Raw genomic sequence first — 50,604 nt, 5'->3', positions numbered from 1 at the left:
CGAATCGCTGTCAGAGTCTGAATCGCTGTCGCTGTCAGAGTCTGAATCGCTGTCGCTGTCAGAGTCCGAATCGCTGTCGCTATCAGAGTCCGAGTCACTGTCTGAGTCCGAATCGCTGTCAGAGTCTGAGTCACTGTCCGAATCAGAATCGCTGTCAGAGTCTGAGTCACTGTCCGAATCCGAGTCCGAATCGCTATCCGAGTCCGAATCGCTGTCAGAGTCCGAATCGCTGTCAGAGTCCGAGTCACTGTCCGAATCAGAGTCGCTGTCAGAGTCCGAATCGCTGTCAGAGTCACTGTCAGAATCAGAGTCGCTGTCAGAGTCCGAATCGCTGTCAGAGTCACTGTCAGAATCAGAGTCGCTGTCGCTATCAGAGTCGCTGTCAGAGTCCGAATCGCTGTCAGAGTCCGAATCGCTGTCAGAATCCGAATCGCTATCAGAGTCAGAATCGCTGTCAGAGTCCGAGTCGCTGTCAGAATCCGAGTCGCTGTCTGAATCAGAGTCACTGTCAGAGTCCGAATCGCTGTCAGAATCCGAGTCACTGTCAGAGTCTGAATCGCTGTCACTGTCAGAATCGCTGTCAGAGTCAGAGTCGCTGTCCGAATCCGAGTCAGAGTCACTGTCCGAATCCGAGTCAGAGTCACTGTCCGAATCAGAGTCGCTGTCCGAATCCGAGTCAGAGTCACTGTCCGAATCAGAGTCGCTGTCAGAGTCAGAGTCGCTGTCAGAATCCGAATCAGAATCGCTGTCAGAGTCCGAGTCGCTGTCAGAGTCAGAGTCGCTGTCAGAGTCCGAGTCGCTGTCAGAGTCAGAATCGCTGTCAGAGTCCGAATCGCTGTCGCTATCCGAGTCGCTGTCCGAATCAGAGTCGCTGTCAGAGTCTGAGTCACTGTCAGAATCCGAGTCGCTGTCAGAGTCTGAATCGCTGTCAGAATCCGAGTCGCTGTCAGAATCAGAGTCGCTATCAGAGTCCGAGTCGCTGTCAGAATCAGAATCGCTGTCAGAGTCCGAGTCGCTATCAGAGTCCGAATCGCTATCAGAGTCCGAATCGCTGTCAGAGTCAGAATCGCTGTCAGAGTCAGAGTCCGAATCTGAGTCGCTATCAGAGTCCGAGTCCGAATCAGAGTCGCTATCCGAATCAGAGTCGCTGTCAGAATCCGAATCGCTATCAGAGTCAGAATCGCTGTCAGAGTCCGAGTCGCTGTCAGAATCAGAGTCGCTGTCGCTATCCGAATCGCTGTCAGAGTCCGAGTCGCTGTCAGAATCAGAGTCGCTGTCAGAGTCAGAATCGCTGTCAGAGTCCGAGTCGCTATCAGAGTCCGAGTCGCTATCAGAGTCCGAGTCGCTGTCAGAATCAGAGTCACTGTCCGAATCCGAATCGCTGTCAGAGTCCGAGTCGCTGTCAGAGTCAGAGTCGCTGTCAGAATCAGAGTCGCTGTCGCTATCAGAGTCAGAGTCGCTGTCAGAGTCAGAGTCGCTGTCAGAGTCCGAGTCGCTGTCAGAGTCAGAGTCGCTGTCAGAATCCGAATCGCTGTCAGAATCAGAGTCGCTGTCCGAATCAGAGTCACTGTCCGAATCAGAGTCGCTGTCAGAGTCGCTGTCAGAATCAGAGTCGCTGTCAGAGTCAGAGTCGCTGTCAGAATCCGAATCGCTGTCAGAGTCCGAATCACTGTCAGAGTCCGAGTCGCTGTCAGAGTCACTATCCGAGTCAGAATCGCTGTCAGAGTCAGAATCGCTGTCCGAATCAGAGTCAGAATCGCTGTCCGAATCAGAGTCGCTGTCAGAGTCAGAATCGCTGTCAGAGTCAGAATCGCTGTCCGAATCAGAGTCGCTGTCAGAGTCAGAATCGCTGTCCGAATCAGAGTCGCTGTCAGAGTCCGAATCGCTGTCAGAGTCAGAGTCGCTGTCAGAGTCAGAGTCGCTGTCAGAGTCAGAATCGCTGTCAGAGTCAGAATCGCTGTCAGAGTCCGAGTCGCTGTCAGAATCCGAATCGCTGTCCGAATCAGAGTCGCTGTCAGAATCAGAGTCACTGTCCGAATCAGAGTCGCTGTCAGAATCAGAGTCGCTGTCAGAGTCCGAGTCGCTATCAGAGTCCGAATCGCTGTCCGAGTCAGAATCGCTGTCAGAATCAGAGTCACTGTCCGAATCCGAATCGCTGTCGCTGTCAGAGTCCGAGTCACTGTCAGAGTCGCTGTCAGAGTCCGAGTCGCTGTCAGAGTCAGAATCGCTGTCACTGTCCGAATCAGAGTCGCTGTCAGAGTCCGAGTCACTGTCAGAGTCCGAGTCGCTGTCAGAGTCCGAGTCGCTGTCAGAATCAGAGTCACTGTCCGAATCAGAGTCACTATCCGAATCAGAGTCACTATCCGAATCAGAGTCACTGTCAGAATCGCTGTCCGAATCAGAGTCGCTGTCCGAATCAGAGTCACTGTCAGAGTCAGAATCGCTGTCAGAGTCAGAGTCGCTGTCAGAATCAGAGTCGCTGTCAGAGTCTGAATCGCTGTCCGAATCAGAGTCACTGTCAGAATCAGAGTCACTGTCAGAATCCGAGTCGCTCTCTAAGTTATTATTTTTATCACTGTCATGAGCCCACCACAAAATTCCTGCTGCGGTTAGCGGTACAGATAACCATGCCCATGGAGATGCAGCTCCATCATGATAAAGCAATGGTTCGATACTATCGATATAACTATAGGTGATATGATCTAATAATACCCCATTACTGTCAGTAAACTGTACCCACAGTAATTTATGATTATTATCTTCAAAAACTAAACTATTATCGGTTGAATAATTACTACCGTTAAAGAAATCAATTATTACTATTTGTTCACCATTTTTTAAAGTAATAATTGCATTTCTACCGTCTTGTCTAATTTCAGAAACATCATCTTTATTTACTTTTATTAAAATAACTGATGCTTCGGAAAGAGAGACTGTATCCTTTGCTGTAATTTCTAAGGTTTCATGACTCTCCTTAGAAATTACCCTTATCTCAGACATATTTATTCCCCTTCGTAGGATTATTTAATTAAACCAATCCAATTTAGAGCTCTTAAATTTCGTTAAATAAGAAGAGCCCAAATTAAGGAATAAATTAGATAAAGCAAAGGCCAACCTCAACGCATAAAGCAATTGTAAACATGAATTACATCACAAAAAAAGCAACAACAATCAGTTTATTTATTAATCAAATAAAACTTTAAAATAATAAATATTGTTTTTCAAAAACTTACTAACAAATAATAGTCAAAATATGCTTTTAATATTTTTATGTTTTAAAACATAAACAATAAAAACCACACATTTAAAACAAGATCTTATCTTTCTTAATATCTATATAGCTTTTAAATATTTAAAAACTATATAGATATAGATTTATTTCACCTTTCTCTTAAAGCTTCTTTGGCTTTATTGAATGGTTTAAGCAAGTAATCCAGTACCGTTTTTTCACCCGTACGAATATCTACCGTTGCCACCATACCCGGTGTAATACCGTATGCCTTACCTTCTTTATTATAAAGTTTGTCTGAATCGGTTCGAATATAAACACGATAATAGAATTGATCTTGTTTAACTTCATCACGAATCGTGTCTGGGGAAATAACCGTAACCTTACCTTTTAAACCACCATAAATTGAGTAGTCATAGGCAGTAATCTTAACCAGTGCTTCTTGTCCCGGTCGAATAAACGCAATGTCACGCGGTAAAATACGCGCTTCAATAAGTAGCTGTTCATCAATCGGTACAATGGTCATCAACTTACCGTTTTGCGGAATAACACCGCCATGGGTGGTGACTGCAATTTCTTTTATCACACCGCGTACTGGAGCTTTAAACACTGCACGATCTAAGCTGTCACTACGACCCAGTACGACTTGTTGCTGCGTTTCAATATCAGTATTGGCTTTAGATAACTCTTCACGAGCCTGCACAAAATACTGATTCTGCACATCATTCATTTTATTTCTAAGGTCGTTTGCTTCACGACGTAAACGTAAAACTTCAACCTCACTTGCCGCGCCTTTAGCAACTAACGGTTCGGTCATTTCCAGCTCTTGTTGTACCAGTTGCAAAGCCTGTCTGAAACCTGCAAGTGTTTGTTCGAGATTAGCTCTGCGGGATGCATATAATGCGGTTTCTTCATGTACAAGTTTTGGTTCTTTCAGCACAATTTCAGGAAAAGCCAATGGCGTGCCGTTCACCTCTGCACGTAAGCGTGCTGAGGTTGCCTGAGCAGAAATAAGCAAAGATCTTGATTCACCGACATTCGATGCCAAACGGGTCGGATCTAATTGCGCGAGAATTTCGCCTTTTTGAACAATGTCGCCTTCTTGTACATTTAGCTTGGTTAAAATACCACCCTCTAACGACTGGATGACCTGCTCTTTAGACGATGGAACCACTTTACCCGTGCCGGTAGAGACTTCTTCAAGTTTAAATACCCATGCCCAGATAAAGAAAATAACTAAACCAATCCCCACAATCCAGATCACTAAACTGGCACGTGGTAATGGTGGTTCAGTATAAGAGACATTCATTGAACGGGTGAGTTCTTGTTCTTGTTGTGGTTCGCTCATGAATTACCCCCTTGCACTTGTTTTTGTTGGGCTGTTGATTGATTAAGGACCTGATCTCTTGGACCATCCATCACGATTTTGCCGTCGTTAACGACAATAATACGGTCCACCAGTTCTAAAACAGCGCGGCGGTGAGTCGCAACCACCAAGGTTCGATGGGCCAGCCATCCTTTTAAATGATCAATCAGCTGTTTCTCTGCCACATCATCAATCGCTGCTGTTGGTTCATCGAGTAATAAGATGTTGGGTTGGCGAATCAATAGACGGGCCAATAACAAGGCTTGTTTCTGACCACCCGAGAAACCAACCCCACCTTCTAAAATCAGGTGATCGAGTCCTTCTTTTTTCTCTTGAACAAAAGGTAATGCACCCGTCACCACTAAAACCCGAAAAATATCTTCATCGGTTGCAAGCGGTGCCCCCAAAGTAAGGTTCTCACGAATCGTACCGTAGAAAAGATGCGCATTCTGGTTGAGTAAACCCATATCACGACGTACATCAGATGGATCAATTAAAGAAAGATCTAAGCCATCTAAATGCACTGAACCTTGAATAGGAAATTGCATGCCAGATAGGAGCTGAAGCAATGTCGATTTACCTGCCCCATTACGCCCTAAAATTGCAATTTTTTCACCAGCACGAATTTTTAAGTGACGAATTGCAAGGCTCGGACGTGGTTCATCTTCACTATATTGGAACAAGACATTTTTTAATTCGTAGTCGCCATTTAAAGCAGCTTTATGTACCAGATGCGAACGCTCTGGCTGATCGATTGGGCGTTGCATAAGCTCATCTAAGCTTTGTTTTGCAACTTTCGCCTGCTGTAAACGCCCCAATACACCAGTAATATGACTAATCGGTGCCAACATTCGTGACGATAAAATTGAACAGGCCACTAACGCACCCGTGGTCATTTCACCATCCATTACCGCAAAACATCCCACCAAAACTACAAATGCGTAGGTCAAGCCTTGAATCTTTTGGGTCCATGCCATTAAAGTACCGACAATTTTACGTTGTTTCATACCGATATCGGCTGAAACTTCATTCATGTGGTTCCACTGGTTCTGAAAACGCGATTCCGCACGCAACAACTTGATATCTTCAATACCCTGCACTGCTTCTACCAGAATGGCATTACGGATTGAAGATTCTCTCATGCCTTCCTGTGCGAGTTGTGCTAGCTTTTTCTGCACCAGAATACCCGGCAAAAGCATAAGCGGTACAACCAGCAACATCACCCAAAACAGCTTTCCGCCAATAATGGCAAAAATCGTTAGGAACAGGAAAAAGAATGGAAAATCTGCCATCGCAGTAATCGTAGTTGAGGTCACCAATTCACGAACACCTTCGAGCTCACGAATCTGCGAAATAAAACTACCAGTAGACTTTGAACGGTCTTTATTTCTGATTCTTAAGGCATGACCAAATACACGGTCAGAGACAAGTAAATCTGCTCGTTTACCAATAATGTCAGATAGATAGACTCGGGACACACGTAAGATGAACTCAAAAATAGCAGCAATAAGCACACCACCAGCCAGCACCCATAAGGTTGGAACAGACTGAGATGGAACAACGCGGTCATAGACTTGCATTGAGAAAACAATGGTTGCCAATGCCAAAATATTGGCAATGAGTGAGGCAAACATGATATCAACGTAGCGCTTCCAGTCTCTTAGAACAATTGACCAGAACCAGCTTGCTTCATAGGGTTTGATATATTCATCAATACGCGCATCGGGAATAGAGCTTTCAGGACGCAGGATATAGACATTCTTAATGGTATTTTTTAAGACATCTAAGCTTAAATTTTGAGAAAGTCCCTGATCCCCACTAAACTGGATACTGACATTCCCTTGGGTATCGGCTTTATCAACAACACCGACCTGTCCGTCATAAAACTCGACCAGAACAGGTAGCCGCCACGGATTAAGTAAATCTAGTGAAAAAGGTACCTTACGTAGGTTTAGCCCAACCTGACGTGTCATTAACTGTAAAACATCATCAAGGTTTTGATTCTGGTTCCAGTCAAGCTGTAAACGGATTCTTTCTTCTGAAGGCTCAATTCGATAATGTTTAGCAATCGTTAAGACCGCCTGTAACCAGGGCTGGTAATTTATTTTTGTCATCATGGTTGTACTTCGAACCCCTGAATTGAAATATTATTTAAGCCATAGGCTTGGCGCGAACGTCCTGTTGCCGAAATGTACTGAACAATACTGTTGTAGATGTCATAACGTGCAGATTCGAGTTCTGAATTGGCACTATGAATGGCCTGCTCTGCATTCAATAAGTCAACCAATGAGCGTGTACCAAGTTTGTACTGCTCTTGATAAAGTTCACGTGTACGAACCGTAGTGGCTTGGCGATTGGTCAGCACCTGCATTTGGCGTTGTTTATTTTCAATTTGCTCACGGCTGGTTCGAATTTGATCGAGAACATCCATATAGACAGAATTGACCTGAGATTTAGCTGCTTCTTCTGCATAGCTTGCCATTTTGACCTGAGAAGAAACGGCTCCACCTTGATAAAACTGACTGGTTGCTTCAAGCATGACAGAACTGTACAGACCATCATCTTTATCATTGTTTGGGTTTCTGCCATTAATGGCCTGACTTAAGGAACCTTTGACGGACAAGGTTGGATAACGTGTTAAACGAGTCTGTTCCTTTTGTGCTTTAGCTACTTCAACCCCAGCTTGAGCCGCGATCATTTTTGGAATGGTATTAAACTCAGGCTCACTATAGAGACCAGACTGCTTTACCAAATCATCAGGAATGACCCATGCCTTATTAAAAACATCTACTCCGATCAGAGTTCTTAAATGTTGCTGGTACTGACGTAATAAAGATTGTTGAGCAATGAGTGTCGATTGTGCAGATTCTAAATATGTTTGTGCCTGAACTGGGTCAGCTTGGCTACTAATACCGGCATTTGCACGTAAATTGGCAATTTCCTGAATACGCTGAATCCCAACAATTTGCTGCTCGGCAATCTTATTTAATTGAAGGTAACGCTGAATATTGACAATCGACTGAGCCACATCGAGTGCAATATCATCAATGCTGACCAGCACATTGGCCTGCTCGACTTGTACTTTGGCTTGCTGAACCGATACACCTGATTTGACTTTGCCAAAATCAAAAAGCATTTGAGTCGCAGATAATGTGAGTAACTGTCTTCCCCTCTCACCACTACTCAAATCACCTGTGGTTATTCCACCTGAAAGCTGGGGATAATAGCCCGCCTTAGCAAAATCAATACCCGCGTTTTGACCAGCTAAAGTGGAAATGGCTTGAGAAATATTAGGATTTCGTTGAACTGCATATTGAATCGCATCAATTAAACTAACTTGATTATTCCACATGGCAGTTGAAGTCGGTAAATAGCTCCCATCATTTCCTAGCCGTTGAAATTGGCTCTGATCAAACCCTAAATTGCTTAATTTTTGGAAATCGACAGATCGGTAGCTTTCATCGGGCGTGGGTTTAAAGAGTTGAGAAACTTTTTTTGTTAAGCTTTTTCCCGAGTTAACAGACGCGGTCTCTGCCTTTGTAATTGATATTGATACACTAGAAGCAATACAAAAATATAAAAAAAACTTCGTACCTGATTTGATTATAAGTTGGAAATCATTGTGGGAAAAAGGCAATTTACTCATTAGAAGATCTAATCTCTTGAAATATTGTAAAACAATCCAAAACTCAGTAAAAAATTATCAAAAATATTAAATTCCATACTTTAAATAAATAATTTTCAGAATAATTTTCTTTGCAAAAAAATAAAGTAAAAAATGATTAGTTTTCAGCACTAGTAACTAAATATTTAATTTTCTTATAATTTAAATTATAAAATTAAGTTTTAAACATACATATTTAAAACCAATTAAATACCTACAAAAAAACTATAAAACTCAAAAATTAGAATAAATTATTCTCATAAAAAAAACCTACCTCTTGGGGAAGCGGCAGGCTATAAACTTTTAAATATGTACATTCAAAAATATATTATTTATTTAAATTCATCAATAATGATTAATTTAAAATAAAATTAAAACATATGATTAAAAACATATTAAATGAATAAAATATTTTCTATTTTTTTTACAACACAATACGTATGCTCTAGCAGCAATTATTTTATATCTAAATATTTATAAAAATATGTGCTCTTTAAATCAAATCCAAATAACCAAATACAGTCTTTTCAACTCGCTGCTGTAAATAGAAGAACAGCTTTAAAACTCGCAAGATGACATCATTTATTGAACATAATCAATCTCTTCCTGAGTAAAGGACTGTGCCAACTAAAACCGCTTGTCCAGCAATGCTAACGTGTAATATTGAATTTGTTTTCTCAACTGTCACTAAAACCCGCCCCGGTTTTTGTATCGCTAGGCCTTGATACCCCCAATAAGTTACTTTCTGGTCACATTCGATTAAATCATGGTGAACAAGGTACGCTCCTGCTGGACCATTTGCATTACCAGTTACAGGATCTTCATTAATACCGATTGCAGGTGCGAACATTCGACCATACGTAATAGGTTCTTGTTTACTATCTTCCAAAACAAATGGGAAAAAACCATTGCAACCTATTTCAGCGCTAATAGCTTTCAATTTTTCATTGTTTGGAATTAATCCATCAAGCTTACTTCTGCTCAGCATTGGCACCATCACCTTGGAATGCCCCGTCGTAACCACTTGTATTGGTAAGTCAGCAAAATCACTTTCACTCACACCCAGCGCATTTGCAAGTTCAGTCCTTTGATTCGCACTAAAAGGTGGTAAAAACTCTACGCGACCTTGAGTCATTTTCACCAATAACGCTTCAGGACTTCCAAATATTGAAACGGGTAAATCACCAGCCCCCGTTTTTGCGATTAATGGATAGTCGGATTGGTGGCCTGTAGTTGCACGTAAAAAATGAGTAGCGATGGTCGCATGTCCACAGATCGGGACTTCATTTGTAGGGGTAAAATATCGAACATGTATGTCATGGCTTTGATCTTTAGGTGACAAAACAAAGGCAGTTTCTGAATACCCTGCGAATGCAGCAATATCTTGCATTTGTTGAGTTGAAAGATGGTCAGCCTCTAGAACAACCCCTGCTCGATTTCCTGTATTTGGTTTAGTGGTAAATGCATCAACTACATAAATGGTCGTCATGGCAGAACTCCTCTGTTGTTAATATTGTGATCTCAGAAATAGCTCCCGCCATAACCAGAAAATCTTATTTAATTGCAGTAAGACATATCACCGCTCTAAAAGGTTTATAGTCGTCTCAAATAATGAGTCTTGAGTCTTTGTAGTGGTTGTTTGAATTGTATAAATCTAAACATCGGCGATACTATAGTTTTTATTGCAAACGCATTTTTTAAATATGGAAAGGTATGAACTGGGACGATACTAAAATTTTGTTAGCTATTGGGCGAACTGGCGGGTTGAGCCGCAGTGCAAAATTGCTTGGTATTAGTGTTTCTACCGTACATCGCAGAGCTGTTGAACTAGAGAAAAGTCTCAATGCGATTCTTTTTTCCCGAGACAGTGATGGCTATACACTCACCCACGTTGGAAAACATTTTTTTTCTTTGGCTGAAAAAGCAGAAGAGCATTTAATAGCGATGGAACGTTACAACGATCAAGGGCAACAATCATTGTTCCGCATTGCTTTACCTGAGTTAATCGGACAACAGTTGCTTCAGTCAAAGCTAACAGCGTTGCAACTAAAGCATCCAGATTTACAATTAGAGATATCGACGAGTGTCGTTCCTGTTGATTTTTCCCGACGGGAAGCTGACATTATTCTTCGACTTGTTCGTCCAGAAAGCGGGCGTTACATTATTCGACGCCTTGGCCAATTGGAGTATGGGCTTTATTGTAGTAAAGATTATCTTGCCCGTTTCACAGAGCACGCTGAAATGGCTGATGATTTACTGAATCATCGTATAATCGGTTGGGACCGAAGCCTTCAATATACTTTCTTAGCACAATGGATGCGTGAACTCAGCCAAGATGCTGCCCCTGCTTTGTCTTTTGATAACATGCACTCGCAACTACGGGCAGTCATTGAAGGACAAGGAATTACAGCCCTGCCTTGTTTTATTGCAAAGGCTTCTGGGTTAGTACCCATACAACCTGAGCAAACTTTAAAACAAGATGTGTGGTTAATGCGTCATTTAGATACTAAGGATAGTGACTATTCAACGTTGATTAGTGAGACGATTGAAAAAGAGCTACAAGAATATCTGTTGTGATAAACATTAGCTTTTATTCTAATTTTGAATTTAAAAAAGAAATTTTAAGTTCAACCGAGTTATGTCTCGCTCAAGTTGTACAGAGTGATTTTTAGTTAAATGATTGGCGAGCACTATCAAATCTGCTCATAAAAAATCTGACTTGTGTCAAAAACGGAATTTTTTTTTATGGTAGATAAATAATTCTTAAAATTTTGATTTAAAAAATCTTTTTAAATATGGTTTCAGATAATACCCATTATATTAAATAACCAATAAAGATTTTACATCCATAATGATAATGACTACTATTTGCATTAATATTAATACTTACCAATTGGGAATAAAAATGCGCTTGTCACACTTCAGTCTTTGCTTACTTACAACAGCAATTTGTACCCATCTTTATGCCGATGATTCAATTAAAACAACTACTGAATCCCAAAATGCTGAAGCTAAACTTCCGACAATTGTGATAACAGCGACACGTACACCCAAAAGCATTGCTGAAATTGCAGGAACAGTTCAAACCATTTCTGCTGATGAAATTGCGCAACAGGCTGGTCCAAGTCGTAAAGTTGCAGATGTTTTGGCACAACTAGTTCCATCTTTAGCACCAAGCAGTGGAACGAGTAGTAATTATGGTCAAACTATGCGTGGACGTAATGTACTAGTGATGATTGATGGCGTATCACAAACGGGTTCACGTGATGTAGCACGTCAGTTGAATAGTATTAGCCCAAATATGATTGATCATATTGAGGTAGTTTCAGGTGCGACCAGTATCTATGGTTCAGGTGCGACTGGCGGAATTATTAATATTATTACCAAACGTGCTGACAAGTCTAAGCCTGTTAGCTTTCAAACAAAATTAGGTGTGACATCGGCCGATAATTTCCGCGGTGACAGCCTAGCTTATCAAGTTGGCCAAACGGCTTCATTTGCAAATGATAAAGTCGACGGTTTTCTTGGCATAGACTATACCAATCGAGGCTCTCAATTTGATGGTAATGGGGATCGTATTTCATTAAGCCCTTGGCAGGGTAGCACTATGGATACCGACACCATTGATGTGAATGGTCGTGTTAACTTTAATTTAACAGATAATCAGACTCTTAGTTTTGGTGCTCAGTACTATAAAGATGAGCAAGATACAGAATATGGGCCTGATTATTCTTATTTACTCACAAAAACAGATCCATCTTACAAAGCTGTCAAAGGTTGGAGCTTAGATAATCAGCCGTTTACTGAACGTTATGCTTTTAATACACAGTACCAAAATCAGGATTTCTTAGGTCAAGTTCTGAATGTGGAAGCTTACTATCGAAAGGAGAAGTCACGCTTTGTACCTTATGGTTATTCAGCTGACAGTGTTAGTGTAAAGCAAAGTCAATCAAATGTGGATTATGCAGGTATTCGTTCAACTTTACAGTCTGATCTTGTGGTTGCTGACCGTGATTTAAAACTAACTTATGGCTTAGACTACGACTGGGAAAAAGATCATCAGTGGGCGGACTACTACATGCCAAGCAATAATGGTTTAGTTTATACCCCAACTGGAGAAAAACAAGGCTCAGGACCAGATACTGAAATTCAGAATATTGGTACCTTTATACAAGGGGACTATGCAGTAACAGATCAGCTTAATATTCAAGCTGGAGTGCGTTACCAATATGTTCAAGCGGACACAGACAGCTATTTAACTGCACGTAAGCCATATACATTAATGGCTGCAGACTCTACAGATTCAGATAAATTCCTGTTTAACCTAGGTGCCGTCTATAAACTCAATGATGCTCAGCAAGTCTATGCTAACTTTTCACAAGGCTACAGTTATCCAGATGTGCAACGTGTATTACGTGATGTTGCAGCATATACCTTAACTACGTCTGGTATTGCTCCGATCACTGTAAATAGCTATGAACTAGGCTGGCGCTTGAACCAAGATAAAGGTTTAAATTTGGGCCTAACTGGTTTTTATAATACTTCTGATAAAGTCGTTCAATTTAACTCGGATCGTTCTGTAAATGTTGTTGATACCGACCAGCGAGTTTATGGGGCTGAAGCAACAGTAGGTTACCCATTCATGGAAAATTATAAGGTAGGTGGGACTTTAGGTTATACAAGAGGCCAGTACAAGGATGAGGCCAATAATTGGCATGAGTTAAATGCTTTTGCAGTTTCACCAATGAAAGGTACGTTGTTTGCTGAATGGAATAATACGGAAGGCTATGGTGTACGTGCTCAAATGCTTGCAATCAAAGGAACTGATAAAGCTTATAAAGACGATCTAGAGTTAAAATCAGCTGGACTGAGTGATAGTAATAGCGCAGCAGAAATTAAAGGTTATACAACCATGGATGTATTAGCACATTTCCCTGTAGCGAAAGGTCGTATGGACTTTGGTGTCTATAATCTATGGGGAAATCAATATAAAACTGTATTCGCTCAACAAGCAGCAGTAACCAATGCTAACTCAATGTTAGCAATCCCAGCCGAAGGTCGTACTTTTGTGCTAAGTTACACTATAGATTATTAAATTTAGGACTGGGAGGAACTGTTCTAAATTTTCTAAAATCAACATAATATGCCTTATACGAAATTTAATTTTATCTCATATAAATCATAGCCTTACTGCTTAAAAAAAAGCCCAACTCATAGTGTTTGGGCTTTTTTTATTTTTCTACAAATAATATTTTAAAGAGAAATTACTTAAATCTAGAAATCTCAAAATTCAATCGATATGTCATAAAATTTATTAAACATGCTTCTCTAATTCTTTTTCTAAACAGTTCTTGAGAATAGGGAGATGAAGAATGTTTAAAATTCTTCTGTAACCTTGGCTTATGTCCGCTAGCTCAAATCCAAATAACCAAATACAGCCTTTTCAACTCTCTGCTGTAAATGATTTAAATCACTTTCCCCTGCTATGCCTGCCGCGTTAATCATTCCTTTACTTAAAGCAATCACATCTTGTGCGGCTGTCTGTGCATGTGAAATGCCATAACGAATAAACAGGTTGGAAATTATGGTCTCAAGCTCGTGTTGAAGTTCACTTTCTTCACTGTCTTTTCCAATGAGTTCAGAAGCAAATTCTAGTGTTCGTGCCAACTGAGGACGGCTCAATTGATGTTGCACAGCAGCTTGTATGATCAGTTTTAGTTTATCTTTTAAATCTGCGGCATCACTTTGCTGTATGGCTTCAACAATACGATTTGAAAGTTCAACTCGCTCACGTCGAATTAACTCAACAATTAAAGCATCTTTAGAAGGAAAGTATTGATATAGGCTACCAATGCTTACGCCAGCAAGCTCAGCCACGGCATTTGTGTTAAATCCAGCAAAGCCTAACGACTCCAGAATGCGAGCAGCCGCCTCTAAAATAGCTTCAAAGGTAGCCACTGAGCGTGCTTGACGCGGGCGTTTGCGTGGGTCTGGAAGTGTTTCTGACATGAGCCGAAATGCGAGTATTTAATGTGAGCAATCACTCATATACTGACTGAGTCATATTGATATGACAAGCAAATGCTGTCTTTTCAGTTGAGCTTCAACTCAGCCCCGTCATGGAGTGGTTATGTCTAGAACCTATACTTTTTTTATTCATTTAAGAGCATTACCTGCTTGGTTGGCTTTACCACGTGAAAAGCGGGCTGAGTTTAGTGCACAGAAGCTTGAGCCAATTTTTGAGAAGTATCCGACTGTAAAAGTTCGGTGGTATGACGTTGAAGCGTTTAGTACTAAAGCGAGTGATATTGCTGTGTTTGAAACGACATCTCTGCAAGATTATTATTTTGTGATTGATGCGATTCGAGACTCTGAGTTTTGTACAGTGCCCTACTTTGAGTTTGTAGAGATTATTCCAGCAATTGAAGATGGATATGTGGAGTATGAGAGTTCTTTATAGAAGTTCCCGACGACCTAATTATTTTTGCACGATCAGTAGATAATCTGGTCGTGAGCTTAAATTTTCTAGATAAAAAATTTCAGAAAAAAAGTGTAGTTCACTACTAAACTATCTGATATAACGCTTTCAAAATTAGATATATTTATTCAACATTTCTTACATAAGCATTATTATAATACATATTGATTTTATACTAAATTTTATTAAGAAAAATCCATGCTTAAAAGAACTCTTTGGCATCAAGAAAAAGATGAACGTAAAACTTTATCTCAAGATGAATTAACAAAAAAAACAAACCCACTAGTTATCGTGGGGGAAGCAGGTATGGGAAAATCCTGCCTATTAAAATGGTTAGGAAGTTTAGAAAATTATAGTTACTGCACTGCCCGTCAATTAATAAATCGAGCAAATCCTCATAGCCTTATAGATAATAATAGAATATTAGTTATCGATGCTTTAGATGAAATCAGCTCTAGCAATGATGGAGATAAAGTTGATCGAATATTACAAAAGCTGGAAATTCTAGATTATCCAAAATTTATTTTAGCTTGCCGTGTAGCAGATTGGCGAAGTGCTACTGGAATAGAAACCATAAGAGAACAGTATAACGAAGAACCATTAGAGCTTCATTTAAACCCTTTTACACAACAAGATATGAGCGAGTTTCTTAAAGAAAGATTTAATGAACAGAAAGCTCAAGCCATTATTGATCATTTTACTGTTCAAGGATTAGATGATTTACTTGGTAATCCTCAAACTCTTAATTTAATTGCTCAAGTTGCAACAACAAATGCCTTACCTAAAACTGTTACTCAACTATTTGAGCAAGCTACAGAATTATTAAGAGTTGAACATTCAGATTCTAAAGCAAAAGCACAATTACCTAGTGAAACTGAAATTGATACGGCAGGTGCTGCTTTTGCAAGCCTAATATTAACTGGTAATGAGGCAATTACAAGAAAAGCAATTACAAATACAGTTGAAGGGGAACTTCCTATAAGCGAGATTAAACTTCTACCTGATACTGCAAATATTGATTCGCTCCTAGGATCCCGTCTATTCCAATCAAATGGAATAGAAAAGTTTACTTATCTCCATCGTAGAATTGGTGAGTTTTTGGGAGCAAAATGGCTGATAAAGCAAGCAAATACAAATCGTAAGCGTAAACGTCTTTTAGCAGTTTTTCATAGTTATGAATTTGTACCTCCGAGCTTACGTGGTTTACATGCATGGCTAATTATGGACCCTATTATGGCTCCTGATATTATTAGCAATGATCCTATGGGAATTCTGGAATATGGAGATGTAGATAATCTAACAATTGAACAAGCTAAAGTCTTACTTAATAATATTGAATATTTAGCTGATAACAATCCTCGATTTTATAATTTTTATAATAAAGACACCTATAATATTCACGTATTCACAACACCTGCATTATTAAATCAAATTAAAAATATTTTAGGTCAAACGAAAGTTTCTTTTGGTTTTAGAGTTTTTCTGCTTGATGCCATTAAAACCAGTCAGTTACCTATTGATTTTATTGAAACACTTGTAGGACTTATTAAGAATCCAAAGATAGAATTTGCAATTCGTAAATCTGCTGGTGAAGCTTTAGCAATTCAGAAACGATATTTCAATTGGGACAGTATTTTTCCATACCTTGCAAAATTAGATGATGAATCAATTAGGTTAGCAATTGAATTATTAGATGATACAGGCTACGACAAAGCGAATAATGAATTAATAGCTTATCTAGCAATATCCCACCTAGAATCAAGTGAACATGTGATTGGCCCGTTATTTTATTTACAAGAAAATTTACCTAAAGAACAAATTGAACATGTTCTTCATTTCTTTATTGTTCGCATAAAAGTTTCAAATAAAGATGGTGATTCAGAAGCTAAAAATGAGGCTAAAAATTTTGCATATCGTTTAATTTTAAGATTTCTCGAAAATTATGAAATTTCTGCAGAAAAACTTTGGAGTTGGTTAGAACCTTTCCATGATATATTCGGCTATCATGATGAGTATATTAAAAAACTAGAAGATTTTTTTAGAAAAAATCAAGATTTGAGACAAGCTATTCAATATTTTGTTTTATTCAAACGACCATGCGAAACAAATATATGGCATAAGCATTATTTACTACAGAATTGCTCAAAAGGTCTATCAATCATACCAAAAGATATAATCGCATTACTTAAAAGGTTATATACAGAAAATCAAAATGATTTACGATGGAAAGAACTTGTTGAATTAACTTATCACGATAAGGAAATTGGGAAAGATGTTCGAGAAGCCGCTATTCCTTTTACTGTTAATGATAGGAATGTTAATAATTGGCTAAATCAAATAGCAATCAGAAAATTAACTGATTGGGAAATTAAAGACCTTGAGTTAAAAAAACGTAAAGAGGAACAAAGGGCTACTTCCCTAGCTGCACAACGATCAATCTATATTGAAAATATTGAACGATTACGCCAAGGCGAATATGAAGTAATACTAAAGCCAGCTAAAGTCTATCTACAATTATTCTCTGATATTAGTAAAGATACTCCAGCCCATCAGCGTATTTCAGAGTGGATAGGAAACGATATATCTGAAGTATGTATGGAAGGCTTTGAAGCTTTTCTAGGAAAAAATCCATCCGAAATTAATACTCCAGATATTTCCACTGTTTCATCACAAAGCAAATCTTATCAAAAAAGTTATATCTTGATTGCGGCCTTAGCTGAACGAATTAGAACTAATAAAGGTTTTAGTGACTTATCTAATGACTGCTTAGTATCCGCATATCATCTCTTACTACGCATGCGTTATGACACTCATGCAGGCATACCAGATATTCTTGAAATTATTGAAAATGAAATTCGCCAAAGAGGAATATTGTTAAAAAGTATACAAGCCTTTTACGAGCCTCAACTGAAAGCTAAACATGAACATATATATGGTTTGACACGATTGGCGAGTAAAAATGAAGACATCCATATAATGACAAAATTAGTAAATTACTGGTTGAAAAAATTTACAGAAATTCCAATAAATGTAGAGAGAGAACTAATAGACATACTCCTTCAAAATAAGCAATTTGATACTTTACGCCAATTAACTCCTATACGCATGCAGGTAGATAATGATGAGCAAAAAAGGAATTGGCTGGTTATTGGTCTAATTACAAACTTTGAAAAAACAATTAAAGCGATTGGCTCTCACCCAATTGATCCAAATTTAATTTGGAATTTAAGAGATCGTATTAACAGCCACTATACAAAAAATAAATCATATAAATTATTAGATATTGATCTCGTGGAATGGATTATTAGCACATTCCGTACAGTCTGGCCAAATGTTGGACATCCTAATGGAGTTTCAGGAGGTAACACAAATCCTTGGGATGCTTCTGATTGCATCATTGGTCTTATTCAATATTTAGCTCAAGATTCAAGTGAGCAGGCATATAAAGCTCTGGAAAGATTGAGAGACTCATCTGTGGATGATTATAGTGACATAATAAAATTAGTATTATTTGAAAAAAAACAAATCCATAGTGAAAGCCTTTATTCCCCTTCCTCTATGCAAGCAATTAAGGCTATTATAAATGATCTTAGTCCCCAATCCATCACGGATTTACAAGTATTTATTTTAGATGAGTTAAATACTGTTCAAGCAAAGATTAAAAGTGATGATGCTGAATCTTGGCGAGGATTCTTTGATGATAATGGCAAACCATATGTTGAAGAACGTTGCCGAGATCATTTATTAGGCTTATTACGTCAAGGTGACTCTAGAATTACCTATGAACCAGAAAAACATGCAGCAAATGATAAAGAAGTCGATATTACCTGCTCAGTAGGCCAACTTCGTTTACCAATCGAAGTAAAAGGCCAATGGCATCCAGATCTTTGGACAGGTGCAGATGATCAACTTAATAAATTATATGCACAGGATTGGCAAGCAAAAGGCCGAGGCATCTATTTAGTATTATGGTTTGGTTTAAGAACAGATAATAAAAAATTAAAACATCCTAGTAGAGGAAAGCCTATACCTAAATCTCCTCAAGAATTACAAGATCTGTTAATTGCAAATAGCCGATCAGCTCAAGAAGGTAATATTAAGATTATTATTCTGGATATAGATAAAATACAGTTAAAGTAATTTAATAAGTTTAAATTAATGAGATCTATTAAATTTTAATCGATACAGGCCTTAATATGAAACATTTTGATGATTTACCTAAAAGACATACTAATCATATAATAGAAACTAAAGCAGAAAATGCTTTCCAACAAGTTATCTCCGCATCTGAATGTTTCATGATTCAACAAACAGATAAACAGGATTATGGCACTGATTATCAAATAGAAGTAACTGACGGTGAATACGCAACTAATATTAGAATACATGTTCAACTAAAAGGTACTAAAAAAGCTTTAAATAAAGATGGATCTATCAGTATTGATATAAAGAGATCTAATCTAAACTACTTAATCTCTCAACCGCATTCTTTTTTTGTCTGCTATCATATTCCAACTGATACACTAAAGTTTTGTTCTGCAGATGCAGTATTACGTCAATATGGACATTCTGGGCATCAATGGACTGAACAGCAAACAATTACTGTAAATTTCACAGAAAATCTTTCTATTACAAAATTAGAATTTTTAGCAAAGTTTGCAAAAGCAAATACTATCTCATTAAGAAATACAAAAATTAAGCAGATTATTGCTTCCTCTAACGAGTTGATGAGCACTATAAGAGATGTACCATATGATCTCTATATACCTGAAGATCCAGAATTAGCAGCGACCTTGCTTTCAACTCTTTACAATAATAGTGAAGATCAAAAAATAAGTGATGCTTTTGATAGATTTTTGGCACTTTTTCCACCAGATCATAATGCAATTATGTATTGCTATATGGCTGAAATTAATATTGGAATGGCGCAGAAAGACATTAAGATTGATAGAATTAAAAACGGGATTACATACTTAAAGGCAAAACTAAAAACTAAACAATTCAGTTCTGGGAGCCTTTTATACTCAATTGGGAATGGATACTCTGTACTAGATATTAATAAAGATGCAATTACTGCATATAAGAAAGCGATTGATAACTTAAATAATAGTGATATTGACCTGTTGGCCATGTGTTATAAAAATCTTGGCTCAAGTTACGATAATATTGGGAATCAAGCTGAAGCTATTAGCTGTTATAAAAAATCTATTACTTACAATAATCAACTTCCAGAAGCCAATTTTGCTTTAGGTAATTTCTATTTAAAAAATGGTAAGTATGAGGAGGCATTAAAGCATTTTGATGAAATAGTTTTTGCAGAACCAACAACTGAAAAACAATTCTCAGTTCTAGGATGGAGAGTTAATGCTCTTTTTAATTTAAAAGAAGGTCGATCAGCATTTCGTGAAATCAATACCCTGCTTAGTAACACAGCCAATAGTGGAGAATGGATTTGGTCATGGTGTGCTCAACAAGTTGCTTTATTTGGACGAGATAGTATCGATAATGCCAAATTAAGTATTTCATTTTGGGATAGATATCTAAAAAAGCACCCTAATTGCCCTCACGGAGTTAGAGAATGGTTATTAAATCAATTTTATTTACGCTCTGAATCTTTAAATATCGGATTCACTTATCCTGCTTTTAAATTTCATTTTGAATCTATAATTCAGTATCTTCAAGCCGAAGATGCCGCATTTCTTTGGGATAGACTTGGTCACTGGGCGCAGGAAAATGACAATTGGAATGAAGCAGAATATTGTTTTAGAAAGGCTTATGATTTGGAAAAAGGCAAATATGGTTATTGCTTAGGAACAGCATTAGTATTTCTCAATCGTCCCCAAGAAAGTCTTCCATTATTACTAGAACAAGCATTAATGATCCAACCAGATGATATGAGCTGGTTTCAAGTAGCGTCAACTTATGAAAAGTTAGGAAAAATTGAAGAGGCTATTAGTGCTTATGAAAAAGTTATTTCTCTAAACTCTAATTATGATTTAGCTTGGTTTAATTTAGGTGGAATTTACTGGAATCTAGGTAACTTAGCAAAAGCAAATGAGATATGGAAGCAAGCTATTAAGAGGTTTCCTAATCATGAACTTACTGCGTTACTTTATAGAGATATACCAAATGCAATCAAGTAAAAATTTTAAAGAATAGTATTGAATATAGATTTCATACAAAATAAAAATAAATTATCTATTAAAAAGCCATCTCTCAGATGGCTTTACCCCTCCCCCAAAACTTCTCCAACACCACATCCCTTTCATCCAAACTGTTTGAGCTTAAAACTTGTAGCATCAAGCCATCAATTAAGTTTAAAACCATGTTGGCATCGGGTTTGAGTGTGTTGTTTTCTAGACTAAAGACCAAATCAAAAAGCTCTCGAAGCAGCCATTTTCGATATTCAACAGCCATGCGGTAAGCCGTTGGATAAAGCTGTTTTATTTCAAAAATAGCTTTAAACAAAAGGTGGTAAAGGCTATTCACATCAACATGTAAACGGACAATTTCTTTGAGTTTATCGCTTGGTTTTGAGTAGCGGTGTGAATAGACAATTGCCAGAACTTCTTCTTTAAGTCGGTTTTTTTGAAAGATTAAACACATTTCAACCAGCTTTTCTTTTGAGTGAAAGTAGTTATAAAGCGTGGCTTTTGGAATTTTAGTTTCTTTGGCAATTAGGTCTACGCCCGTGTTGTGAAATCCATAGAGATTAAATAGATCTATTGCGGTATGTATTGCTTTTAATTTTTTTGAAGCCGTTTCTAAAGTTGGCATAGTTTTACCTTTTTAAATTCTTGTTGTTTCTAAATGAGATAAAAATCCTGTGCCCTTTCTGGGAGAAAAAAAGGCACAGCAAAGCCGCAAGACGGTGCTTGGCACATCTCAAGTTTTGTGGTTGCTAAGTTTTAAGTAAAAATGACTTAAAGCCTGAAAACCTTATGGCATTCAAGCTGCTTTAAATTTTTAAGTTGTGTCGTTATAGCTTTTGGCAAGGGCTGCCAAGAAATAATGGATGTGCATAGCCAACTCCTGATTTTGGGAGTTCTGCCAAAGCATTCATTTGGAATTATGGTGGCAGAACGAGAAAGGGTTGACAGACTGGTGAAAGATATAACCAGCACACCCGAAGGTGTCCCTCTCCCGTCCTACCGCTACGGGAGGAGACGAGGAGTTTACGCATAAGACTATTCCTCAGAAGGAATAACTCTGATGCGATCTTTCATTCAGCCTGTCAAAGCTGGCTGGCAATGTAGGCCAGCAGGCAAAGGATAATCTGAGAGTTTAGATGTGTCAATGTAGCTTTTATGCCAAGTATTTAAATTTCTTATTATTTTTCATTAGATTAAATTAATTATTATTTTAGATATTATATTTAATTGTATTTATATATTTTTTAAAAAGAGTCAAATGCAGTAAGCTAATACTTATAATTTTTTACTTTTTGATTTTGATCATTTTTATACAACTTTATGAGATCATAAATGATAAGACTATCTTCAAAGTCCATTTTATTATTAACAACTGCGTATTTATTGAATGGTTGTAGCCAAGGCCCTCTTCCATTAGAAGTTACACTACATCAGGATTATGTATGTGCCTTTACCAATAACCCTAAAAAAACGAATTATTCTTTTGATAATAAATTTTTGATTTTTATGGGGAAAGTTGACTATACAAACGGCTTCAAAAGCACTTATGAGAAAGAATATTCCAATGTTCCTTTGCCAATAGAAGAAAAAGATTGTGTAAAAATTCCTCTAAAAGAGTTTGAAAAAAATGTGGTTTATGACATTACTTTGGATATCTTCAAAACTTTTGATACACGTATTTGTGTAGTAGAACATAACAATAAGCTAGAAATTCGAGAACCGGAACCTGGTGAAACAACCTGTAAATAGGATTGTTCCTAGGCCCTCATTTCACCATTTCAGAAACAACAAAACGAGTGGGTTTAGACAGTTTCCGTCTGCCCCACTTGGTGATAAGCACGATTAAAATAAACTAAGCTTTGGTCATGCTGGCTTTGTTTAATCGCAACAATCGGACAAATCAGAATCGTGTGTGTTCCCACTTGTTGAATTTGCTCAATCTCACAATCGAAACTTACCAACGCATCATCTAACACAGGTGAACCTGTTTCTAACTCAATCCATTCGCCATGTTTAAAGCGTTCTTCTGGCGTGAGTTTAGACGAAAATGCTTTTGAAATATGTTCGTGGTGTGCGCCTAAAACATTCACAGTTAAGATTTTGTTATCTAGGAAATGTGCATGTGAACTCGCAGATTGGTTCATACAGACCAATAATGTCGGTGGTGTGTCAGTCACACTACAAACAGCAGAGGCAGTAAATCCAAAACGGCCAGACATGCCTGCCGTAGTCACAACACTAACCGCACTTGTGAGTAAAGACATTGCATTTCTAAAGTCTGTTGCTTGAACCATGACATTATTCCTAAATTGAACCGTACCTTGTCCTGAGTGTTTGCTATACCGCCCAACTCCATCAGGAAGGTACTTGATCGACATGCGTTCTGAGTAGAACGACATGTAGTAAGTAAAATGAGGGTTACTTGTTTGATTATCAACTCACATCAAAAAAGTAACCCTTTATACCACTTATTGGTAAATATTAAGCAGAGAGTTCAAAACCCGTAAGTTCTCTACGAACGATTTCTGCACCTGCACTTAAAGCATTTAACTTGCCACGTGCCACTTCACGAGAAAGAGGTGCCATGCCACAGTTTGTGCAAGGATAAAGTTTGTCGGCATCTACAAACTGAAGTGCTTTACGAAGTGTATTGGCAACTTCTTCTGGTGTTTCAATCTGGTTAGATGCAACATCAATTGCGCCGACCATGACTTTTTTACCGCGAATAAGTTCAAGTAAATCGATAGGCACATGTGAGTTGTGACATTCTAACGAAATGATATCGATGTTAGATTTTTGCAGTTTCGGGAAAGCTTCTTCGTATTGGCGCCATTCCGAACCGAGTGTCTTTTTCCAGTCAGTGTTGGCTTTAATACCGTAACCGTAGCAAATGTGGACCGCAGTTTCACATTTTAGACCTTCAATTGCACGCTCTAAAGTCGCAACGCCCCAGTCATTTACTTCGTCAAAGAAGACATTAAATGCAGGTTCGTCAAACTGAATGATGTCTACACCAGCAGCTTCTAACTCACGCGCTTCTTGGTTCAAAATTTTAGCAAATTCCCAAGCAAGTTTTTCACGGCTCTTGTAATGACCATCGTAAAGCGTATCAATCATAGTCATTGGGCCAGGTAATGCCCATTTAATTGGTTGATTGGTTTGCTGACGTAAAAACTTAGCATCTTCAACAAACACAGGCTTTTGACGAGACACAGCACCCACGACAGACGGTACGCTTGCATCGTAACGGTCACGAATACGAACGGTTTCGCGCTTCTCAAAATCTACGCCATTTAAGTGTTCGATAAACGTGGTCACAAAGTGTTGGCGGGTTTGTTCACCATCGCTCACAATGTCGATGCCAGCAAGGCGCTGTTCGTGCAACGCTAAACGTAGCGCGTCTTTTTTACCTTCAAGCAGACCTTCGTTTTCGAGTTTCCAAGGCGACCAAAGCTTTTCAGGTTCTGCAAGCCAAGACGGTTTAGGTAAGCTGCCAGCAGTTGAAGTTGGTAATAATTTTTTCATGATCAATGACCTATATGTAGATTAATTAAGAGCGTAATTAGCAGACCACTGCTCAAGAATCGCTTGGTATGGTTTGATAAATTGCTCTTCAACAAACTTCCCCTGCTCAATAGCCAAACGGCTACGTTCTTCTCGGTCATACACAATTCGAGTAAGTGAGTAATCTTCATTCTTCAAACTTGGCTGATAAGATTTTCCAGCGACTGAATTTGCGTTGTAAATTTCAGGGCGGTAAATCTTTTGGAACGATTCCATGGTGCTGATAGTGCTGATCAACTCAAGGTTGGTGTAATCACTCAGCAAATCACCAGTAAAATAGAACGCCAAAGGTGCAGCACTGTTTTTCGGCATGAAATAGCGAACTTTTAAGCCCATTTTTTGGAAATATTCATCAGTTAATGAATAGTCTTCTTGCTTATATTCCACACCCAAAACTGGATGTTCGTTTTCAGTGCGGTGATACACTTTAGTGGTTGAAACACTTAAGCAAATCACTGGCGCTTTTTTAAAGTTTGCTCTGTAAGTCTCAGAGTTAATAAAGCTCTTAAACAAGTTACCGTGCAATTCGCCAAATTTCTCTGGAGTGCTAAAAGTAGACTGATTTTTATTGTGGTCTAACAAAAGCACACTAAAGTCATAGTCACGTACATAAGACGAGAAGTTGTTGCCTACAATGCCTTCAATACGTTCATTGGTCTTTTTATCAACAATATTGGTTTTCAATATTTCGATTAAAGGAAGCGCACTGTTATGGCTTGCAGCATCAACATTCATTTCAACTGAAATGATTTCAAGTTCAACCGCATAGCGATCGCCTTTAGGGTTGTCCCAATGAGCTAAAGTATTAAAACGATTGTCGATCATCTGTAATGTGTTGCGCAGATTCTCTTGGCGGCTCATCCCTCTCGCCAAGTTAGCAAAGTTGGTTGTAATACGCGTATTGTCTGCTGGACGATAGTTTTCATCGAAACAAATACTCTTAATCGTAAATGTAAATTCTTTACTCATTTTGATCAGTACCCTAATTTCTGAGATAAACCTAAAAATATTTCGAGCTCTTTTTAAACTTTCCAGCCTTATCAGATTTGTGCCTTATGGTCTTATCAAAGTGAATTACTGGAGCGCTTCAGAGCATGAATAGATTTATACCGCAATCACAACATGAATAAAAATGATTTAGTCTCATTCAAAACTGAGTGAAATTCATGTTTAGGGTTTAATAAATAAGTATGAAGTTAAATATTTTTCATCTTGGGGAATTTTAAACAGCAGAAATTCAATATACGGCGGACGTGTAAAGCCCTTACCAATTTTAAAATTTATTATTATCTTCAATATGTTAATCAATAAAAACTTAGGAAGGATGGATAGGCCTAAAGTAATTTATGCTGACTCTCGATCATCTCTGTTTTTAGCCATTCTAGAAAGATAATCTTTCGCGGGTCTTCTTCAAAAGCGCTATGAGAAAGTAAATAATAGGCTGAACCGTCTTGTACAACTGGTGAAATTTTTTGCAGTAAGTTCCACTCAAGCTCTTTTTCAATCATATAAATTGAGATGACTGTTGCGCCGAGTCCAGCCAAACAACCTTCTAAACATAGATAAAAATGCTCAAGTTCAACTTTAGCATAGCCTTTTAAACTCTGCTTTAACTCAGCAATGAGGCTAATGTTTTTGAAAAAATTTGGTCTAGAAGTCGAGATAAGTACATCGTTTGTTTCCGATGACTTTGTTGCTTGAATCATTGCAATGTATTCATCGGCAATTTTCTCGCTATAAATATGCTCTCCCCAATCAAAGTCATTTCTGCGAATTGCGATATCAATATTATCTTTTTCAAAATCGACCACCCCACCTGCTGTGAGTAACACCACATCAAAATCATGTCCAAGCTTTTTAAATTTTGATAACCGCGGTATGAGCCATTTCATCGAAAGCGTCGGTTCACACGACAAAACCAGTTGTTTGTTATGAGTTTTAGGCTGGCTTAGCTCTATTAAACATTCATCGAGTTGACCAAAAACCTGATGGCAACAATTCAATAAAATTTCGCCCTGCTCGGTCATCACTAATGTTTTATTTTTACGATCAAACAAAGTCGTATTTAAAGACTCTTCTAAATTATAAATCTGTTTACTGACCGCACTTTGCGTCACAAATAATTTCTTTGCGGCTAAAGTGACGCTGCCATACTTCGCCACAAAATAGAAAAATTTTAATGAATTCAGTGATATTCTTTCGATCATTCCAAAAACTCATAAGTGGTTAGTCGTTTTTATCGATTTTTATTTTTAGGTTTCTGTTCAAAATAAAAATCATCTTTATTAAAACCCATTTTAGATGATGAAAAACATATTGAATATCGATACCTATCTGCACAGCCGTATAAATACAATTTCTTATTCGAAAAAAATAGCTGCTTTAGACAAAAGATCTACCCTCTTCAATACATTCCAAAAAGTACAGAGTAGCTCCCTCGTTTTTAGTGAGGGTACAAGATAATGGCAGAGTTTATCGCAGTTATTCTGATTACGATTTTGGCAGTGGTAAGCCCCGGAGCTGACTTTGCGATTGTCACGAAAAATAGTTATCTGTACGGCAGAAAAATAGGTGTTTTCACTTCACTCGGAATATCACTTGGCGTATTGGTTCATGTGACCTATACACTTGTAGCTGTTGCCTTTGTAATGACTTATACGCCGCAAATTTTGAATATTGTTAAGTATATTGGTGCGCTTTACCTGATCTATATTGGCTATAAAACTTTTACGCAAGAACCTGTTTTAGACTCTGCTGCTTTAACTTCTATAGGTACTTTCCAAGCCATAAAATACGGCTTCCTTACCAATGCTTTGAACCCTAAAACCACGCTATTTGTGATTAGCACCTATACTCAAATTGTAAGTTTAACCACACCTAAAACGATTCTTTTGGCCTATGGCTTTTTTATGTCATTTGCCCATTTCGTATGGTTTTCACTGGTGGCTGTACTGTTTTCGTCCATGCTGTTAAGGCAAAAAATGTTAGCCAAGCAAGTGCAAATTAATAAGGTGATTGGCTCAATTTTATGTGCTTTAGGCGTTATTCTTCTTTTTACTCAGTTTCAGTAAAGCTACTTCATTTTTAAGAAATTGTAGAGTGGGACTGAGCCCTAGATGCAGAACTCAGTCCATTCAAGCGAGTTAAGAATCTACTTTTAAGTATTCGATTCAGATAAATTATTTACATTCCAACGATTCGCTCTTTTAAATGTTCCGACATCGTTAAACCGCACTCCCATATCACGCATGACTTTATGGGCAACTGGCGCGGTCATTTGGCGAATATAGAAAGGCTCTTTCACCACAAAATGATGGATGGCATGTGTTGAGCCAAAGTTAAAGCAAAACAGTTGAAACGGCATCATCCACCACGGCGTTAATACTTGAGTTTGTTGAATCACATTGCCCAATTCAACATCACCGTAGTAATGCATATTGCTTGTCACAAAGTGCAGGCAGAAGGTACGCAGCACATTTGGCGCAATCCACACCACAGTCAAAATATTAATCACATGCATAACATTTAGCGTTGTAGCTGACCATGCAATCGGTGCATTTGCCAAGCTTGAAACCATATCAACTGCATGGAAGCCTAAAAAGATATACCACAGCGACCAGTGAATAATTCCTAGCGGAAAATAAGCCATAAATGCACGTTTAAAAATTACTTTTCTAACCGTCCAATTATTTGCAGCCATAATGCGTAGCAAAACTGCAAAACCATTGTCACCAATCGCGACGAGTCGGCGAATGCTCCACTGCTCTCCATTGGTTAAAGCTCTTTCTTCTAAATCGACTTCAGTGCCTGAATTTTTATGATGATTAAAATGCAGCTCACGGCGTTTCCACGGGTTAATGGTACTTGGGCGAGCTAACCACACTAAGCCCATCATTAAATGATGTGCCCATGGTTTTTTTCTAAAATACATCCAGTGAATGAGGTCGTGTTCTAACTCATGGGTAAGAGATGCAAAAAACGCAATAATTGGAATTGCGAACCAAGCTGAAAGCTGATGATTGATATAGAGTACGGCTGTAGCAATCATTCCAACAAGGGAAACAAATAGAATCATCGCCCCTATTGCGTTTTGATGGTTCAAAATGGGATGGCGCTTGCGTAAAGCCACGCCTTCCGCTGTGACCACTTTTTTAATGTGTTCCGTTTTTTCGCTATCGGTCATTCCAGCAGGATTTTTATATATGTAGGTCATCCGTTATTCCTCAGTTTTCTCATGCCCCTACTTTATTTATATCTATGTTTGTACGCTTAGCTCGAAACGCCAATCTATTGGCTATGGATGCCAAAAATAAAAATATTCAAAACAAACAAAAGTTTTTTTAGTTTTGAATCTTTTATACTGTTAACAGGAATATGAGTCACAAGTTATAGGACATAACATGCCACAGACAGCAACGGCACTGGCTAGCTGGGTTAAAGCGATTCAAAAAGCGCTTGAGAAAGCAGGTGTGGATAGCCAACCTTTATTAAAACAAGCAGGTTTAGATGTACAGGCCCTAAATGATCCAGATGCACGCTATTCATTAAAAAACACAGCAAATTTATGGAAACTAGCCGTTCAAGCGACTCAGGACTCGTGCTTTGGCCTTAAAGTTGCTAGCCAAGTCAACCAAAATACATTTCATGTGTTGGGCCATTCACTCATTACCAGCACCACCCTAAAAGAAATGTTTTTAAGAATTATTCGTTACTTCCGTATAGTGACCGACATTCCTGAACTTGAATTTTATGGAGATGACAAAAATCATTATTTCGTTATTCATGTTCCCGACGAAGTTCAACCCGAATCTATCGATGCTTTTATCTCTGTTTTTATTCGTTCAAGTCGTGCGTTACAGGGTTCTGTTTTTTCGCCCTTACGCATTGAGCTGAGACGCTCAAAGCCACAAGATCTGGAAACTTTTCAGAGTATTTTAAAAGCCCCGATTGTGTTTAATGCACCCAAAGACATGATTGTGTTTGACACGGCAACCATAGAGCAGCCTTTAGATGGTGGGAATCCACACCTTACCCAAGAATATGATGAGATTATTAATCGTTATCTGGCTCGATTTGATAAAGAAAACATATTGGCTCGTGTGAAAGTAAAACTCATTGAAAAATTATCTACAGGTGACTTTCAACAGCAAGACGTTGCGAAAAGTTTAGGCTTAAGTATACGGAGTCTGCAACGCAAACTTTCGGCAGAAAATACCTCTTATAGCGAGCTACTCGACAATACACGGCACGAACTGGCTTTGTCTTATATCAAAAATTCAAGCCACAATATTACCGAAATTGCCTATATTCTTGGGTTTACCGATGTGAGTAGTTTTACCCGCGCTTTTCGACGCTGGACAGATTTATCACCGCTACACTATCGAGAAAAACATCTGTCTTGTTCTTAAGTTTCTCAAAATTTTAAATAAAAAAAGATGCCTCCATGTGCATCTTTTTTTATGAGCATCTTATTTTTTATTTAATAGTTCGAGCATAGACACAGTGGTGACTTTAGCCCCGACAGGCAAGGCTTTTAAATCTACAACATAGTTTGGACTATGCGGAATATAAGGCACAGGTTTGCCTTGCTTGACTGCACTGGCAAACACAACCGGATCTGCCACGCCAATGAACATAAAGTTAAATGGAATGTCTTTTTGATCACCTAAGAGATGGTGAACATCTTCAGAACCCATAACGGCGGGATAATCAGTTAGAACATGTTTGTCGCCTAGCAAAGCTTTTAGTGGTCCATTTAAACGCGCAGAGAACTCTTTATTATTGACTACAGGCGTACTTGAACCCTTAAAGGTAAAAGTAGGCAATTGATCTTTACCCATGCCCTGCATTTCGGCAGCACCTTCACTCATGAACTTAATGTTATTTAACATGGTTTCGCGTACTTTTGGATCAAACCAGCGCAAGTTCATTTTGACCAGTGCAGTAGAAGGAATCACGTTATTCGAATTTCCAGCTTGGATCGATCCAATCGATAAAACTGCTGCTTGTTGAGGGTCGACTGCGTTACCCATAATAGTTTGATATTGAGTTACTGCATTTGCCGCCATACTAATTGGGTTCTTGGTGAGCATCGGCAAGGAGCCATGTCCACCCACACCTTTAAATAAAACATCGAGCTGATCGGTTCCCGCCATACGTGGTCCTGGTGCATTAATGACGACTCCAACAGGTGCTGGTGTGGTATGCACTGCAAAGAAATAATCAGGTTTTGGTAAATTATATTTCGTCCACAAACCATCAGTCACCATGGCTTTAGCCCCCGTTATAGGCTCTTCAGCAGGTTGTGCGACTAAAATAATAGTTCCGCTCCATTCCTTTTTTAAAGTGACTAAGGTTTTTGCCATACTGAGCATCCATGTTACATGCGCATCATGACCACACATATGTGCAACAGGCGTTTCGGTTCCATCGTCAAGTTTTACCCGCACTTTACTTGCATAAGGTAAGCCAGTCGCTTCTTGAACAGTATTGGCATCCATGTCGGCACGGTACATGACCGTTGGCCCATCACCGTTTTTTAAAATTCCAACCACACCTGTTTTTGCTATTCCGGTTTTAACATCAAACCCTAATGACTTAAGCTCTTTGGCAACAATGGCAGAGGTACGCGTTTCCATAAATCCCAATTCAGGGTGCTCATGAATATCTTTATAAACCTTACTTAACCATTCTGTTTGCCCATCAATAATCGTTAATGCTTTTTGTGAGACAGTAGGTAAATTAGATGGATTTACTTCGGCATGAAGGACAGTTCCATAACCTGCAATCAAAGTCGATAACCCTAAAAATATGCCGTTTTTGATGATTTTATTCATGTAATTAAAACCTTATAAATGAATGATTTAATTTTAAAATTTATATCCTATTTTTAAGCCATAGCTTATAGAGTGATTATCCTTAAACTCACCCACATAATAGTCACTGCCTGCCTGTGCGCCAAGCTGAGCTTTTGCATCGCCTAACCAGTAATATTTCACACCACCAGAAATAAAGTATTGCGATGTTGGACTGTATTGGGCGCCCACTCCTAAGTTGTAATATCCCTTGGTTGGGCCACCCGTTGAAACTTTATCGCCTGCTCCCGAGTCCCAGCCCAATGACAAAGAACCTAGCCATTTAGGTGAAAAACGTTGCCCTAGTCCTAAATTTAAAGTCCATTGGTCATCATCATAACGAACCAAATTAAACCCTTCTGGACGGCTTGGTGTTGATAATCCCCCAATAACTTTTGAAATTTCACCAAAACGGTAAGGTTGTAGCGCCAAATCACTCCAATTTACCCAGCGCAAGCTCCCAAACAATAAAGTTCCTTGGCGTAAACCTGTTTGAAATTCTAAATTCACTGAGTTTGGAGATTTAAATTTGGTTGTGCCAGAGCCTTCGCTATTGGGTAACTCTGAAATAATGTGATTTAAATAGTTTTTCTTTTGCTCGGTCATCTGCCCGATAGAAATCATATAGTCGAGATGTTGGCTAACTAAATCGCGTCCTTGTTGAGTCGTTAACATATCTATTAACGGAGCATTTTCAGTTGCGTTTACTTTGTGGGTAATGGCTGAACGATAGGTAAGCGAAACTTTAACGGCCTTTTCAGGAATTTGATAAGCCAGTCCAGCTAACCACCCCCAATCACCCACAGTTTTAGTTTGAAAGTCATAGCCATTATAAAGACTAAATACATTGCCTCTTAAATTGACCTGACTTTTGAAGGTTTGATAAACCGGTCCGGCAAAAATATTCCAGTTTTTATTAGGCTGATATCCTGCAATGAAGCTGAAACTTTGAATATCAAATTCCGATTTTGCATTTCCTGTAGGAACTTGACCAGAAGTAGCCTTTGCAAGGCTTGTAGCCGTAATACTAGGAAGCATAACTGTGTCTTTCGGCGTTGCGACAAAGCCATTTAGTCCTGAATATTCGGTGTCAGCACCAAAAGGCTGATCGTAAAGCAACCCAAATGAATACTGCGGTGCCAACTGTAATTTTAAAGCCGCAGTCGGTCGATAATCTGTATTGGCAATATCGGAAATTGATTGATGTGAAGGGTTAGTACCAGATTCCACTCCTTTTAAATCAGTATCTGTCACACCTAAACTGGCTTCAAAGTAATTTCCCGGTTGTAAAAATGCTGATACGGATTGGCCTGTTTTATCAAATGCAGCAGCATGTAATGCACTTGTACAAATTGAAGCTATTCCCAATACTAATGTTCTATTTCTTACTACAAAAATCATGGATCCATCCTGGATTTTTTTATTTTGATTGTTCACTTTATTTAGATTTTGAGTGGTGCGCTTAGCCCCAAACGCCAAATCGTTGACTGTGGATGCCATATTAAAAATTATAAGATTGCCTCTCTGAAATGAGATAAGTCCCTTTGAACTCAAGATTAAAGACAATGATGATTTAAAACTTTCAGATAATTTTTTAAGAAACTTTTGTATTTATTGCTGTTAATATTAAAGCGCATGATAGATTTCCCAATCCTTCATATCTCTATAAATCAAGGATGATGAGCGAATACATTTATTATGGAAATCAAGCAAATAAAATATTTTTTGACGGTGGTTGAAGCAGGCAGTATTGGTAAAGCTGCTCAAAAACTCGATGTCGGTGCGTCAGCAATCAGTCAACAAATTAGTAAGCTAGAACAAGAGCTAAGCATTCGCCTATTACAGCGTAATGCTTTTGGTGTGACCCCAACTCCCGCAGGCCTCGCCTTTTTAAAACATTCTCAACTGATTTTACGTCAGATTAACTTTGCGGTAGATGCTGCTCATTCGGCACGGCTTTCAGGCCATGTCAGTCTTGGTTTTCCACCTACTATTACCGCTTTAATTGGCATCCCTTTAATGAAATTAATGTCTGAACGCTATCCAGACATTCGCCTAGAGATTGTGGAAACGCTGTCGGGCAATCTCATTCAGTCAATCAACTCGCGTCAGCTTGATATTGCCATTATTTTTACCAATGAAATTGACAAGCAATGGTCCATACAACCCTTGGTACGCGAGCAAATGTATTTAATGGCACGAAAAGAAGTGCTCGAAAAATATGGCCTTGCTGAGTGCATCCAAAGCGGCATTATTCGGTCTCAACAAATTGGTGATATTCCTTTAGTCCTACCACGTCAGCGCCACAGTTTAAGAAAACTGCTTGAGCACAAGATTGGACAACTCAATGTCGTCTATGAAATTGATGGCCTGCACTTGCTGATGGATAGCCTGATTCACCTCGACCTTGCCAGCGTACGTCCCGGAAGTGCTTGTCTACAAGAGTACAAACATAAGCTTCAACTACTTAAATTGATTGATCCTGAAGTTGAGCGAATCAATTACTTAGTCAGCCTTGCCGAAGAGGAATTATCACCGGCGGCACTCGCAGCAAAGTCGGCAATCAAAGCCTGTGTGAAAGAGTTGATTCAAAACCAAATTTGGCCATGTTCTGAAATTATTTTATAAAGGGTCATTAGTTTTATTAAAGACCTAATTAATTTTGCCCTCTCACTCCCTCCTGCTTTTTAAGATTACATTTTCATCTGAATGATAAGTGAATTTCTGTTTATCGAATTATAGATGTGTAGTTTGAACTGGAAACAAGGCATCACATTTTCTACAAAGGACACCTTTAAATCTTATCTCTAACCCATTTGCTATTTAGGTTTATTGAATGAGTCGATTTAAGGCCCTCTATTGAAGATCGTGAATGTTTCCATTTTGTCAGGCCAAGGAGGTCTCCAATGGATGTCGTGAATAACCGTAGGGCTACTTTTAAAAAAATATTAAATGTAACGAGTGGCAACTTTTTAGAACAGTACGATTTTTTTCTTTTTGGTTTCTATGCCACTTATATCGCAGCAAAATTTTTCCACTCTGAAAATGAATATGTCTCTTTAATGATGACATTTACCGTATTTGCTGCGGGCTTTCTTATGCGTCCTCTCGGCGCTATTTTCTTGGGCGCTTATGTCGACAGAGTTGGGCGACGTAAAGGTCTTATTGTGACCTTGAGCCTTATGGCAATCGGAACTATCTTAATTACCTTTGTGCCGGGTTATGAGACCATTGGTATTATTGCGCCAATTTTGGTGGTGATTGGGCGACTATTACAAGGCTTCTCGGCAGGTGTTGAATCTGGCGGTGTATCCATTTATCTAGCTGAAATTGCAACAGATAAAAACCGTGGATTTATTACCAGCTGGCAGTCTGGCAGCCAACAAATTGCGGTTGTGTTTGCAGCATTACTTGGCTACTGGCTCAACACCATTTTAACTCATGCTCAAGTGGGTGAATGGGGCTGGCGTATTCCGTTCTTAATTGGTTGTTTAATTATTCCTTTAATCTTCTTGTTCCGCCGTACATTAGAGGAAACTGAAGACTTTAAAGCTCAAAAAACTCATCCATCGACCAAAGAAATTTTCAGCACGCTTGCGAGCAACTGGCGCATCGTACTTGCGGGCATGATGATGAGTGCCATGACCACAACAACGTTCTATTTCATTACGGTTTACACCACGGTGTATGCAAAACGTACTTTAGAAATGTCGGTAACAGATAGCCTTTTAGCGACTGTGTTTGTTGGTTTGTCGAACTTCTTCTGGTTGCCAATGGGTGGCTTACTATCAGACAAAATTGGTCGTCGTCCTGTTTTAGTCGGCATTACGACACTTGCCATCTTTACCACTTACCCAGTTTTAAGCTGGTTGGTGAGTGACATTAGTTTCACCAATCTGATTATTACGCTTGCTTACTTCTCATTCTTCTTTGGTCTATACAACGGCACCATGGTCGCAACCCTCGCGGAAGTGATGCCAAAGCGTGTACGTACAGTCGGCTTCTCTTTAGCTTTTAGTCTTGCAGCAGCTATTTTTGGTGGCATGACTCCAATTGCATGTACATATCTAGTTGAACACACAGGTAACGCAAGTACACCAGCATTCTGGCTGATGTTAGCAGCGGTATGTAGCCTGATCTCAAGCTTATATCTATGCCGTGGTTCTAAACAGAAAAATACTGACGCAATTGCTGAACCTGTGAAGGTTAGCGCTTAAAACAACAACTTAACCTGAAATTTTAATGAACAGTACGGCGCATGTTGCTGCCGTACTGTGCTCTCCTATCATTAAAGCGAGATACTATGAAAAAGTCCCCTATCTTCATGACCATTTGCCTAGCTGGTGCAGGCTTAGGCTCGACCCTTGCTAACGCAGATACACTCGAAGTGATTAGCTCAGGCGGTTTTTATTCATCTATGGAAAAACTCATTCCAATATTTGAAAAGCAAACTGGCCATAACGTTCATCTCTCGTCTGGTTCATCCATGGGTGCATCGCCAACGGCGATTCCAAACCGACTCGATCGCGGTGAACATTTTGATGTCGTAGTGTTAGCGGCTCCTGAACTGAACAAGCTCGCAGAAAAGGGTTATGTAGATCCAAATTCGCAAAGTGCTTTGGTTAATTCAAGCATTGGTATGGCTGTTCCAAAAGGTGCGCCAAAACCAGACATTAGTTCTGCTGAAAAATTCGAAAAGGTTTTATTAAATGCCAAGCACATCGGCTATTCAGCAAGTGCAAGCGGCACGCATCTTGAAAAAGATGTTTTCCCAAGCTTCCCGCCTGTGGAATACAAAGTGATTTCTGGTAAAGCTGAAAAAGTAGTAGGTGATCGTGTTGCAAAGCGTATTGCTGAAGGTCAGTTTGATATTGGTTTCCAGCAAATTAGTGAAATCAAACCTTTTACTGGTCAATATGGTCAGGTTGATTTAGTCGGTCCAATTCCTGCGCCTTATCAGAAAGTCACCGTGTTTGCTGCTGGCATTGGTAAAAACTCTGAACATGAAAAAGTCGCAAAAGAACTCATCAAATTTGTGAAGTCACCACAAGCAACACAAATTATTGAAGAACAGGGTCTTGAGCAGGTTAAACAATAAAAGCTCTAAAAGGCAACATCTTGAGGTGATGTTGCCTTTACTCTTTTGGTGGTTTACTCAGCGTAATAGAACAAAATGTATAGCAATAAACCAGTGTAGAATAATCAATAAAGGTCAATGTAGTATTTGCCGTGGAACTCAAACAATTAAAGTATTTTATTGCAGTGATCGAGTCAGGAAGCTTGGGTAAAGCTGCAAAAAATCTCGATATTGGAACGTCTGCTTTAAGTCAGCAAATCTCAAAATTAGAAAGCGAACTCTCCATTCGCCTTTTACAACGCACCGCCCTCGGTACAGTTCCCACCCCTGCGGGTCTAGCTTTTTTTCAACAGGTTCAACTAGCGCTTAGGCATCTAGATCATGCCGTAGATTCTGCTCATTCTTCACGTTTAAGTGGTCATGTTACCGTCGGATTTTCTCCGAGTGTTGCAGCGGTTATTGGTACGCATTTTTTAAAACTCATGAGAAATCGTTATCCCGACATTAAAGTACGTTTAATTGAAGGGTTATCGGGTGATCTCAAAGCCTTAGTTAATGCAAGACAGCTCGATGTTGCTATCATCTTTAGTGACGATGTAGACCCGCAGTGGGCGATACAGCCTTTAGTCAAAGAACAGATGTTTTTAATTTCGCCTAAAGAAGTACTGAGCCAGTACCACCTTGAAAGCTGTATCGACACTCAAACCATTACCCATCCACAGCTGAAAGAACTTCCACTGATTTTACCGAGCCAACGACATGGGCTGCGTTTGTTGCTCGAACAAAAAATTCATCAACTTAAAGTGGCCTATGAAATTGATGGGCTACATTTATTAATGGAAAGCATCAGCCAACTCGAAATGGCAACCATTCAACCTGCGGGTGCAGCATTAAATTCACGGCAAGACTTATGTTTATTGCGTGTTGTAGAACCTGCCATTGAACGTATTAACTATTTAATTAGTCTCTCTGAAGAAGAAATTTCGCCTGCTACTTTAGCCACTAAAGTGGTGATTCGTGCCTGTGTGACCAACCTGATTAATGAAAAACGCTGGCCTGGTGCGGAGCTCATAAACACTTAAGCCGTTAGTGTTTATTTTTACTAAACACCCATTCAAGCTTAGCCTCTCACTTCACCCTCTCTTTTAAAGCTACATTAGCCCTAGCTGAGAAAGGGAGAAATCCATGCATGATGTGATTGTAATTGGTGGTGGGAATGCCGCACTGTGTGCCGCGCTCACGGCAAAAGAAAGTGGCGCGTCTGTGCTGGTGCTAGAAGCAGCACCTAAAGAATGGCGTGGTGGTAACTCACAACACACCCGTAACCTTCGCTGCATGCATGATGCTCCTCAAGATGTATTAGTAGATGCCTACCCCGAAGAAGAATATTGGCAAGACCTACTTAAAGTGACCGCAGGAAAAACTAATGAGCACTTAGCTCGTCTGGTGATTCGTAGCACGGCGACCTGCCGTGACTGGATGCGTAAACACGGTGTGAATTTTCAGCCGCCACTCTCTGGTGCTTTGCATGTTGCACGTACCAATGCCTTTTTTATGGGTGGTGGTAAAGCTCTCATTAATGCGTATTACCGTAGTGCTCAAGAACTTGGCATCGAAATTTTATACAACACAAAAATTAAAGATCTAAAGTTAAACCAAGGACATTTTGAAGCTGCAATTGCTGAAGATGGTCGTGTGTTTAAAGCGAAAAGCTGTGTATTAGCCGCAGGTGGTTTTGAGTCAAATCTGGAATGGTTAAGAGAAGCATGGGGACAAAATGAAAACGGCGAATGGCCTGCCGATAATTTCATTATTCGCGGAACCCGCTTTAATCAAGGTAACTTACTCAAATTTATGATAGATCAAGGCGCCGATATTATTGGTGACCCATCGCAATCACATTGCGTGGCCGTAGATGCACGAGCACCGTTATATGATGGCGGCATCTGTACCCGTATTGACTGCGTTTCATTAGGTATTGTGGTCAATAACAAAGCTGAACGTTTTTACGATGAAGGCGAAGACTTCTGGCCAAAACGTTATGCAATTTGGGGCCGTCTTGTGGCCAAACAGCCGCAGCAAATTGCCTATTCGATTATTGATTCAAAAGCCATTGGGCGCTTTATGCCACCTGTGTTTGCGGGTGTAAAAGCAAATAGCATTCAAGAACTAGCTGAAAAAATCGGGCTAGATGCAAAAACCTTATGCCACACCGTAGAAGAATTTAACCAAGCCTGCATACAAGGCACCTTTAACCACACGGTTTTAGATGACTGCACCACCCAAAATATTGTTCCTAATAAAACCCATTGGGCAGTTCCGCTTGATAAACCACCCTTCTATGTCTATGCCCTCAAACCCGGCATTACCTTTACCTATTTAGGTTTAAAAGTCGAAGACAATGCTGCTGTACGTTTTAACAATAAAGCCAGCCGCAATCTGTTTGTCGCAGGTGAAATGATGGCAGGTAACGTACTCGGTCAGGGTTATACCGCAGGGGTCGGCATGTCGATTGGCACGACCTTTGGACGCATTGCCGGAAAAAATGCAGCCCACTATGCACTTTCACAAGGAGTTGAACATGAATGCTAGCACTAAAGCCCTAATTCCAGTTGTTCAGCTCTCTGACCATGAGCAGGAAGTTCAAAGAGCGCTACAGATTTGTAATGCTTGTCGCTACTGCGAGTCATTTTGTGCTGTATTTGCGGCCATGACCAAGCGCCTTGAGTTTAATCAAGCCGATATTCATTACCTCGCAAACCTGTGCCATAACTGTGGTGCATGTCTACATGCTTGCCAATACGCCCCACCACATGAGTTTGGTGTAAATATTCCACAAGCAATGGCACAAGTACGTTTAGAAACTTACCAAGAGTTTGCTACACCTCAGCCTTTAGGCCGACTTTATAAGTCTGTCGGGATTCCTTTTGTCTCGGCATTAACACTTATTTTCTTTTTATGTATGTTAGCTGTGGTGTGGTACAAAGGCACCGACCTATTTGCAGGCTACCAAGGTAATTTCTATGCGATTTTCCCGCATAACTTTTTAGCTCTACTTTTTGGAGCGACCTTTACAGTTGCCATTGTGCTGCTCGGTATTGGAATTAGCAAATTCTGGCGACAAACATCTAAAGTCATTCATGGCAAAGTTGAGAAACCTGATCTAGTTCAAGCCACCCAAAATGTATTAACGCTTAAATATTTAGATGGTGGGCATGGCAAAGGTTGTAATGAACAAGATGACCGTTACACACAAATCCGTCGCGTATTCCATCACCTGACGTTTTATGGCTTTATGCTCTGCTTTGCAGCCACAGGTGTAGCGACTTTATATCACTACTTCCTCGAGCTACACGCACCTTATCCTTTCTTTAGCTTACCTGTTATTCTGGGCACTTTAGGTGGGCTTGGCTTAGTGATTGGGCCATCTGGCTTGCTCTATTTAAATCTTAAACGTCATCCATTACATGGTGACCACGAGCAAAAACCTGTAGATCGAGGCTTTATTTTCCTTTTAATTTTAGTCAGTGCTTCAGGCTTAGCTCTCATGGCATTTCGTAATACACCTTACATGGCACTTTTACTGATTTTCCATTTAGCTACGGTCATGACCTTCTTTATAACGATGCCATTTGGAAAGTTCGCACATGGTTTTTACCGCAGTGCTTCTCTACTCAAATTTGCCATCGAAGAACGTATTTCTAAAAAATCATAATTTTACTCAAAAGTATTCACTATCTTGGCATAGTGAATACTTTTATTATTTTTCAGCTCAAAATACTTCATGCCTTCCCTACTTTTTACTATTTAAAATTCCCAAGCCATACATCGGCCACTTGGTGCTCGCTTTAATATTATTAATCAGCATCGCCACCAAAACTAAAGAAACGGCGCCAACCAAAACAGGAAAAATTAAGAAACTCCACTGGTAATGTATGCTGCTCGCGGTGAGCAAAATAACCAAAGGATTGGCACCCGCAGGTGGATGAACACACTTAAACACTTGCATAAGTGCAATGGCACAGCCCACTGAAAATGCAATTGTAAAAATAGAAACACCCACAAATTTTAGAAAAAACAAACCCACAAAAGCCGAGATAAGATGCCCAAATATGATATTTCTCGGCTGTGCTAAAGGAGACTGCGACACGGTATAGAGCAAAACACAGGTCGCACCAAACGGCGCCATGATAAAAATATTGTGTGTGAGCTTACTCAACCACAGAAGTATAAAAATACTGACTGTACCCCCAATAAGACTTCTTAAAATATCAATTTTATTGGGCGATGGAGCCAGTTTTTCTTTGCCATAAAAGATCGAGAACATAGGTTTTATTCCTCAAACAAAAAGTTGCTTTTTAAAAAGCATATAGATAAAATCCTAAATAGTACAGATCTGTACTATTTTATTTTTTGGAAAAGACACATGTCAAAATCTGCCTTAAAAATATTAGATACAGCCGAGAAGTTATTTAACGAAAATAGTTTTGTCGGGGTTGGCGTCGACCTGATTCGCGATGAATCCGGTTGTTCCAAAACCACCATGTACACGTACTATAAAAATAAAAATCAACTGGTTCAGTCTGTACTGATTGCTCGTGATGAACGGTTTAAGCAAAGTCTTTTAGGCTATGTGGGAGATGCAACGGGGTTAGAAGCCATCAATAAAATTCTTGATTGGCATACCAATTGGTTTAGGCAAGATTTTTTTAAAGGCTGTTTATTTGTAAGAGCAGTCGCTGAATCTAACCAAGATGATCAAGACATTATTTCTATTTCTAAAGCCCATAAACAATGGATTAAAGTACTGATTGCACAAAACTGCAATATACCCAATGGTGAAGCTTTATCTGAGCTGATCTATACGGTGATTGAAGGCCTCATTAGCCGCTTTTTAGTCGATGGCTTCGATGAGGCCCTTGCAATAAATATGAAAAATTCTATTAATCAATTATTTAATATTCATCAACATTAGCATGAGAACTTAAAATGGAAGTGGACCATATTTTTATTTGTGTACAATCAGGCGCTCCCGAAGCTGAAACTTTAAAAAAATTTGGTCTAACAGAAGGCTCATCCAATAAGCATCCGGGTCAAGGTACAGAAAACAGACGCTTTTTCTTTAAAAATAGCTTTATCGAATTAATCTTTTTAAATAACCCAGAAGAAGCTTCAAGTGATCTAACCAATCCAACCCTGCTCTTTGAGCGCCTAAGTGCGAAAGACAATATCGCATCCCCTTTTGGTATTTGTTTTCGCCCTAAAAATAGAGATGATAACGGCGCAAAATTTCCTCATTGGGTTTACAAGCCAAGCTATTTACCAGCCAGCTTAGAAGTAAATGTTGCTAAAGATTCTGTGGTATCTGAGCCAATGTGGTTCTTCCTTTCATTTGCTTCACGACCAGACCTTGCTGCGAAAGAAAAACAACAACCACTTGTTCATAGCAAAGATTTATCAGAAATAACTTCTATCAAAGTTTCTATTCCAAACCTCGAACAGCACCCTACTTCGTTACTCTTCAATACGCTTGATAGTTTTGAAGTGACAAATGGATCAGAGCATTTAATGGAAATCAGTTTTGATCATGAACCTCAAGGAATGATTCATGATTTCAGACCAGAGTTGCCACTTATTTTTAAATATTAAGGCTCTTATTTTCCAATAAAAAACTGTGATTTATTGCAAATCACAGTTTTCATTAAAATTGAATCACATTAAAAACGGCAATAACTTAAGCAATTTTCCCATCAATAATGCCTTTCTCTTTTAACGTAGCCAGCTCCTCTGCTGTTTTAAATCTCGATAAGATTTGAGCAGTATGTTCACCAAGCTCTGGCGGTGCATGATGATATTCAACCGGAGTATCAGACAGCTTCATTGGTGAGCCAATCGTTTGGAAGTTTTCATTTAAACGATGGGGAATATTGACCACCAAATTACGATGCACAATTTGTGGTTCATCCAAAGCATCTTCAATAGAGTTGATAACACCTACAGGTACTTTTAAAGCATGAATCATCTCAACCCATTCTTTGGCAGTTTTCTGCAAAAAGTACTCCGACAATAAAGGAATCAGTTCATTTCGATACTTTACACGGTCTTGATTACGCACAAATTTTTCATTTTCGAGTAACTCTGGATAACCAATCGCAATACACAAATCTTTAAACTGTTTGTCGTTACCGCAAGCAATAATAAATTCTTTATCTTTAGCCTTAAAAGTTTGATACGGCACAATACTTGGATGTTGATTACCCATGCGCTGTGGTGCTTTACCTGAGGCTAAATAGTTCATTCCCTGATTTGCCAGTGCCGCAACCTGCACATCAAGTAGTGACATATCAATATATTGACCACGCCCTGTGTGCGAACGTGCAATTAAGGCCGCTTGAATGGCAATGGTTGAATACAATCCAGTTTGAATGTCTACCACAGCCACACCAACCTTTTGCGCACCACCGCCTGTGACATCATCAGGTTCACCGGTAATGCTCATTAAGCCAGACATACCCTGAATAATAAAGTCATAACCGGGTTCTTCCGCACGCGGACCATCTTGCCCAAAACCGGTAATCGAGCAATAAACAAGATTGGGGTTGAGCTCACTTAATGAGGCATAGTCCAAACCATATTTAGCCAAAGATCCTGTCTTGTAGTTTTCAATTACAACATCGGCAGTCTTAGCAATTTCATAAATTAAAGCCTGACCTTCGGGTGTAGTAATGTCCACGGCAACAGAATATTTATTACGGTTGGTACACTGAAAATAGCCAGATTCACGGGTCATGTTTCCGTCTTGATCGGGCATCCATGGCGGCCCCCACATGCGAGTGTCATCGCCAACTCTAGGACGTTCAATTTTAATCACTTCTGCGCCAAGGTCTGCCAAGATTTGCCCACACCATGGCCCCGCAAGCACACGACTTAAATCTAAAACTCGAATTCCTTGTAATGCACCCATAACGATACCCTTATCTTTTTAGAAGGTACTCAACGCACCTTCCTGTCATTGTTTATGATTGTTTTTGAGGATCGTACTGACGATCTTTAATAAATAGGCCTGGCAATACACCCGCAACAAAATACGCAGCGCCCATTACAATAAAGGCCATGGTAAACGTACCGCCCGATGCCAAGAAACCAATGGTAGCTGGTGCAATAGCTGCCCCAACACGACCAATGTTATAAGCACCGCCAATGGCTGTTCCGCGCACATCAGTTGAAAAACTTTCAGCCATATAGGTCGCGTTCACACCGTATGGAATGCCATATAGGAAGCCAAAGGTGATCAATAAATACAAAATATTGTCAGGCGTATTAAAGAAAATAATGATTGGCAAGAACACGGCACTGGCAATTGTTCCAAACACAAAAACAGCACGGCGATTAAATTTATCAGCAAGATAACCCGCTAAAATTTTGCCTAGAATCATTGCGGTATATGAACCCACCATATAACTGGTTAAGTTTTTAAAGTTCATATGCACTTCTGTTTCTAAATAACTTGGCATCCAGTTGTTAATACCGTAATAGCCAAACTGTAAGAAGAATGCTGTAGTCATCCACAACAAAAACATTTTACGGTGCTTAAAGTTATTAAAAATTTGCTTATAGATGCTGCTACTTTTGGGTTTATCAGTCGCTACAATTTCTTGAGGCTGTCTGTTGCCTTGCAAGCTTTCAATTTTAGTGAGCTGCCAAGATTTTGGCTCTGGCACAAATCGTTGTAGGAAAATATTAACAAAAGCAGGCACCACGGTCAGAAAAAATAAAACACGCCAGCCATGATCCGGAATAATCGCCCCTGCTAATAACGTCGCAGCAATATAACCTACCGTTTGACCAGTCTGTAACGTGCCCAATACGGTTGTACGGTAAGTGGTTGGCACATATTCAGCCATTAAGGTATTACAGGCCATATAGAGTGCTCCGATTCCTAAAGCACCAATAAAGCGTAAAGCCATAAATTGCTCGAAGCTTTGCGTAAAACCTAATAAACAAGTCGCTACTGAAAAGAAGGTCACTGAGTTGGCAATGGTTCTTACACGACCAAACTTGTCACATGCCCAGCCACCTAAAATACCGCCAACGCCCATACCTGCCAAGGAAGCACTACCCAATGCACCTGCTTGAAAGGTACTTAAACCAAACTCTGCCTTTAAACTGGTCAAGCTATAAGACAGCAGCATAATATCAATGCCATCGACCACCATCGCAAAATAGGCAAATAACAACGCCCATTTCCATGTATGAGGTCCGATCTTTTCATATGTTCCAAGATTACTTGGAAATGTATTTCTTAACTCTTTCGATATTACTTGAACGTCATTGTTCATCTTTAGTTCCTCATTTTCCCAAATGAGTCATCGATAGCCTACTTATGTTTTCTGTATGACTTAATCTTCTATAATTTTCATAATCTTACATTTAGTTTTAAGTACACAGAGGCGCATCTTTACATGAGCATCCTTACGATGAATCTTGTCATTATCCATAAATTTTTGCGTAAAAATCCCTAAAGGTGCTCTCGAAAGAACACCTCTATCTTTTAAAAATTAATGAGTTAGTTACTAAATGCCGCGATACCTGTTTGTGCACGACCTAAAATTAAGGCATGAACGTCATGTGTACCTTCATAGGTATTTACGACTTCAAGGTTAACCAAATGACGTGCTACACCAAACTCGTCACTAATACCGTTTCCACCCATCATGTCACGTGCCATGCGGGCAATATCAAGCGCCTTTCCACAGTTGTTACGCTTAATTAAAGATGTGCCTTCAACTGACGCAATGCCTTCATCTTTCATACGCCCAAAACGTAAAGCTATTTGCAAACCTAATGCAATTTCAGTTTGCATATCTGCCAGTTTCTTTTGAATCAGCTGATTTGCAGCCAACGGACGGCCAAACTGTTTTCGGTCCATTGTATATCGATGCGCAGTATGCCAACAGAACTCGGCAGCGCCCATTGCGCCCCATGCAATGCCATAGCGGGCACTATTTAGGCAAGTGAACGGACCACGTAATCCTCGAACTTCAGGGAATGCATTTTCTTCAGGTACAAAAACGTTATCCATCACAATTTCACCCGTAATTGATGCACGTAGACCGACCTTGCCATGAATGGCAGGCGCAGATAGCCCTTCCCAGCCCTTTTCTAAAATGAAGCCTCGAATATCACCAACATTACCTTCAGCAGAAACTTCTTTTGCCCAGACGACAAATACATCGGCAATCGGACTGTTGGTAATCCACATTTTTGCGCCACTTAAACGGTAACCACCGTCAACTTTTTTAGCACGGGTAATCATACTGCCCGGGTCTGAGCCATGATCAGGTTCGGTCAAACCAAAACAACCAATATATTCACCAGTGGCCAGTTTAGGTAAGTACTTTTGCTTTTGTTCTTCGGTACCAAATTCATTAATTGGGACCATCACCAATGAGCTTTGCACGCTCGCCATAGAGCGGTAGCCTGAATCCACATATTCAATTTCACGCGCAACCAAGCCATAACTCACATAGTTCAAACCCGCACCGCCATATTGCTCAGGAATGGTTGGACCCAGTAAGCCAAGCTCTCCCATTTCACGGAAAATAGATGGATCTGTTTTTTCATGACGGAATTGTTCAAGTACACGCGGTTGCAAACGTTCTTGGCAATAGGCATGAGCCGCATCACGAATCATGCGCTCATCTTCGGTAAGCTGTTGCTCAATTAAAAAAGGGTCTTGCCAGTTAAATTGAACTTTTGCTTTTTTTGTTGTCACCATGTGATTCATCGCATCCTCTGCTTGATTTGATCTTCTTTATTTAACTCGATGTTATGCGTGAAAAATGCAGTAATCAAACGATAAATGTTCATGCAGATATGCGACTTACGCATATTTAAAATATGACGTATTAAATTTAGATATTTAATTCGTTGTATTTCATTAAAAATGGCTTATTTTTATACTAAACTTAGATATCTGCATTTAGGTCATATGCTGTTTTGAAATATGACGACAAATAAAAGGATTTATTTATGCGAAGAAGTATCCCGTCCATTCAGGGTTTAATTTGCTTTGAAAGTGCAGCAAAACATCTAAGTTATACCTATGCTGCGCAAGAGTTATGCATTACCCAAAGCGCGGTCTCTCGCCAAATTCAGCAGTTAGAAGATTTCTTGGGCGTTGAATTATTCATACGTACTCGGCATGGCGTTGAACTGACCATTGCAGGCCAACAATATTTTAAAAGCATTAAACCCTACTTGTTAGGGCTAGAGAAATGTACCGCCGATGTCATTTCTCATAAGGGGTTAGGTGGTACATTAAAATTAGGTGTGGTTCCCACATTTGCTACGCGTTGGTTATTACCCAAACTTCATCTTTTAAATCAAAAATGCCCTGAAATTACGGTTCACTTAGAGACCAGTACCAAGCCATTTTTATTTAATGACAATATTTTTGATGCAGCTATTTTTGCAGGTACGCAGCAGCAAATTGACCACTGGCCCGGCATACAAGCCCATTATTTAATGGATGAAGAAATTGTACCTGTTTGCTCACCAAGGCTGATCGAAAAGTATTTTCCAGATGCCATCATGATCAATGAAAATACCTATGATTTAAGCCCAGAAGATTTACTTAAAATTCCCCTGCTACAACAAACCACTCGGCCTAGCATTTGGCAAGAATGGTTTCTGACTCATCACATGCAACATCCAAAGCCTTTTGATGGACAACGTCATGAGTTATTTTCAATGCTTGCTGTGGCCGCCAGCCATGACATGGGAATGGCTTTAATTCCACAAATGTTGATTGAGTCTGAACTACAAAAAAAAGAACTGGTAATTGTTTCCAATAAAAAACTAAAAGGCAGCCGAAAGTACTACCTTATTCATTCAAGCCAAGACATCACACCGACCATTCAGAAATTTGTCGATTGGATTCACCACGAATTAGAGCAGCTAAAAAGTAACACAGCTCTATAGCTATTATTGAACACCCAATATTGCGATCTATACTCATAAAAAAAGGTTGTGATTGACCAGATCACAACCTTTTTAGTTAAGCGTAAATGACTTTGTATTAATGACTCATCAATTGAATATCAGAACCACGACGTGTCGGGTCAATCAAAATTTTGGCATGCTGTTCAGGGTCTCGTAACGCTTCAAATGCACTCGTAACACCCTCTAAACCGACAACACCTGTAATCAGTGGTGAGCAGTTCACTTTACCCTCAGCAATCATGTGTAGAGCGTCTCTAAACTCAAGCGGTGTATAGCCCAACACAAATTGAATTTCTAACTCTTTATTAATCGCAAGTGCAGGTTCTATTTTGTCACTTTGCATGCACACGCCCACCCCAACAATTCGGGAAAACAAAGGTGCACCTTCAATAATTTGCTGTAAAACACCCGGTACGCCCACACACTCAAAAACAACAGGACGTTTTGGCAAAGCGCCTAACTTATCAATCATGCGCCACCCATGCCACCAAGGTAAGCGCGTCGCTTGTAACTTATCAAACAGCCCCATGCCCATATTAATTGCATCAGATACATTGCCAAGCAAACCAAACTCTTTCCAGTTGGCAAATGGCGATGTTTCTTTCGGATCTACCACAATATCAGCACCGCATTGCTCGGCAAGCTTACGGCGGTTTGGTGAAAAGTCGCTGGCAACCACAGTTTTAACCCCAGCAGCTTTAAGCATTAATATGACACCTAACCCGACAGGACCACAGCCAATTACAATCGCAGGTTCACCAGTTTTCACACGGCTACGGCGAACAGCATGCAATGCAACAGCCATAGGTTCAGTCATGGCCGCACTATCTGCATCTAGACCATTGGGTACTTCAAACATCAAGCTTGATTGAGCCAATACTTGCTCGGCATAACCACCCGAAGCATTTGGAGAAAGCCCCGTAGATAAATAACCATGCTGGTCTACATTCAAAAGAGGCATCGCACAAACAAGTGTATCTGCTTTAAATTTATGACGAGTTTTTGGGCCATAATCCAAAACTTTGCCACAAAACTCATGTCCCAGTACAAACGGATCAGTAGATTTTGCTAAACCATTAAACCCGACACGTGCAGCTAAATCATGCATGTGGTCGCAGTGATGTTGCATATGCAAATCAGAGCCACAAATCCCGCATCGAACCACTTCTAATAACACCTGTCCTTTTGTAGGAGTTAATTTCGGTTGGTCCACCACTTCTAATTTTGCTTGATGACAAAGTACCGACTTCATTTGAACGCTTCCTATTTCTTCTTTTCATTTACTTGCCAGAAATAGATTTCTACAGATAAATTAATCGCCTTATCAGTTTGGTCTTTAGCAAGCCTTTGCTCATCTTTACAAGTAACAGACGAAATACCAATGACCATTCTTTAGCCAATCCATTGTTAAAGAGTCAACAGTAGACAGGCTCAGCGAGATTAAAAACAATAAAAATCTTAGTGCTTGTATCTTACACAGACTGCGTTATCTTCTTAGGCCAGAACAATGTCATCAAAATTAAAACTTAAACGAATATCTTAAGTTCAAAAAACTCAACTAAACCCCTTTTCACAAAAACATAGCAAATCCAAACTTTTATCAGTGCCCCTAAACAGGCATGATGAATTGATATGAACAGATAAGAAGAAACCTATGATTACAAAAACACTTCCCCTTACAGATATTCATCGCCACCTTGATGGCAACATCCGTATTCAAACCATTTTAGAGTTAGGGCAACAATACCATTTAGATTTGCCTGCCTACGACATTGAATCTTTACGCCCCCACGTACAAGTGATTGACAACCAACCTGACTTATTAAGTTTTTTATCGAAGTTGGATTGGGGAGTAAAAGTATTAGCGAGTTTAGATGCCTGTAAACGAATTGCATTTGAAAACATGCAAGATGCTGCACAACAAGGCCTAGACTATGTAGAACTTCGTTTCTCACCAGGTTACATGGGCATGACGCATCAACTACCGCTTGAGGGAGTTGTTGAAGCGGTTATTGCTGGTGTGAAAGAAGGCAGTCAGACTTACGGGGTAAAAGCGAATTTAATTGGCATCATGAGTCGTACTTTTGGTCAAGAAGCCTGCGAAAAAGAATTAAATGCCCTACTTACCCATAAAAATGATATTAAAGCTTTAGACCTTGCTGGAGACGAACTTGGTTTTCCGGGCAACTTATTTATTGATCACTTTAAAAAAGCACGTGATGCAGGTTGGCACATTACGGTACATGCAGGAGAAGCTGCTGGTCCAGAAAGTATTTGGCAAGCAATTCAAGAATTAGGTGCTGAACGGATTGGACATGGTGTTAAAGCGGTTCAAGATTTGAAGCTGTTAGATTATTTAGCTAAACATGAGATTGGTATTGAGTCTTGCCTGACTTCGAACATTCAAACCAACACAGTACCTTTATTGGTACAACATCCATTAAAGACTTTTTTAGAGCATGGTGTTCTTGCCACTATTAATACGGATGACCCTGCTGTAGAAGGCATTGAGATACAACATGAATATTTAAGTGCTGCCCCATTGGCAGGATTAACCCCTGAACAAATTTATACAGCTCAAGAAAATGGACTTAAAATCGCATTTTTATCAGATGAAGAAAAAGATGAGTTAAGACAAAAATATCAGTAATAGAGAATAGAGGTTATATGTATATAAGGAATACGAGTTCAAATATTGGAGGGCATTTGAATTAAAATTTTGAAATAGAAAACAAAAAAAATTCCTTCTATCTATAAGATAAGAAGAAATTCTTTTTAATATTTGGGATATTTTTAAAGCTTGAACGCTTTTAAATATGGTCGGAGCAGTAGGATTCGAACCTACGACCCCCTGGTCCCAAACCAGGTGCACTACCAGGCTGTGCTATGCTCCGAAATTGGGGTGAATGACGGGATTCGAACCCGCGACAACTGGAATCACAATCCAGGGCTCTACCAACTGAGCTACATCCACCATCAAATAGTTCTATGTACCAAGCTACCGAGTGGCGCGCCTGACAGGATTCGAACCTGTGACCATCCGCTTAGAAGGCGGATGCTCTATCCAACTGAGCTACAGGCGCTTAACCGATGATGCTTATCATGCGATACTTCGCCGATCTTAAAATATTATTTTAAGTGGTCGGAGCAGTAGGATTCGAACCTACGACCCCCTGGTCCCAAACCAGGTGCACTACCAGGCTGTGCTATGCTCCG

36 protein-coding genes, 4 tRNA genes and 1 pseudogene are annotated in these 50,604 nt (G+C 39.4%); 18 read left to right on the top strand and 23 right to left on the bottom strand.

Annotated features, from left to right (window positions below; genetic code table 11):
- Positions 1-2,058: 2,058 nt before the first annotated feature.
- From AC07M3_RS15210 to AC07M3_RS15190, 5 genes and pseudogenes are all read right to left on the bottom strand, one after another.
- Positions 2,059-3,000, bottom strand: a pseudogene (locus AC07M3_RS15210) (BapA/Bap/LapF family prefix-like domain-containing protein); the annotation flags it as partial.
- Between the two features lie 380 nt (positions 3,001-3,380).
- Positions 3,381-4,577 (bottom strand): HlyD family type I secretion periplasmic adaptor subunit, encoded by a 1,197-nt coding sequence (locus AC07M3_RS15205; RefSeq protein WP_494567681.1) that lies wholly within the window; start codon positions 4,575-4,577, stop codon positions 3,381-3,383.
- Positions 4,574-6,712, bottom strand: a complete 2,139-nt coding sequence (locus AC07M3_RS15200; RefSeq protein WP_494567680.1) for a type I secretion system permease/ATPase — start codon at positions 6,710-6,712, stop codon at positions 4,574-4,576. The genes AC07M3_RS15205 and AC07M3_RS15200 overlap by 4 nt, the downstream gene beginning before the upstream one ends.
- Positions 6,709-8,241, bottom strand: a complete 1,533-nt coding sequence (locus tag AC07M3_RS15195) for a TolC family outer membrane protein (RefSeq protein WP_494567679.1) — start codon at positions 8,239-8,241, stop codon at positions 6,709-6,711. Before AC07M3_RS15195 ends, AC07M3_RS15200 begins: the two co-directional genes overlap by 4 nt.
- A gap of 613 nt (positions 8,242-8,854) precedes the next feature.
- A complete protein-coding gene (locus tag AC07M3_RS15190) occupies positions 8,855-9,748 on the bottom strand; it encodes a PhzF family isomerase (RefSeq protein WP_494567678.1) in 894 nt (297 codons plus the stop codon).
- A 224-nt stretch (positions 9,749-9,972) separates the two neighbouring features.
- Between AC07M3_RS15190 and AC07M3_RS15185 the strand changes: the two genes are divergently transcribed.
- Positions 9,973-10,836, top strand: a complete 864-nt coding sequence (locus AC07M3_RS15185; RefSeq protein ID WP_199991524.1) for a LysR family transcriptional regulator — start codon at positions 9,973-9,975, stop codon at positions 10,834-10,836.
- A gap of 328 nt (positions 10,837-11,164) precedes the next feature.
- A complete protein-coding gene (locus tag AC07M3_RS15180; protein WP_494567677.1) occupies positions 11,165-13,354 on the top strand; it encodes a TonB-dependent receptor in 2,190 nt (729 codons plus the stop codon).
- 314 nt (positions 13,355-13,668) lie between these two features.
- On the opposite strand, the gene AC07M3_RS15175 is transcribed toward AC07M3_RS15180, so the two are convergent.
- Positions 13,669-14,268 (bottom strand): TetR/AcrR family transcriptional regulator, encoded by a 600-nt coding sequence (locus AC07M3_RS15175; RefSeq protein WP_494567676.1) that lies wholly within the window; start codon positions 14,266-14,268, stop codon positions 13,669-13,671.
- 121 nt (positions 14,269-14,389) lie between these two features.
- On the opposite strand from AC07M3_RS15175, the gene AC07M3_RS15170 reads away from it, so the two are divergent.
- The 3 genes from AC07M3_RS15170 (at position 14,390) to AC07M3_RS15160 (ending at position 20,880) form a co-directional block, all read left to right on the top strand.
- Complete coding sequence (locus tag AC07M3_RS15170; protein ID WP_272255613.1) at positions 14,390-14,719, top strand: darcynin family protein; 330 nt, start codon at positions 14,390-14,392, stop codon at positions 14,717-14,719.
- A 216-nt stretch (positions 14,720-14,935) separates the two neighbouring features.
- A complete protein-coding gene (gene eruA, locus AC07M3_RS15165; protein ID WP_494567675.1) occupies positions 14,936-18,877 on the top strand; it encodes an NACHT domain-containing antiphage protein EruA in 3,942 nt (1,313 codons plus the stop codon).
- Positions 18,878-18,933: 56 nt separating this feature from the next.
- Complete coding sequence (locus AC07M3_RS15160) at positions 18,934-20,880, top strand: tetratricopeptide repeat protein (RefSeq protein ID WP_494567674.1); 1,947 nt, start codon at positions 18,934-18,936, stop codon at positions 20,878-20,880.
- Positions 20,881-20,953: 73 nt separating this feature from the next.
- On the opposite strand, the gene AC07M3_RS15155 is transcribed toward AC07M3_RS15160, so the two are convergent.
- On the bottom strand, positions 20,954-21,514 hold the full coding sequence (locus AC07M3_RS15155) for a TetR/AcrR family transcriptional regulator (RefSeq protein WP_494567673.1): 561 nt from the start codon (positions 21,512-21,514) through the stop codon (positions 20,954-20,956).
- Positions 21,515-22,221: 707 nt separating this feature from the next.
- On the opposite strand from AC07M3_RS15155, the gene AC07M3_RS15150 reads away from it, so the two are divergent.
- Entirely contained in the window at positions 22,222-22,638 is a 417-nt protein-coding gene (locus AC07M3_RS15150; RefSeq protein ID WP_494567672.1) for an NF045616 family extracytoplasmic (lipo)protein, read from the top strand.
- A gap of 53 nt (positions 22,639-22,691) precedes the next feature.
- Here AC07M3_RS15150 and AC07M3_RS15145 read toward each other — a convergent pair whose 3' ends face one another.
- The 4 genes from AC07M3_RS15145 to AC07M3_RS15130 form a co-directional block, all read right to left on the bottom strand.
- Positions 22,692-23,183, bottom strand: coding sequence for a flavin reductase (locus AC07M3_RS15145; protein ID WP_092710192.1), 492 nt, complete (start codon positions 23,181-23,183; stop codon positions 22,692-22,694).
- A 187-nt stretch (positions 23,184-23,370) separates the two neighbouring features.
- Positions 23,371-24,414 carry a methionine synthase gene (locus tag AC07M3_RS15140; RefSeq protein ID WP_494567671.1) on the bottom strand — a complete coding sequence of 348 codons (1,044 nt, stop codon included), beginning with the start codon at positions 24,412-24,414 and terminating at the stop codon, positions 23,371-23,373.
- A gap of 21 nt (positions 24,415-24,435) precedes the next feature.
- Positions 24,436-25,422 (bottom strand): DUF1852 domain-containing protein, encoded by a 987-nt coding sequence (locus tag AC07M3_RS15135; protein WP_494567670.1) that lies wholly within the window; start codon positions 25,420-25,422, stop codon positions 24,436-24,438.
- Positions 25,423-25,787: 365 nt separating this feature from the next.
- On the bottom strand, positions 25,788-26,660 hold the full coding sequence (locus tag AC07M3_RS15130) for a LysR family transcriptional regulator (protein WP_494567669.1): 873 nt from the start codon (positions 26,658-26,660) through the stop codon (positions 25,788-25,790).
- 255 nt (positions 26,661-26,915) lie between these two features.
- Between AC07M3_RS15130 and AC07M3_RS15125 the strand changes: the two genes are divergently transcribed.
- Positions 26,916-27,524, top strand: a complete 609-nt coding sequence (locus tag AC07M3_RS15125) for a LysE family translocator (protein WP_494567668.1) — start codon at positions 26,916-26,918, stop codon at positions 27,522-27,524.
- An 86-nt stretch (positions 27,525-27,610) separates the two neighbouring features.
- Here the strand turns inward: AC07M3_RS15125 and AC07M3_RS15120 are convergent, their stop codons facing one another.
- Complete coding sequence (locus tag AC07M3_RS15120) at positions 27,611-28,636, bottom strand: fatty acid desaturase (RefSeq protein WP_494567731.1); 1,026 nt, start codon at positions 28,634-28,636, stop codon at positions 27,611-27,613.
- A gap of 217 nt (positions 28,637-28,853) precedes the next feature.
- Here AC07M3_RS15120 and AC07M3_RS15115 point away from each other — a divergent pair, with 217 nt between their 5' ends.
- Positions 28,854-29,861, top strand: a complete 1,008-nt coding sequence (locus AC07M3_RS15115) for an AraC family transcriptional regulator (RefSeq protein ID WP_494567667.1) — start codon at positions 28,854-28,856, stop codon at positions 29,859-29,861.
- Positions 29,862-29,921: 60 nt separating this feature from the next.
- Here AC07M3_RS15115 and AC07M3_RS15110 read toward each other — a convergent pair whose 3' ends face one another.
- Together AC07M3_RS15110 and AC07M3_RS15105 are read right to left on the bottom strand one after the other, a co-directional pair.
- Positions 29,922-31,289 carry an amidohydrolase gene (locus tag AC07M3_RS15110; RefSeq protein WP_494567666.1) on the bottom strand — a complete coding sequence of 456 codons (1,368 nt, stop codon included), beginning with the start codon at positions 31,287-31,289 and terminating at the stop codon, positions 29,922-29,924.
- A 33-nt stretch (positions 31,290-31,322) separates the two neighbouring features.
- Positions 31,323-32,708, bottom strand: coding sequence for a long-chain fatty acid transporter (locus AC07M3_RS15105; RefSeq protein ID WP_494567665.1), 1,386 nt, complete (start codon positions 32,706-32,708; stop codon positions 31,323-31,325).
- A 297-nt stretch (positions 32,709-33,005) separates the two neighbouring features.
- On the opposite strand from AC07M3_RS15105, the gene AC07M3_RS15100 reads away from it, so the two are divergent.
- From AC07M3_RS15100 to tcuB, 6 genes are all read left to right on the top strand, one after another.
- Positions 33,006-33,935, top strand: coding sequence for a LysR family transcriptional regulator (locus AC07M3_RS15100; RefSeq protein WP_092710174.1), 930 nt, complete (start codon positions 33,006-33,008; stop codon positions 33,933-33,935).
- Between the two features lie 278 nt (positions 33,936-34,213).
- A complete protein-coding gene (locus tag AC07M3_RS15095) occupies positions 34,214-35,524 on the top strand; it encodes an MFS transporter (protein WP_132072173.1) in 1,311 nt (436 codons plus the stop codon).
- An 86-nt stretch (positions 35,525-35,610) separates the two neighbouring features.
- Positions 35,611-36,405 (top strand): substrate-binding domain-containing protein, encoded by a 795-nt coding sequence (locus AC07M3_RS15090; protein ID WP_494567664.1) that lies wholly within the window; start codon positions 35,611-35,613, stop codon positions 36,403-36,405.
- Positions 36,406-36,536: 131 nt separating this feature from the next.
- On the top strand, positions 36,537-37,466 hold the full coding sequence (locus AC07M3_RS15085; RefSeq protein WP_080026359.1) for a LysR family transcriptional regulator: 930 nt from the start codon (positions 36,537-36,539) through the stop codon (positions 37,464-37,466).
- 103 nt (positions 37,467-37,569) lie between these two features.
- The gene (tcuA, locus tag AC07M3_RS15080; protein ID WP_494567663.1) at positions 37,570-38,976 is read left to right on the top strand and encodes an FAD-dependent tricarballylate dehydrogenase TcuA; all 1,407 of its coding nucleotides are present in this window, start codon (positions 37,570-37,572) and stop codon (positions 38,974-38,976) included.
- Complete coding sequence (gene tcuB / locus AC07M3_RS15075) at positions 38,966-40,099, top strand: tricarballylate utilization 4Fe-4S protein TcuB (protein ID WP_494567662.1); 1,134 nt, start codon at positions 38,966-38,968, stop codon at positions 40,097-40,099. The genes tcuA and tcuB overlap by 11 nt, the downstream gene beginning before the upstream one ends.
- A 78-nt stretch (positions 40,100-40,177) precedes the next feature.
- Here the strand turns inward: tcuB and AC07M3_RS15070 are convergent, their stop codons facing one another.
- The gene (locus tag AC07M3_RS15070; protein WP_033846700.1) at positions 40,178-40,711 is read right to left on the bottom strand and encodes an HPP family protein; all 534 of its coding nucleotides are present in this window, start codon (positions 40,709-40,711) and stop codon (positions 40,178-40,180) included.
- Positions 40,712-40,810: 99 nt separating this feature from the next.
- On the opposite strand from AC07M3_RS15070, the gene AC07M3_RS15065 reads away from it, so the two are divergent.
- Together AC07M3_RS15065 and AC07M3_RS15060 are read left to right on the top strand one after the other, a co-directional pair.
- Complete coding sequence (locus AC07M3_RS15065) at positions 40,811-41,359, top strand: TetR/AcrR family transcriptional regulator (protein WP_092710163.1); 549 nt, start codon at positions 40,811-40,813, stop codon at positions 41,357-41,359.
- Between the two features lie 14 nt (positions 41,360-41,373).
- Positions 41,374-42,033, top strand: a complete 660-nt coding sequence (locus AC07M3_RS15060) for a VOC family protein (RefSeq protein WP_092710161.1) — start codon at positions 41,374-41,376, stop codon at positions 42,031-42,033.
- An 85-nt stretch (positions 42,034-42,118) separates the two neighbouring features.
- Here AC07M3_RS15060 and AC07M3_RS15055 read toward each other — a convergent pair whose 3' ends face one another.
- The 3 genes from AC07M3_RS15055 to AC07M3_RS15045 form a co-directional block, all read right to left on the bottom strand.
- The gene (locus AC07M3_RS15055) at positions 42,119-43,348 is read right to left on the bottom strand and encodes a CaiB/BaiF CoA transferase family protein (protein WP_494567661.1); all 1,230 of its coding nucleotides are present in this window, start codon (positions 43,346-43,348) and stop codon (positions 42,119-42,121) included.
- Between the two features lie 52 nt (positions 43,349-43,400).
- Positions 43,401-44,723: an MFS transporter gene (locus tag AC07M3_RS15050; RefSeq protein ID WP_494567660.1), complete on the bottom strand. Its 1,323-nt coding sequence runs from the start codon at positions 44,721-44,723 to the stop codon at positions 43,401-43,403.
- 227 nt (positions 44,724-44,950) lie between these two features.
- Entirely contained in the window at positions 44,951-46,171 is a 1,221-nt protein-coding gene (locus AC07M3_RS15045) for an acyl-CoA dehydrogenase (RefSeq protein ID WP_494567659.1), read from the bottom strand.
- Positions 46,172-46,416: 245 nt separating this feature from the next.
- On the opposite strand from AC07M3_RS15045, the gene AC07M3_RS15040 reads away from it, so the two are divergent.
- On the top strand, positions 46,417-47,367 hold the full coding sequence (locus AC07M3_RS15040; RefSeq protein WP_494567658.1) for a LysR substrate-binding domain-containing protein: 951 nt from the start codon (positions 46,417-46,419) through the stop codon (positions 47,365-47,367).
- A gap of 97 nt (positions 47,368-47,464) precedes the next feature.
- Here AC07M3_RS15040 and AC07M3_RS15035 read toward each other — a convergent pair whose 3' ends face one another.
- Positions 47,465-48,640 carry a zinc-binding dehydrogenase gene (locus tag AC07M3_RS15035; protein ID WP_494567657.1) on the bottom strand — a complete coding sequence of 392 codons (1,176 nt, stop codon included), beginning with the start codon at positions 48,638-48,640 and terminating at the stop codon, positions 47,465-47,467.
- Positions 48,641-49,042: 402 nt separating this feature from the next.
- Between AC07M3_RS15035 and add the strand changes: the two genes are divergently transcribed.
- The gene (add, locus tag AC07M3_RS15030; protein WP_494567656.1) at positions 49,043-50,038 is read left to right on the top strand and encodes an adenosine deaminase; all 996 of its coding nucleotides are present in this window, start codon (positions 49,043-49,045) and stop codon (positions 50,036-50,038) included.
- Between the two features lie 167 nt (positions 50,039-50,205).
- On the opposite strand, the gene AC07M3_RS15025 is transcribed toward add, so the two are convergent.
- The 4 genes from AC07M3_RS15025 to AC07M3_RS15010 all read right to left on the bottom strand — a co-directional run bounded on the left by AC07M3_RS15025 (position 50,206) and on the right by AC07M3_RS15010 (position 50,604).
- Positions 50,206-50,282 (bottom strand) — tRNA-Pro (locus AC07M3_RS15025).
- Positions 50,283-50,286: 4 nt separating this feature from the next.
- Positions 50,287-50,362: transfer RNA gene (locus AC07M3_RS15020), tRNA-His, on the bottom strand.
- Between the two features lie 32 nt (positions 50,363-50,394).
- Positions 50,395-50,471: transfer RNA gene (locus AC07M3_RS15015), tRNA-Arg, on the bottom strand.
- 56 nt (positions 50,472-50,527) lie between these two features.
- Positions 50,528-50,604 (bottom strand) — tRNA-Pro (locus AC07M3_RS15010).

The sequence above is a fragment of the Acinetobacter sp. GW821-FHT09D10 genome (assembly GCF_059416285.1).
The sequence above is the reverse complement of the archived record's forward strand: the minus strand, read 5'-3'. Positions and strand labels throughout refer to the sequence as shown.

What these genes read in the sequence shown, in the direction of transcription:
- AC07M3_RS15205 (WP_494567681.1), bottom strand. Translation starts at nt 4,577, where the DNA reads ATGAGCGAACCACAACAAGAACAAGAACTCACCCGTTCAATGAATGTC.
- AC07M3_RS15200 (WP_494567680.1), bottom strand. Translation starts at nt 6,712, where the DNA reads ATGATGACAAAAATAAATTACCAGCCCTGGTTACAGGCGGTCTTAACG.
- AC07M3_RS15195 (WP_494567679.1), bottom strand. Translation starts at nt 8,241, where the DNA reads ATGAGTAAATTGCCTTTTTCCCACAATGATTTCCAACTTATAATCAAA.
- AC07M3_RS15190 (WP_494567678.1), bottom strand. Translation starts at nt 9,748, where the DNA reads ATGACGACCATTTATGTAGTTGATGCATTTACCACTAAACCAAATACA.
- AC07M3_RS15185 (WP_199991524.1), top strand. Translation starts at nt 9,973, where the DNA reads ATGAACTGGGACGATACTAAAATTTTGTTAGCTATTGGGCGAACTGGC.
- AC07M3_RS15180 (WP_494567677.1), top strand. Translation starts at nt 11,165, where the DNA reads ATGCGCTTGTCACACTTCAGTCTTTGCTTACTTACAACAGCAATTTGT.
- AC07M3_RS15175 (WP_494567676.1), bottom strand. Translation starts at nt 14,268, where the DNA reads ATGTCAGAAACACTTCCAGACCCACGCAAACGCCCGCGTCAAGCACGC.
- AC07M3_RS15170 (WP_272255613.1), top strand. Translation starts at nt 14,390, where the DNA reads ATGTCTAGAACCTATACTTTTTTTATTCATTTAAGAGCATTACCTGCT.
- eruA (WP_494567675.1), top strand. Translation starts at nt 14,936, where the DNA reads ATGCTTAAAAGAACTCTTTGGCATCAAGAAAAAGATGAACGTAAAACT.
- AC07M3_RS15160 (WP_494567674.1), top strand. Translation starts at nt 18,934, where the DNA reads ATGAAACATTTTGATGATTTACCTAAAAGACATACTAATCATATAATA.
- AC07M3_RS15155 (WP_494567673.1), bottom strand. Translation starts at nt 21,514, where the DNA reads ATGCCAACTTTAGAAACGGCTTCAAAAAAATTAAAAGCAATACATACC.
- AC07M3_RS15150 (WP_494567672.1), top strand. Translation starts at nt 22,222, where the DNA reads ATGATAAGACTATCTTCAAAGTCCATTTTATTATTAACAACTGCGTAT.
- AC07M3_RS15145 (WP_092710192.1), bottom strand. Translation starts at nt 23,183, where the DNA reads ATGGTTCAAGCAACAGACTTTAGAAATGCAATGTCTTTACTCACAAGT.
- AC07M3_RS15140 (WP_494567671.1), bottom strand. Translation starts at nt 24,414, where the DNA reads ATGAAAAAATTATTACCAACTTCAACTGCTGGCAGCTTACCTAAACCG.
- AC07M3_RS15135 (WP_494567670.1), bottom strand. Translation starts at nt 25,422, where the DNA reads ATGAGTAAAGAATTTACATTTACGATTAAGAGTATTTGTTTCGATGAA.
- AC07M3_RS15130 (WP_494567669.1), bottom strand. Translation starts at nt 26,660, where the DNA reads ATGATCGAAAGAATATCACTGAATTCATTAAAATTTTTCTATTTTGTG.
- AC07M3_RS15125 (WP_494567668.1), top strand. Translation starts at nt 26,916, where the DNA reads ATGGCAGAGTTTATCGCAGTTATTCTGATTACGATTTTGGCAGTGGTA.
- AC07M3_RS15120 (WP_494567731.1), bottom strand. Translation starts at nt 28,636, where the DNA reads ATGACCGATAGCGAAAAAACGGAACACATTAAAAAAGTGGTCACAGCG.
- AC07M3_RS15115 (WP_494567667.1), top strand. Translation starts at nt 28,854, where the DNA reads ATGCCACAGACAGCAACGGCACTGGCTAGCTGGGTTAAAGCGATTCAA.
- AC07M3_RS15110 (WP_494567666.1), bottom strand. Translation starts at nt 31,289, where the DNA reads ATGAATAAAATCATCAAAAACGGCATATTTTTAGGGTTATCGACTTTG.
- AC07M3_RS15105 (WP_494567665.1), bottom strand. Translation starts at nt 32,708, where the DNA reads ATGATTTTTGTAGTAAGAAATAGAACATTAGTATTGGGAATAGCTTCA.
- AC07M3_RS15100 (WP_092710174.1), top strand. Translation starts at nt 33,006, where the DNA reads ATGGAAATCAAGCAAATAAAATATTTTTTGACGGTGGTTGAAGCAGGC.
- AC07M3_RS15095 (WP_132072173.1), top strand. Translation starts at nt 34,214, where the DNA reads ATGGATGTCGTGAATAACCGTAGGGCTACTTTTAAAAAAATATTAAAT.
- AC07M3_RS15090 (WP_494567664.1), top strand. Translation starts at nt 35,611, where the DNA reads ATGAAAAAGTCCCCTATCTTCATGACCATTTGCCTAGCTGGTGCAGGC.
- tcuA (WP_494567663.1), top strand. Translation starts at nt 37,570, where the DNA reads ATGCATGATGTGATTGTAATTGGTGGTGGGAATGCCGCACTGTGTGCC.
- tcuB (WP_494567662.1), top strand. Translation starts at nt 38,966, where the DNA reads ATGAATGCTAGCACTAAAGCCCTAATTCCAGTTGTTCAGCTCTCTGAC.
- AC07M3_RS15070 (WP_033846700.1), bottom strand. Translation starts at nt 40,711, where the DNA reads ATGTTCTCGATCTTTTATGGCAAAGAAAAACTGGCTCCATCGCCCAAT.
- AC07M3_RS15065 (WP_092710163.1), top strand. Translation starts at nt 40,811, where the DNA reads ATGTCAAAATCTGCCTTAAAAATATTAGATACAGCCGAGAAGTTATTT.
- AC07M3_RS15060 (WP_092710161.1), top strand. Translation starts at nt 41,374, where the DNA reads ATGGAAGTGGACCATATTTTTATTTGTGTACAATCAGGCGCTCCCGAA.
- AC07M3_RS15055 (WP_494567661.1), bottom strand. Translation starts at nt 43,348, where the DNA reads ATGGGTGCATTACAAGGAATTCGAGTTTTAGATTTAAGTCGTGTGCTT.
- AC07M3_RS15050 (WP_494567660.1), bottom strand. Translation starts at nt 44,723, where the DNA reads ATGAACAATGACGTTCAAGTAATATCGAAAGAGTTAAGAAATACATTT.
- AC07M3_RS15045 (WP_494567659.1), bottom strand. Translation starts at nt 46,171, where the DNA reads ATGAATCACATGGTGACAACAAAAAAAGCAAAAGTTCAATTTAACTGG.
- AC07M3_RS15040 (WP_494567658.1), top strand. Translation starts at nt 46,417, where the DNA reads ATGCGAAGAAGTATCCCGTCCATTCAGGGTTTAATTTGCTTTGAAAGT.
- AC07M3_RS15035 (WP_494567657.1), bottom strand. Translation starts at nt 48,640, where the DNA reads ATGAAGTCGGTACTTTGTCATCAAGCAAAATTAGAAGTGGTGGACCAA.
- add (WP_494567656.1), top strand. Translation starts at nt 49,043, where the DNA reads ATGATTACAAAAACACTTCCCCTTACAGATATTCATCGCCACCTTGAT.